This is a genomic window from Corynebacterium sp. MSK039 (assembly GCF_030232315.1).
Lineage (GTDB): Bacteria > Actinomycetota > Actinomycetes > Mycobacteriales > Mycobacteriaceae > Corynebacterium.
Genome location: NZ_JASPJL010000001.1, coordinates 173,015 through 229,711 on the forward strand (window position 1 = coordinate 173,015; position 56,697 = coordinate 229,711).

Annotated in this window: 55 protein-coding genes and 7 tRNA genes (2 of these 62 only partly in view); 18 read left to right on the top strand and 44 right to left on the bottom strand. The window is 63.2% G+C overall.

Going from position 1 to position 56,697, the window contains the following annotated elements:
* Positions 1-128, bottom strand: partial view of a histidine--tRNA ligase gene (gene hisS, locus QP997_RS00785; protein WP_284845908.1) — the start only. The gene continues 1,156 nt to the left of window position 1, outside the view; the window shows 128 of its 1,284 coding nt (coding positions 1-128); the start codon lies at positions 126-128; its stop codon lies beyond the left edge, outside the window.
* A 40-nt stretch (positions 129-168) separates the two neighbouring features.
* Entirely contained in the window at positions 169-873 is a 705-nt protein-coding gene (locus QP997_RS00790) for an MBL fold metallo-hydrolase (protein WP_284845909.1), read from the bottom strand.
* 144 nt (positions 874-1,017) lie between these two features.
* Between QP997_RS00790 and QP997_RS00795 the strand changes: the two genes are divergently transcribed.
* Complete coding sequence (locus QP997_RS00795) at positions 1,018-1,878, top strand: peptidylprolyl isomerase (RefSeq protein WP_284845910.1); 861 nt, start codon at positions 1,018-1,020, stop codon at positions 1,876-1,878.
* Between the two features lie 90 nt (positions 1,879-1,968).
* Here the strand turns inward: QP997_RS00795 and QP997_RS00800 are convergent, their stop codons facing one another.
* From QP997_RS00800 to QP997_RS00930, 27 genes are all read right to left on the bottom strand, one after another.
* Positions 1,969-4,245: a RelA/SpoT family protein gene (locus QP997_RS00800; RefSeq protein WP_070758964.1), complete on the bottom strand. Its 2,277-nt coding sequence runs from the start codon at positions 4,243-4,245 to the stop codon at positions 1,969-1,971.
* The gene (locus tag QP997_RS00805) at positions 4,238-4,825 is read right to left on the bottom strand and encodes an adenine phosphoribosyltransferase (RefSeq protein WP_148811743.1); all 588 of its coding nucleotides are present in this window, start codon (positions 4,823-4,825) and stop codon (positions 4,238-4,240) included. The genes QP997_RS00800 and QP997_RS00805 overlap by 8 nt, the downstream gene beginning before the upstream one ends.
* Positions 4,826-4,842: 17 nt before the next feature.
* Positions 4,843-6,438 carry an ABC transporter substrate-binding protein gene (locus tag QP997_RS00810; protein WP_284845911.1) on the bottom strand — a complete coding sequence of 532 codons (1,596 nt, stop codon included), beginning with the start codon at positions 6,436-6,438 and terminating at the stop codon, positions 4,843-4,845.
* Between the two features lie 85 nt (positions 6,439-6,523).
* Complete coding sequence (secF, locus tag QP997_RS00815) at positions 6,524-7,735, bottom strand: protein translocase subunit SecF (protein ID WP_502870414.1); 1,212 nt, start codon at positions 7,733-7,735, stop codon at positions 6,524-6,526.
* Positions 7,732-9,573 carry a protein translocase subunit SecD gene (gene secD / locus QP997_RS00820; protein WP_148811739.1) on the bottom strand — a complete coding sequence of 614 codons (1,842 nt, stop codon included), beginning with the start codon at positions 9,571-9,573 and terminating at the stop codon, positions 7,732-7,734. The genes secF and secD overlap by 4 nt, the downstream gene beginning before the upstream one ends.
* Positions 9,574-9,740: 167 nt before the next feature.
* Entirely contained in the window at positions 9,741-10,133 is a 393-nt protein-coding gene (yajC, locus tag QP997_RS00825) for a preprotein translocase subunit YajC (protein ID WP_284845912.1), read from the bottom strand.
* A 149-nt stretch (positions 10,134-10,282) separates the two neighbouring features.
* Complete coding sequence (gene ruvB / locus QP997_RS00830) at positions 10,283-11,386, bottom strand: Holliday junction branch migration DNA helicase RuvB (RefSeq protein ID WP_284845913.1); 1,104 nt, start codon at positions 11,384-11,386, stop codon at positions 10,283-10,285.
* Positions 11,387-11,451: 65 nt separating this feature from the next.
* Positions 11,452-12,072 (bottom strand): Holliday junction branch migration protein RuvA, encoded by a 621-nt coding sequence (gene ruvA, locus QP997_RS00835; protein ID WP_284845914.1) that lies wholly within the window; start codon positions 12,070-12,072, stop codon positions 11,452-11,454.
* A 44-nt stretch (positions 12,073-12,116) separates the two neighbouring features.
* Positions 12,117-12,620, bottom strand: coding sequence for a crossover junction endodeoxyribonuclease RuvC (gene ruvC, locus QP997_RS00840; protein ID WP_187289750.1), 504 nt, complete (start codon positions 12,618-12,620; stop codon positions 12,117-12,119).
* A gap of 251 nt (positions 12,621-12,871) precedes the next feature.
* Positions 12,872-13,627, bottom strand: a complete 756-nt coding sequence (locus QP997_RS00845; protein WP_070758972.1) for a YebC/PmpR family DNA-binding transcriptional regulator — start codon at positions 13,625-13,627, stop codon at positions 12,872-12,874.
* Between the two features lie 263 nt (positions 13,628-13,890).
* On the bottom strand, positions 13,891-14,775 hold the full coding sequence (locus QP997_RS00850; protein WP_187441028.1) for an acyl-CoA thioesterase: 885 nt from the start codon (positions 14,773-14,775) through the stop codon (positions 13,891-13,893).
* A 6-nt stretch (positions 14,776-14,781) separates the two neighbouring features.
* Positions 14,782-15,702, bottom strand: a complete 921-nt coding sequence (gene pdxS / locus QP997_RS00855; RefSeq protein ID WP_284845915.1) for a pyridoxal 5'-phosphate synthase lyase subunit PdxS — start codon at positions 15,700-15,702, stop codon at positions 14,782-14,784.
* 180 nt (positions 15,703-15,882) lie between these two features.
* The gene (locus tag QP997_RS00860) at positions 15,883-16,353 is read right to left on the bottom strand and encodes a hypothetical protein (protein WP_070759073.1); all 471 of its coding nucleotides are present in this window, start codon (positions 16,351-16,353) and stop codon (positions 15,883-15,885) included.
* 5 nt (positions 16,354-16,358) lie between these two features.
* Positions 16,359-17,552: a glycosyltransferase family 4 protein gene (locus QP997_RS00865; RefSeq protein WP_070758974.1), complete on the bottom strand. Its 1,194-nt coding sequence runs from the start codon at positions 17,550-17,552 to the stop codon at positions 16,359-16,361.
* A complete protein-coding gene (locus tag QP997_RS00870) occupies positions 17,549-18,490 on the bottom strand; it encodes a phosphatidylinositol mannoside acyltransferase (protein ID WP_070758975.1) in 942 nt (313 codons plus the stop codon). The genes QP997_RS00865 and QP997_RS00870 overlap by 4 nt, the downstream gene beginning before the upstream one ends.
* A gap of 3 nt (positions 18,491-18,493) precedes the next feature.
* Positions 18,494-19,138, bottom strand: a complete 645-nt coding sequence (gene pgsA, locus QP997_RS00875) for a phosphatidylinositol phosphate synthase (RefSeq protein WP_070758976.1) — start codon at positions 19,136-19,138, stop codon at positions 18,494-18,496.
* Between the two features lie 64 nt (positions 19,139-19,202).
* Positions 19,203-19,784 (bottom strand): HIT family protein, encoded by a 582-nt coding sequence (locus QP997_RS00880; protein ID WP_284846011.1) that lies wholly within the window; start codon positions 19,782-19,784, stop codon positions 19,203-19,205.
* Positions 19,785-19,944: 160 nt separating this feature from the next.
* On the bottom strand, positions 19,945-21,933 hold the full coding sequence (gene thrS, locus QP997_RS00885) for a threonine--tRNA ligase (RefSeq protein ID WP_284846012.1): 1,989 nt from the start codon (positions 21,931-21,933) through the stop codon (positions 19,945-19,947).
* 141 nt (positions 21,934-22,074) lie between these two features.
* Positions 22,075-23,283, bottom strand: a complete 1,209-nt coding sequence (locus tag QP997_RS00890) for a Dyp-type peroxidase (RefSeq protein WP_284845916.1) — start codon at positions 23,281-23,283, stop codon at positions 22,075-22,077.
* Between the two features lie 124 nt (positions 23,284-23,407).
* On the bottom strand, positions 23,408-24,064 hold the full coding sequence (locus QP997_RS00895; protein ID WP_284845917.1) for a copper chaperone PCu(A)C: 657 nt from the start codon (positions 24,062-24,064) through the stop codon (positions 23,408-23,410).
* Between the two features lie 129 nt (positions 24,065-24,193).
* Positions 24,194-24,499 carry a hypothetical protein gene (locus QP997_RS00900; protein ID WP_284845918.1) on the bottom strand — a complete coding sequence of 102 codons (306 nt, stop codon included), beginning with the start codon at positions 24,497-24,499 and terminating at the stop codon, positions 24,194-24,196.
* Positions 24,500-24,574: 75 nt separating this feature from the next.
* Entirely contained in the window at positions 24,575-25,135 is a 561-nt protein-coding gene (locus QP997_RS00905; protein WP_284845919.1) for a copper resistance CopC family protein, read from the bottom strand.
* Between the two features lie 176 nt (positions 25,136-25,311).
* On the bottom strand, positions 25,312-26,169 hold the full coding sequence (locus QP997_RS00910; RefSeq protein ID WP_284845920.1) for a metal ABC transporter permease: 858 nt from the start codon (positions 26,167-26,169) through the stop codon (positions 25,312-25,314).
* The gene (locus tag QP997_RS00915; RefSeq protein ID WP_284845921.1) at positions 26,162-26,872 is read right to left on the bottom strand and encodes a metal ABC transporter ATP-binding protein; all 711 of its coding nucleotides are present in this window, start codon (positions 26,870-26,872) and stop codon (positions 26,162-26,164) included. The genes QP997_RS00910 and QP997_RS00915 overlap by 8 nt, the downstream gene beginning before the upstream one ends.
* A gap of 18 nt (positions 26,873-26,890) precedes the next feature.
* On the bottom strand, positions 26,891-28,309 hold the full coding sequence (locus QP997_RS00920; protein WP_284845922.1) for a metal ABC transporter substrate-binding protein: 1,419 nt from the start codon (positions 28,307-28,309) through the stop codon (positions 26,891-26,893).
* A gap of 46 nt (positions 28,310-28,355) precedes the next feature.
* Positions 28,356-29,066 (bottom strand): ZinT/AdcA family metal-binding protein, encoded by a 711-nt coding sequence (locus tag QP997_RS00925; protein WP_284845923.1) that lies wholly within the window; start codon positions 29,064-29,066, stop codon positions 28,356-28,358.
* A 349-nt stretch (positions 29,067-29,415) separates the two neighbouring features.
* A tRNA-Val gene (locus tag QP997_RS00930) sits at positions 29,416-29,487 on the bottom strand.
* Positions 29,488-29,805: 318 nt separating this feature from the next.
* Here QP997_RS00930 and QP997_RS00935 point away from each other — a divergent pair.
* The 8 genes from QP997_RS00935 to msrB all read left to right on the top strand — a co-directional run bounded on the left by QP997_RS00935 (position 29,806) and on the right by msrB (position 32,252).
* Positions 29,806-29,881: transfer RNA gene (locus QP997_RS00935), tRNA-Gly, on the top strand.
* Between the two features lie 18 nt (positions 29,882-29,899).
* Positions 29,900-29,971: transfer RNA gene (locus QP997_RS00940), tRNA-Val, on the top strand.
* Between the two features lie 31 nt (positions 29,972-30,002).
* A tRNA-Gly gene (locus QP997_RS00945) sits at positions 30,003-30,078 on the top strand.
* A 53-nt stretch (positions 30,079-30,131) separates the two neighbouring features.
* Positions 30,132-30,203, top strand: a tRNA-Cys gene (locus QP997_RS00950).
* Positions 30,204-30,237: 34 nt separating this feature from the next.
* A tRNA-Val gene (locus QP997_RS00955) sits at positions 30,238-30,309 on the top strand.
* A gap of 31 nt (positions 30,310-30,340) precedes the next feature.
* Positions 30,341-30,416 (top strand) — tRNA-Gly (locus QP997_RS00960).
* Between the two features lie 179 nt (positions 30,417-30,595).
* Entirely contained in the window at positions 30,596-31,834 is a 1,239-nt protein-coding gene (locus QP997_RS00965; RefSeq protein WP_284845924.1) for a glycosyltransferase family 87 protein, read from the top strand.
* A 7-nt stretch (positions 31,835-31,841) separates the two neighbouring features.
* A complete protein-coding gene (gene msrB / locus QP997_RS00970; protein ID WP_148811721.1) occupies positions 31,842-32,252 on the top strand; it encodes a peptide-methionine (R)-S-oxide reductase MsrB in 411 nt (136 codons plus the stop codon).
* A 93-nt stretch (positions 32,253-32,345) separates the two neighbouring features.
* On the opposite strand, the gene hemG is transcribed toward msrB, so the two are convergent.
* On the bottom strand, positions 32,346-33,749 hold the full coding sequence (gene hemG, locus QP997_RS00975) for a protoporphyrinogen oxidase (protein ID WP_284845925.1): 1,404 nt from the start codon (positions 33,747-33,749) through the stop codon (positions 32,346-32,348).
* Positions 33,746-34,867, bottom strand: coding sequence for a uroporphyrinogen decarboxylase (gene hemE, locus QP997_RS00980; RefSeq protein ID WP_284845926.1), 1,122 nt, complete (start codon positions 34,865-34,867; stop codon positions 33,746-33,748). Before hemE ends, hemG begins: the two co-directional genes overlap by 4 nt.
* Before the next feature lie 116 nt (positions 34,868-34,983).
* On the opposite strand from hemE, the gene QP997_RS00985 reads away from it, so the two are divergent.
* The gene (locus QP997_RS00985) at positions 34,984-35,652 is read left to right on the top strand and encodes a DUF3000 domain-containing protein (protein ID WP_371260069.1); all 669 of its coding nucleotides are present in this window, start codon (positions 34,984-34,986) and stop codon (positions 35,650-35,652) included.
* 114 nt (positions 35,653-35,766) lie between these two features.
* Here the strand turns inward: QP997_RS00985 and QP997_RS00990 are convergent, their stop codons facing one another.
* The 8 genes from QP997_RS00990 to dut all read right to left on the bottom strand — a co-directional run bounded on the left by QP997_RS00990 (position 35,767) and on the right by dut (position 44,471).
* A complete protein-coding gene (locus tag QP997_RS00990; RefSeq protein ID WP_070760694.1) occupies positions 35,767-36,522 on the bottom strand; it encodes an iron ABC transporter ATP-binding protein in 756 nt (251 codons plus the stop codon).
* On the bottom strand, positions 36,519-37,505 hold the full coding sequence (locus QP997_RS00995) for an iron chelate uptake ABC transporter family permease subunit (RefSeq protein ID WP_284845927.1): 987 nt from the start codon (positions 37,503-37,505) through the stop codon (positions 36,519-36,521). The genes QP997_RS00990 and QP997_RS00995 overlap by 4 nt, the downstream gene beginning before the upstream one ends.
* Before the next feature lie 35 nt (positions 37,506-37,540).
* On the bottom strand, positions 37,541-38,635 hold the full coding sequence (locus tag QP997_RS01000) for an iron chelate uptake ABC transporter family permease subunit (protein ID WP_284845928.1): 1,095 nt from the start codon (positions 38,633-38,635) through the stop codon (positions 37,541-37,543).
* Between the two features lie 139 nt (positions 38,636-38,774).
* Positions 38,775-39,734: a siderophore ABC transporter substrate-binding protein gene (locus QP997_RS01005; protein ID WP_284845929.1), complete on the bottom strand. Its 960-nt coding sequence runs from the start codon at positions 39,732-39,734 to the stop codon at positions 38,775-38,777.
* 223 nt (positions 39,735-39,957) lie between these two features.
* A complete protein-coding gene (dxs, locus tag QP997_RS01010; protein WP_284780258.1) occupies positions 39,958-41,847 on the bottom strand; it encodes a 1-deoxy-D-xylulose-5-phosphate synthase in 1,890 nt (629 codons plus the stop codon).
* Between the two features lie 70 nt (positions 41,848-41,917).
* The gene (locus tag QP997_RS01015; protein ID WP_284845930.1) at positions 41,918-43,168 is read right to left on the bottom strand and encodes a class I SAM-dependent RNA methyltransferase; all 1,251 of its coding nucleotides are present in this window, start codon (positions 43,166-43,168) and stop codon (positions 41,918-41,920) included.
* Positions 43,161-43,907 (bottom strand): DUF3710 domain-containing protein, encoded by a 747-nt coding sequence (locus QP997_RS01020; protein WP_284757572.1) that lies wholly within the window; start codon positions 43,905-43,907, stop codon positions 43,161-43,163. The genes QP997_RS01015 and QP997_RS01020 overlap by 8 nt, the downstream gene beginning before the upstream one ends.
* A 114-nt stretch (positions 43,908-44,021) precedes the next feature.
* Positions 44,022-44,471 (bottom strand): dUTP diphosphatase, encoded by a 450-nt coding sequence (gene dut / locus QP997_RS01025; RefSeq protein ID WP_070758993.1) that lies wholly within the window; start codon positions 44,469-44,471, stop codon positions 44,022-44,024.
* A 221-nt stretch (positions 44,472-44,692) separates the two neighbouring features.
* On the opposite strand from dut, the gene QP997_RS01030 reads away from it, so the two are divergent.
* A complete protein-coding gene (locus QP997_RS01030; protein ID WP_284845931.1) occupies positions 44,693-45,214 on the top strand; it encodes a DUF3093 domain-containing protein in 522 nt (173 codons plus the stop codon).
* 67 nt (positions 45,215-45,281) lie between these two features.
* Here the strand turns inward: QP997_RS01030 and QP997_RS01035 are convergent, their stop codons facing one another.
* On the bottom strand, positions 45,282-45,581 hold the full coding sequence (locus tag QP997_RS01035; RefSeq protein WP_070758995.1) for a DUF4193 domain-containing protein: 300 nt from the start codon (positions 45,579-45,581) through the stop codon (positions 45,282-45,284).
* A gap of 185 nt (positions 45,582-45,766) precedes the next feature.
* Entirely contained in the window at positions 45,767-46,819 is a 1,053-nt protein-coding gene (locus QP997_RS01040; RefSeq protein WP_070758996.1) for an inositol monophosphatase family protein, read from the bottom strand.
* An 8-nt stretch (positions 46,820-46,827) separates the two neighbouring features.
* On the opposite strand from QP997_RS01040, the gene QP997_RS01045 reads away from it, so the two are divergent.
* On the top strand, positions 46,828-47,733 hold the full coding sequence (locus QP997_RS01045; RefSeq protein WP_284845932.1) for an ROK family protein: 906 nt from the start codon (positions 46,828-46,830) through the stop codon (positions 47,731-47,733).
* 354 nt (positions 47,734-48,087) lie between these two features.
* Complete coding sequence (locus QP997_RS01050) at positions 48,088-49,716, top strand: RNA polymerase sigma factor (protein WP_284845933.1); 1,629 nt, start codon at positions 48,088-48,090, stop codon at positions 49,714-49,716.
* An 87-nt stretch (positions 49,717-49,803) separates the two neighbouring features.
* Here QP997_RS01050 and QP997_RS01055 read toward each other — a convergent pair whose 3' ends face one another.
* From QP997_RS01055 to QP997_RS01065, 3 genes are all read right to left on the bottom strand, one after another.
* Positions 49,804-50,163, bottom strand: a complete 360-nt coding sequence (locus QP997_RS01055) for a DUF308 domain-containing protein (protein ID WP_246818088.1) — start codon at positions 50,161-50,163, stop codon at positions 49,804-49,806.
* Positions 50,164-50,241: 78 nt separating this feature from the next.
* Entirely contained in the window at positions 50,242-51,978 is a 1,737-nt protein-coding gene (locus tag QP997_RS01060) for a DEAD/DEAH box helicase (RefSeq protein WP_284845934.1), read from the bottom strand.
* A gap of 12 nt (positions 51,979-51,990) precedes the next feature.
* Positions 51,991-52,233: a DUF3039 domain-containing protein gene (locus QP997_RS01065; protein ID WP_070760717.1), complete on the bottom strand. Its 243-nt coding sequence runs from the start codon at positions 52,231-52,233 to the stop codon at positions 51,991-51,993.
* A 60-nt stretch (positions 52,234-52,293) separates the two neighbouring features.
* Here QP997_RS01065 and QP997_RS01070 point away from each other — a divergent pair, with 60 nt between their 5' ends.
* From QP997_RS01070 to QP997_RS01090, 5 genes are all read left to right on the top strand, one after another.
* Positions 52,294-52,764 carry a DUF3099 domain-containing protein gene (locus QP997_RS01070; protein ID WP_284845935.1) on the top strand — a complete coding sequence of 157 codons (471 nt, stop codon included), beginning with the start codon at positions 52,294-52,296 and terminating at the stop codon, positions 52,762-52,764.
* A gap of 124 nt (positions 52,765-52,888) precedes the next feature.
* Positions 52,889-54,619 carry a DUF7782 domain-containing protein gene (locus QP997_RS01075; RefSeq protein ID WP_284845936.1) on the top strand — a complete coding sequence of 577 codons (1,731 nt, stop codon included), beginning with the start codon at positions 52,889-52,891 and terminating at the stop codon, positions 54,617-54,619.
* Between the two features lie 10 nt (positions 54,620-54,629).
* Positions 54,630-55,097: a D-aminoacyl-tRNA deacylase gene (gene dtd, locus QP997_RS01080; RefSeq protein WP_284845937.1), complete on the top strand. Its 468-nt coding sequence runs from the start codon at positions 54,630-54,632 to the stop codon at positions 55,095-55,097.
* Between the two features lie 173 nt (positions 55,098-55,270).
* Positions 55,271-56,293: a sigma-70 family RNA polymerase sigma factor gene (locus tag QP997_RS01085; protein ID WP_070759003.1), complete on the top strand. Its 1,023-nt coding sequence runs from the start codon at positions 55,271-55,273 to the stop codon at positions 56,291-56,293.
* A 91-nt stretch (positions 56,294-56,384) separates the two neighbouring features.
* Positions 56,385-56,697 carry the 5' end (the start) of an iron-dependent transcriptional repressor DtxR gene (locus QP997_RS01090; RefSeq protein WP_070760723.1) on the top strand. 407 nt of this gene lie beyond the right edge of the window, so 313 of the gene's 720 nt are visible here — the first part of the coding sequence; the start codon lies at positions 56,385-56,387; its stop codon lies off the right edge, out of view.

A 56,697-nucleotide genomic window follows, 5' to 3' on the forward strand; every position in this document is an offset into this window, starting at 1 on the left:
GCGTTGTGGGCGGCGTCGAGAAACGCGGTGCGCACCGCCAGGAATTCACTGGACTGCGGCGGCACGTAGTCCGGAATGCCCTTCGGGGCGTGCAGCGGCTGGAACTTCTTTTCACCTGAGTTAGTCACGCCACCAGATCTTAGTGGCTGGCCCGCCACGGGCGTAGCACTACCCCACCTCGTGCAAGAAGGGGTTGGTCTTCTTCTCTTGACCGATCGTTGTCTGCGGACCGTGACCGGGCAGGACGACGTCGTCGTCATCGAACTCGGCGGACAGACGCTTAAGGGAGAGCGTCATATCAGCTGGGTCCGAACCAGGCAGGTCCGTCCGTCCCACGCCGCCGTTGAAGAGGACGTCCCCGCCCAAGATCAGCCCCGGGATGCGGAACATGACGGATCCGGGGGAATGCCCCGGCATGTGGTGGACGGTAAAGGTTTGACCACCGATGCTGATCTCATCGCCGAGGTTCCGGATATCCTCCGGGACCCGCATGTTCTCCGTGTCGAAGATGCGTGCAAAGTCGAGGACGTTGGTGTACATGCCCGGGTTCTCGAGCATCGAACGGTCATATTCGTGGACGTGGACCGGCACCCCGAACTCCGCGGCATCGCGCATGTGGTCGATGTGGCCATGGGTCAGCACGATCGACTCCACATAGAAGTTGTGCTCGCTCGCGGCACCACTGATCACCTCGTGGGCGCCGTGTCCTGGATCCACCACTGTGGCGGGCCTGCGCCCCTGCTCGTCGCGTGCTGCGGATTCGTCCGCATTGATCAGCACGTAGCAATTGGTCTGAAAGGCGCCCGCCGGAAAGCCCAGCAGCTCGAAGGTGGGTGCGGGCACCCCTGCACCAGTGTTCTCGGAGTTCTTCATGCCCCCATCGTGTCAGAAAATTGTTTTCTTAGGGCATAATGGGAAAGGTTACGCAGGCCCGCGGCCCCACAGCCAGGCTCTGCGCGAATCGTCCATGATCACGCTGAAGATGATCACGCAGGAAGAAAGGCACCGGTTCAACACGTGAGTGAGAACACTGGGCGCAAGATGCCCAACGCGCAGCGCCGCGACGAGGCGCTGGATAACCTCGACAAGGCGATTAAAGGCCGCGAGCGCAAGGCTAAGCTCGCGCCGCTCGGCGTGATGGTGACCACCGTCGTGGTCCTGGCCGCGATCGTGGGCGGCATCTACTTCGCCAGCACCTACACGGGCTCCGATGACTCCGAGGATCAGACCGAAACCCAGGCTCAGGACGAGCAGCAGTACCCGCCGCTGCCAGACGGCCCGATGACGGCCTACCCGAAGCAGGTCAGCTGCGAGTACGAGGATGAGGGCGGCGCGGCCAAGCAGGTCGATAAGCCGAGCACCGAGAACATCCCGACCGATGGCCTGGTCAAGGTGAACCTGAAGACCACCGCCGGCGAGATCCCCATCGAGCTGGACCGCGGCACCTCCCCGTGCTCGGTGAACAGCTTCGAGTCGCTGGCCAAGCAGAACTACTTCGATAACACGGTCTGCCACCGCCACGTGAAGTCCGATCAGATGGGCATCCTGCAGTGCGGCGACCCGACCGGCAAGGGCACGGGCGGACCGGGCTACAAGTTCGGCGACGAATTCCCACTCAACGGTGTGGCCGAGGGCGAGAGCCAGTCCCCGCTGACCTACCCGCGCGGCACCCTGGCAATGGCTAACTCCGGCCCGGACACCAATGGCTCCCAGTTCTTCCTCGTCACGAAGGACACCACGCTGCCACCGGCGTACAACGTCTTCGGCAAGATCAGCGACGAGGGCCTGGCCACCCTGGACAAGATCTACGACGCCGCCCCAGAGGGCGACGGCAAGCCGGCTGATGAGGTCAAGATCGAAAAGGCCACCGTCAGCTAGATCCCTACTCCGGCTGCGCAAAGCCCGGGTACCCCGCATGGGTGCCCGGGCTTCGTCGTTGATCCTGCCCCGACGGGGGTTGGCTGGGTCCTAGCCGCCGGTGGTGACTCGGTAGACGTCGAACACGCCCTCGATGTTGCGCAGCTGCCCCATCAGGTAACCCAGCTGCTTGGTATCGGAGACCTCGAAGGTGAAACGGATCATCGCCACCCGATCCTCCGAGGTGCGCGAGCTCGTCGCGATGATCGGCACCTTCTGCTCGCTAACCACGCGGGTGACCTCGGAGAGCAGGCCGTTGCGATCCAGGCCTTCGATCTGGATCGTCACGAGGAACACGGCGTTCTGGAAACTCTGCGCCCAGCCCACCTCGATGATTCGCTCCTGGTCCTGGTGCAGCTTCGGAGCGTTGGTGCAGTCTGTGCGGTGCACTGAGACTCCGCCACCCTTGGTGATGAAGCCGAAGATCGCATCGCCCGGCACCGGGGTGCAGCACTTCGCCAGCTTCGCGGAGAAGTCCGCCTCCCCCTGCACGAGGATGCCGGAGCCGTCGCCACGGCCCTCCTGCGGGGTGTTCGCGATCCGGCTTGCCGGGTGGACGGGCACCTCGTTGGGCAGCATCGGGGGCGCATCGTCCTCGCCAGCGAGCTGGTCCATAAGCTGGTTGACGACGTGCCCGGCGGTGACCTCGTGGCGGCCGATGGCAGCGTACAGGGCGTCGACGTCGTCGTACCCCAGGTCGGCTGCCAGGGCACGGACTGACTCGGGGGTGAACAGGCGCTGCACCGGCACGCCATTACGCTGCACCTCCGCGGCGAGCGCGTCACGTCCGACCTCGACAGCCTCACCGCGGCGCTCCTTGGCAAACCACTGCTTGATGCGGGCCCTGGCTCGGGGCACAACGACGAAGTTCAGCCAGTCCTTACTGGGTCCTGCCGACTGGTCCTTGGAGGTAAAGATCTCTACCTTGTCGCCGGTCTGCAGCTTGCTTTCCAGCGCAACCAAACGTCCATTGACCTTCGCGCCGATGCAGCGGTGCCCGACCTCGGTGTGCACGGAGTAGGCGAAGTCCACGGGGGTGGCACCCGCGGGAAGCGTAATGGCATCCCCCTTCGGGGTGAACACAAAGATCTCGTCGGTGGAGAGGTCGTAGCGCAGCGAATCCAGGAACTCGTTCGGATCCGCCGCCTCCTTCTGCCAGTCCAACAGTTGGCGCATCCACGCCATCTGGTCCAGGTCCTCGCTGGTTCCACTGTGGGTGCCTCGGGTCTCCTTGTAGCGCCAGTGCGCGGCAATGCCGTATTCGGCGTTGCGGTGCATCTCCAGAGTGCGGATCTGGATCTCCAGCGGCTTCGCGTCCGGGCCAAGCACGGTGGTGTGCAGGGACTTGTAAACGCCGAAGCGCGGCGAGCTGATGTAGTCCTTAAAACGGCCGGGCATGGGCTGGTACAAGGCGTGGACCGCGCCGACGGCGGCGTAGCAGTCGCGGACGGTTTCCACCAGGATTCGGATTCCCACCAGGTCGAAAATCTCGTCAAAATCGCGGCCGCGGACGATCATCTTCTGGTAGATCGACCAGTAGTGCTTCGGCCTGCCCACGACCTCGGCGTTGATGCCGGTGTCCTGCATCGCGGACTCGATTTCATCCTTGACGCGGGCGATGTACTGGTCGCGCTTGGGGGCTCGGTCCGCGACGATGCGGACGATCTCCTCGTACTTGCGCGGATACAGGATCGCAAAGGCGAGGTCCTCCAGCTCCCACTTGACGGTCGCCATCCCCAGCCGGTGCGCCAGTGGTGCGATGACCTCCAGTGTTTCGCGAGCCTTCTTCGCCTGCTTCTCCGGCGGCAAGAAGCGCATGGTCCGCATGTTGTGCAGCCGGTCGCAGACCTTGATGACCAGCACGCGGGGATCGTGCGACATCGCCACGATCATCTTTCGGACGGTCTCGGCCTCCGCTGCGGAACCGAGCGCCACCTTGTCCAGCTTGGTGACACCGTCCACGAGGCGCGCAACCTCCTCACCGAAATCAGCGGTGAGTTCCTCGAGTGAATAGTCGGTGTCCTCGACGGTGTCGTGCAGGAGTGCTGCCACCAGCGTGGTGGTGTCCATGCCGATCTCCGCAGCGATGGTCGCCACGGCGAGCGGGTGGGTAATGTACGGCTCCCCCGACTTGCGCATCACGCCGTCGTGCAGTCGCTCCGCAGTGTCATACGCCCGGTTGAGAACCTCGAGGTTCGCCTTCGGATGGAACTTCCGGTGCACCACGATGAGTGGTGCCAGCACAGGGTTCACCTTCGGGCGGGCGGTCCCCGTCAGGGTGCGCGCAATGCGCGCCGCCATCCACAGCGAACCCTTTTCGTTACTCATGATCGGTTCCTACGACATACAACGGGATATCAGGGAAGCGCTGTCGACCGTCCAGCGCTTGTACCTCAAGTACTACCCCAAGGCCACAGACCGTCGCACCAGCTTTGTCAAGCAAGCTACGAGCGGCCTGGAGGGTGCCCCCGGTCGCCAGGACGTCGTCGAGCAGCAGTACCCGGCGGCCCCGCAAATCCAAGCCGTCGGCTGGGATCTCGAGCGTGGCGGTGCCGTACTCCAGCTGATAGTTGGCCTGGTGAACCGGCGGCGGCAGTTTTCCGCCCTTGCGCACCGCGAGGATGCCGAGGCCCAGCTCGTAAGCCACGGCGCTGCCGAGCAAGAAGCCGCGCGCATCGAGACCAGCGATCAGGTCTGGTTCCATCTCCCGGGCAGCGTCAGCCAAGGAGCAAACGACAGCTCGGAAAGCCTCCGCGTCGGCGAGCGCCGGCGTGAGGTCCTCGAAAACAATGCCCTCGGCGGGGAATCCTGGCACGAGCCGAATGTGATCCGCGAGCAGCTTCTGGGCATACTCCTGACGCTCAATCGCGCTCGGGTCGGAGAGGATGAACTCTGATGCCTGGGTCATGGTTGTCGACTAATCCTTTAAGACTTCTTGGTGGGGGTGTCCGTGGGGCTGTTGGTTTCGGGGATGTGGTCTAGCTCGACCCACCGGTCCATGTTCCAGCTGAGCCCCACATTGCCCGGGTTATCCACGACATTGTCCACATTTTTCAGGGTTGCGATGGCCCGCGGCTCGGTGGTCAGCGGAATCGTCCACATCGCTTGCTGCAGTTCCTTTTCCGCGCGGAGAAGCTCCGGCAGCAGCGATGCCTGGTTGGCCTTGCTGAGCCCATTGCGGCCGAAACCGCTGAGGGTCGACAGCAACGCGTCGTAGTCCTCCCCCAAGGTTCCATAATTCGCGGCGGCAAGAGGCACCTCTTCTACGGTGATCCCGGCCTCCGCGCAGCTGCTCTTGATGCTCTCAACCTGCTTGGCGTAGCGCTCGCGTTCCTTCAGGTAGCCGATGCGCACGGTAGCTCCCTCGAGAGCCCCCTTCGCCGCCTGGATATCCCGGTTCATGTGGGCCCCGGACAGTGCGCGCAACCGGGGGTGAGTCGGCGCAGATGGCTGCACAACACGCAAACCGGTGGCTGTCACACGATTGCGGGAGAACTCCGACACGGTCTTCACGAGGGCCTTGCGGTCGATGCAGGCGCTGAAGGCGTGCCGGGCGCCTTCGTCGGCAAAGATTCCGGTGTCCGCGAGGCTGAGGGTATCCAGACGGTCGCTGGGCTGGCGGCTAATCGAGAACTTCTCGGACGCGATGCCGGCGGCGGCGAAATCCGTCTTTACGGGCGCATCGAGCACCGAAATCTGGTGGTCCTCGGCGAGCTTCGGCAGGTCTGCTCCCGGGCCCCATACGTAGATCGGCACCTGCGCGGGGCTATCCCCGGCCCATTCCGGGTTCTCCCGGAGCACCAACTGGCCTTGCTCCCCCTTCTCGGTGATGCGGTATGGGCCGAATGTCGGGACGGAGGCGGGGTCCGTCTTGGTGATATCGAAGAGCTCTTGCCACGCCTTGCCGAGGCGAGCCAAGTCCTCCACCCCAGACTCGGTGGCTGCGGTGACTGATTCCACCTCGGCCCGCTTGGTGACGCTGTGGGCAGGAAGTACGGTTCCCGCGCTGAAAAGTTCGCGGTACCGCTGGCCGAACCCCGGTTTGAACACCACCCGGAAGCGGTCGGCCCCCGGGGCGCAGTAGAGTTCGGCGACCTGGTGATAGATCGGCAAATCGGAGGCGAAAAGATCGGCACGCTCGCTGGCCAGTTTTGTCAGCTGGAAGTCATCGCACACTACCTTATGCCCATCGGAGTATTTTGCCTTCGGGTTGATCTTGTAGTCGACGACTTCCTGGTGCTTCTCGCTCGGAGTGACCTCGACCAGATCCCGGTTGGGCAGCATTTGGCCCTCCGGTCCAGCGAGGAAGGCACCTGGGTACAGGCGGGCAGAAAGTTTTGCCGCATCAGTAGCCACCCCGACAGCCGACCCCGCGTTGGTGGTGACCGGGGTGGTCGGAAGCTGGTAGCCGAACTGTGGTTCGGCACGACCCAGCCCGCCGCCATCGCTACCGCAGCCGGCCAGCAGAGCGCCAACGGCCAGGGTCGCTATTCCCGCGCGGAATCCGCGATGCTTGAACACTTCACACCTCCTTGAGCGTCCGCCGGGGTTCACCGCCATGCGAACGCTCCCCGGGATCTCCCCCGAGTCTTTGAGCTTTCGCCAGCTACATTCCAGGTCGCCAGGATACCCCGCTGGTATCCGGGCCTGCGGCATCCGGCTGCTGTTCGCGCTGCGCGCGAAGCCCAGCGTTCGGGCTCACGACGGTGCGGGTTCCGGCGCGGGGCGCATCCTCGGCGTCGTCAGCCGGTTCTTCGCCAGCAGCTGCCCGTTCGCGAGCCTTGCGAACCTGCTCGTCGTGCTCTTGGTACTTCTTCTGGCGCATCTTCAGGCTCACCAGCATGGGGGCAGCGAAGAAGATGGAGTTGAAGGTACCGCAGATCACGCCGATGAACTGCACGAGCGCGAGGTCCTTGAGGGTGCCTACGCCCATGAGCCACACGGCGATAACCAGCAGCGCAGCGATCGGCACCAGCGAGAAAATCGAGGTGTTGATGGAGCGCATCACCGTCTGGTTGATCGCGAGGTTGACCTGCTCCCCATATGTCGCGCGGTTCGAGTCGAATAGCCCCGCAGTGTTCTCCTGCACCTTGTCGAACACGACGACAGTGTCATAGAGCGAATAGGCCAGGATCGTCAACAGACCGATGACCGTCGCCGGAGAGACGTCGAGTCCCAGGAGGGCGTACAGCCCCGAGACGATGGTGAGGTCGATGATCACACCGATGATCGCGGAGATCGCCATGTCGCGCTCCATACGCAGCCCGATGTAGGCGAAGACGGCGAGAACGAAAACGCCGAGTGCGAGCAGCATGCGCTCGGTGATGGACGAGCCCCAGGACTCGGAAACCGTGGAGTCATTCACGGCGTCCTCGGAGGGCTGCCCCTGAGCATTCACGGGCTTGAACTCTTCGAAGAGCGCGGTCCGGGCCTGGCGGATCTGTTCTTCGGTGAGCCGCTCGGAGTTGATCTCGATGACCTGCGAGTCTCCCGAACCGACGGTCTGAACCGCATTGGGTTCTACTCCCGTGGCCTCGGTGAAAACGCGCTCAACGTCATCCTGCTGGACGCTTGCGGTCGGCGGCATGCTGATGCGCGTACCGCCCTCGAAATCGATGCCGAGGTTAAAGCCCCGGAAGCCGATTGTCGCGATGCACACGACGAAGATGGCAATGAGAATCTGGTACGAGAGGCGCCGCTTCGCCACGAAGGGGAAGTTGCCGGTGCCGTTGTACATCTGGCTCAACCAGGAGCCCTTGTCCTGTTCCTTCTGCTGCGCAGTGTTCACGCTGCTCATGGCGGTGTCCGTGCTGCTCATCGGGTCTCCTCCTCGGTCGAGCTGCTCTCTGTGGAGCCACTCGTCGTTTTAACGTCCGCCGTGGCAGCAGCGAACTGTGGTCGGGTCGGCGAGTAGCCGCGGGACTCCGCAAGGCGGAATGCCGGGCCCAGACCGTTGACCTTGCGGTTGGCGCTGAAAGGCTTGCGGGACAACATGATCGTCAGAGGCGCGGTCAGCAGGAAGGCCACCAGGACGTCGACGACGGTGGTGAGCCCCAAGGTGAATGCGAAGCCCTTGACGTCGCCGATGGCGAGGAAGTACAGGATCACCGCTGCAATAAGCGACACGAAGTTACCGGTGACGATCGTCCCGCGAGCCCGATCCCACGCGCGAGGCACGGCGGAACGGAAGGTCGAACCACCGAGGATCTCGTCCTTGATGCGCTCGAAGTAGACCACGAAGGAGTCGGCGGTGGTGCCGATACCGATGATTAGGCCCGCAATGCCGGCCAGGTCCAGGCTGTAACCGATCCAGCGACCCAGCAGAACGAGGAGACCGAAGACCGTCGCCACGCTGGCCACCAGCGAGACGATGGCGATCAGGCCGAGTCCGCGGTAGTACCAGAGCGCGTAGAGGGAGGCGAGCACGAGTCCAACGAGCCCGGCGATCAACCCAGCGCGCAGGGAAGCCTCACCCATGGTGGGCGAGATCGTCGTCGCGGTACCACCCGGCTCGCCGTTCTCGCCGACGAAGCTCAGCGGCAGCGCACCGTAGCGCAGGTTGTTGGCGAGGTCTTGGGCTTCCTTCTCGGTGAACTGGCCCGTGATCTGGGAAACCTCGCCTGGCGGAGTTGCGCCCTGAATTTGCGGGGCGGAGATGACCTGGGAATCCAGAGTGATGGCGACCTGCTGGTTCATCATGTCCTGGCCGAGCTTGTACCAGGTCTCGCCACCCGGGGTGTCCTTGCCGGTCTTGAAACGGAACGTGATGGCCATCTGTGCGGACTGAGCGTCGAAACCACCGGTGATGGTGGAATTCGTATCGATCATGTCACCGGTCAAGCGGCGGGGCTTGTCCTTGTTCTCATCACCGATCAGCACCGGAGCAGGCCCCAGCACCATCGGCCCCTGCGGCGAACAGGTCACCAGCGGCTTGGCAGGATCGTCGGCACCGGAGAGCGGATCAGGTCCGGAGCAGTCGAGCAGCCCCGCTGCTGCGGACTGCGTATCCGGGTCCTCGGACTGGCGGTCCTTCAGCAGGATCTGAACCTGCTTGTCACGTCGCTTCTGCTCCTCGACGGAGTTCTTCGGCTCCGCTGGCTCCTTGGCGGAAACCGTCAGCTTGTCCGGCAGCCCTGGAGCATTCTGCTCCTTCATGGCCTTGAGGAGATCGTTCATCTTCTCCTGGGTGGCCTTCTTCTCCACGATGCCCGCCTCAACCCAGCGGTTGGCCATGTCCTTGTAGACCTCGGCGAACTTCGGGGTCGTCGGCTGTGGCTGGGAGTTCGGGCGGAACAGCAGCTGGGAGGTCTGCCCCAGGGCGCGGGCCTCGCTGGCGTCCTCCCCCGGGACGGTGATCACGAGGTTATCGCCGTCGGTGACGACCTCGGCGCCGGAGACACCCATGCCGTTGACGCGGGACTCGAGGATGCGACGTGCCTGCTGCAGCTGGTCGGCGGTCGGCCGCTCCCCTTGCGGGGCGAGGGTAACTCGCGTGCCACCCTGCAGGTCGATGCCGAGTTTTGGCGTAGCGGACTTATCGCCGGTGGTAAAGACAAGTCCGTAAATGGCGAGGAAAATAACGAAGAAGACGAGCAGCGAGCGCTTCAACCACTTCTTTTTCGTGGGCTTCTGCTGCCGAGTTCGCGCTGTGGCCACAGTTGGGCTCCTGAGCTGTTAATCGGGATTAAATGAAAAGCTGGGAAAATATCTTAGTGCCTGCTGGAGACACAAAACATCTGGCACCCGGATTCCTGTCTCCGGTCACCAGATGTCCAAGTCCGTGTGGGGTGTGCGTGCGCGTCCAGCGGGTCGCGCACCGACGCCTAGTTGCGGGACTCGCCGTCGGCGCTGGTACCACCGTCGACGTCGAAATCCGTGTTCTGGACGTCACTGTCCACCGTCTCGGCCTGGTCATCCGGACGGTTGCTGAGCTGCTCTTCCTGCTGCGAGCCAGGCTCCACGGAGTTCACGGCCTGCAGGACGGCGGCGCGGTCCCAGGTGGTCACCACCGCAGGGCTGATCTCCAGGTCAATCGAGGTGTCACCCACGTGCGCCACACGCCCCTGGATGCCCGAGGTCATCTGGACGACCATCCCCGGCTGGAGGGAGTCCTGGAATTCGCGAATCTGCTTCATCCGCTGGTTCTGCTTGCGGATCTGCACCAGCGGCAAGGCGATGAATACGACGACGATCAGGATGAGGATCAAAGAATTCATAGTTTTCAGTGTCTCACATTCTTAGGTTTTTGCACGTAGCCGCTACCGTTCCCACCTCGGAGACTCGACGCCTGGGGACCCGACGCGCGGTGCTTCGATGCGCGGGGCGCGCTAGGCGCGGTCCCGTCGGCGCTGTTCTCCACGCGGCGCTACATGCCAGGTGCGTTCTCCGGTGGCTCCAGGCCGACGTGGCGCCATGCTGCCGCGGTAGCAACCCTCCCCCGCGGCGTGCGGGCCACCATGCCTGCGCGCACGAGGAATGGTTCGCAGACCTCCTCAACCGTCGAGGGCTCCTCCCCAACCGCCAGAGCAAGCGTGTTCACTCCCACCGGCCCACCCCCATGACCACGCACGAGGGCCTCCAGAACCCCGTTGTCGAGACGGTCGAGCCCCATTTCATCGACATCGAAGACCACGAGCGCCTGCCGGGCGATGTCCACGGTGATCTGGCCATCGGCCTGCACGTCGGCATAATCTCGCACGCGACGGAGGAGCCGGTTGGCGATACGCGGCGTGCCCCGCGATCGGGAGGCGATCTCGGTGGCAGCGTCGTGATCGATTTCTACGCCGAGGATCCCTGCGGCGCGGGTGACCACCCGGGTGAGCTCGGGAGTGTCGTAAAACTCCATCTGAGCAGTGAAACCGAAGCGGTCACGGAGGGGACCTGTGAGCATGCCTGCCCGGGTCGTCGCGCCAACGAGGGTGAATGGGGCAATCTCGATGGGGATCGACGTTGCTCCGGGCCCCTTACCGACGATGACGTCGATGCGGAAGTCCTCCATCGCCATGTAGAGCATCTCTTCGGCGGGGCGCGCCATGCGGTGGATCTCGTCGATGAAGAGCACGTCGCCCTCCATGAGGTTCGACAACATGGCAGCCAGGTCCCCTGCCCGCTCGAGTGCCGGGCCCGAGGTCATGCGCAGTGAGGAACCGAGCTCCTGGGCGATGATCATCGCCATCGTCGTCTTACCTAGCCCCGGCGGGCCCGCAAGGAGCACGTGGTCGGGCGCAACACCACGGCTGCGGGCACCGCCAAGCACGAGCTCAAGCTGCTGGCGCACCTTCGGCTGGCCGATGAACTCCGTCAGGCTCTTCGGGCGCAGCGAGCTATCGAACTCGGTATCCCCGGGGATCTGTGCACCGGAGAGCTCGCTATTCGGCGCTTGCCCGGCAGGCTGATTGCCGGGCTCAGGGCGCGGGGTAGGCAGCGACGAACCCGGCAATTCGAATTCGGTGCGTTCGATGTCTGACATTGGTGCGTCCTTTGCCTACGTGGTCTGCTGCTGTGAATCCTAGGTGTTGTGTGGCCCGCGCGCGATTAACGCTTGTGGCCACTCAACCGCTGCAGGGCCTCACGCAGCACTGCCGAAGGGTCGGCGGTTCCGTTCTGCTCCTCAAGAATCTTCTTCACAGCCGTAGCAGCCTTGGATTCGGTGAAGCCGAGGCCGACGAGCGCCTCCACGACCTGCGACTGCAACGCCGTGTCGGTGCCGTTCGATGTGATATCTCCAAGGGTTGCCTGGTCGCTCGTAGCTTCCGGAGCCGGAAACTTGCCCTTGAGATCCACGGCCATGCGCTCGGCCAGCCGCTTGCCCACCCCAGGAGCCTGCTGCAGGGTCTTGATATCCCCCTCCTCGACAGCCCGAGCGATGTCCGCGGGCTGCAGCACGCTCATCACCCCCATGGCGAGGCGCGCGCCCACGCCAGAGACCTTCTGCAGGATTCCGAAAGTCTCGCGCTGTTCGGGGGTCGAAAAAGCATAGAGCGTATGCGCGTCGTCCCGGACCACGAGGCTGGTGAGGACGAAGGCCTGCTCGCCGCGATGCAACGTAGCGAGGGTATCGCCGGTGGCGAGGCAGCGGTATCCCACCCCGGCGCATTCGATCACTACATAATCCAGGCCCTTATCGATCACGTCGCCGCGCAGCGAGGAAATCATGTCGAACTCATCATCCTTCTGTTGTGTTTTCTACCCCAGGCGCCTCAGGCGCGCAGGAATTGATTCATCGGTCCCCGCCAGCAGTGGCAGACCGCCAGTGCGAGCGCGTCGGCAGCATCCGCGGGCTTGGGGGCCTCTGAGAGCCCCAGAATGCGGGTGATCATCTTGGTCATCTGAGCCTTATCGGCCCGGCCATTGCCGCTGATCGCTTTCTTCACCTCGCTCGGCGTGTAGCTTTCCACGGCCAATCCGCGCTCCGCCGCGGCGAGCATCAGCACCCCGGAGGCATGAGCCGTATTCATGACTGTCGAGACGTTTGAGCGTTCGAAAACCCGCTCGATCGCGACCACGTCCGGGGAGTAATCAGCGATCCACTCACTCACGGCGCGGTATAGCCGCTGGAGTCGCTGCTCCAGTGGGACATGGGACTCGGTGCGAACCACTCCAACAGCGACGGGGAACACTGCGCGGCCTTGACCGGCTTGCACGACGGAGAGCCCACAGCGGGTCAGACCAGGGTCGATTCCCATGACGCGCTTGCCCACCATCGATTCGGTCCGCCGAAATCCAGTGGGCGACCCCCACCCTCCCGGCGACCGGGAGGCGCGGCCGAGGGCACCCTGATCCGACTCTCCGGGGGCCCCATCCGGCACTGCATTAGACCTCGCACTCATGATAGATAACGAATATAGCACACATGATCGAAATCGACGTCGGCTCGTAGCAACCCGTCATGCGGCCGGGCAGCCAACCCAGCCCCATGGGCGGGCAGGCACGTACCGCCCCGTAGGTAGGCCGATTAGTCCTCGGCGAGTTCGGCCGCAACCTCGTCGGAGACGGACATGTTGGTGTAGATCTCCTGAACATCGTCGACGTCGTCGAGAGCATCGATGAGGTTAGCAACCTTGCGGGCCAACTCCGCGTCCGCCGGAACCTCCAGATTCGAGCGGTACACCTGCTCGACGGAATCGTACTCGATCTCCGCTTCCTTCAGTGCCTCGCGGACGGCCATGAGATCCGAAATATCGCAGAGCACCTCGAACTGCTCCCCGTGATCCTTGACCTCTTCGGCCCCGGCGTCGAGGACAGCAAGCAGCAGGTCGTCCTCGGTCAGCTCCCCCTTGTCGAGAAGGGCCTGGCCCTTGCGCTCAAACTGGTAGGACACGGAGCCGGCATCCGCCATGTTGCCGCCGTTCTTCGTCATCGCAGTGCGGACGTCGGTGGCAGCGCGGTTGCGGTTATCGGTCAGGCACTCGATGAGCATCGCAACGCCGCCCGGGCCATAGCCCTCGTACATGATGGTCTCCCAGTCGGAGCCACCAGCTTCCTCGCCGGAGCCACGCTTGCGGGCCCGCTCGATGTTGTCGTTGGGGACGGAGGACTTCTTGGCCTTGGTGATGGCGTCCTGGAGCGTCGGGTTGGCATCCGGGTCGCCGCCACCCATGCGCGCCGCAACCTCAATATTCTTCACCAGGCGAGCGAATTCCTTGCCACGCTTGGCGTCGATTGCTGCCTTCTTACGCTTCGTGGTCTCCCACTTTGAATGGCCTGCCATCGTCCTCTTCCTACTAGCCGAATAATTCCTTCAAACTGCTGAGCAGTTTTTCGCGCCTACCAGCTTACTACGAGCCTCCGGCGGGTTTTCTTTAGAACCACTGGTCCGCGCGTCCCAAGAAGGCCTTAACGCGCTCCTCGTCGTGGGTAATTGTTCGGGAGATGCGTTTCTTGGACGCAAAAACCGCCGTGCTGCTCGGCACGGCGGTTCTGCTGCGGGGTCGAGGCTGCAATGCCCGCATGTTAAGGCTGCGGGGTCGAGTGTTACTTCCCTTCGAAGCCCTTAAGCGGGACGGCCGGGCGGTCTCCCACGATCTTTCGGGTCAGCCCCTCCTGGGTCACGACGGCGACCAATTCCCCGGCCTGGTTGAAGATGCGGCCGTGGGTGATCGCGCGCCCCGCGTGCGCCGATGGGCTGACCTGGTCGTAGAGCAGCCATTCATCGGCGCGGAACGGTCGCAGGAACCACATCGCGTGATCGAGTGAGGCCTCCTGGTATTGCTCGCCCCGGTGTGGGACAAGGGCGGAGGACAGCAGCGTCATGTCAGACATATACGCCAACGTGCACACGTGGAAGGTCTCGTCGTCCGGGAGTTTGGCCTTCGACTTGAACCAGACGACCTGCTGGGAGGCCGCATACTTATTCGGCTCGAAGTCTCCTTCCGGCACGACCCGCAGATCCCACTCGCGCCACTCATCGAACAGCGCCTTGCGCACCGGAGGCAGCTCGTCGCGGTTGACCACGACCTCCTCCGGTGGCACCACCCGACGCATCTCATCGGAGTGTTCCGGCCCCTCGTCCGTACGGACGTGGAAGCTGGCCTGCATGATGAAGATCGGCTTGCCGTGCTGAACCGCCTTCACCTGGCGGGAGCAGAATGACCTGCCATCGCGGATGCGCTCCACGATGTACAGCGTTGGTTCTTCGGAACGCCCGGGGGCGACGAAATATCCGTGCAGGGAATGCACCTGGTACTCCGCGCCCACGGTTCGGGTCGCAGCGACCAGGCATTGAGCAGCCACCTGCCCGCCGAACGTTCGGCTCAACGTCGAGGGAATCACGCGTCCCCGGAAGATATCCCCGTCGATCTTCTCAAGGTCGAGAACGTCGAGGATGCGGGGCCGGGCGGCGGACGAGGAGGCAACCATGGGGAATTACCAGCCGCGCTCTGCGAGGCGGTGGGACACCGGCAGCTCGTCGACGTTGATGCCGACCATGGCCTCGCCCAGGCCGCGGGAGACGTCCGCGATGATCTTCGGGTCCTGGTAGTTCTGCGTTGCCTTGACGATGGCTGCGGCGCGCTGAGCAGGATTGCCGGACTTGAAGATGCCCGAGCCGACGAACACGCCCTCAGCACCGAGGTGCATCATCATCGCCGCGTCGGCCGGGGTAGCGATACCACCGGCGGTGAACAGGGTGACTGGGAGCTTGCCGTTACGCGCAACCTCAACGACGAGCTCGTACGGTGCGGCCAGTTCCTTGGCGGCAACGTAGAGCTCATCCTCGGCCATGTTGCTCAGGCGGTTGATCTCCGCGCGGATGGTGCGCATGTGGGTCACCGCGTTGGACACATCGCCGGTGCCGGCCTCACCCTTGGAGCGGATCATGGCTGCACCTTCGTTGATGCGGCGCAGGGCCTCGCCCAGGTTGGTGGCGCCACAGACGAATGGGGTTTCGAAGTCGAACTTGTCGATGTGGTTCTTGTAGTCGGCCGGGCTCAGCACCTCGGACTCGTCGATGAAGTCCACGCCGAGTGCTTCGAGAACCTCTGCCTCGACGAAGTGGCCGATGCGGGCCTTGGCCATGACCGGGATCTCGACGGCGTCGATGATGCCAGCAATCATGTCCGGGTCGGACATGCGGGACACGCCGCCCTGTGCGCGGATGTCAGCCGGAACGCGCTCCAGTGCCATAACGGCGGAGGCTCCTGCGTCCTCGGCGATCTTGGCCTGTTCCGGGGTGACGACGTCCATGATGACGCCGCCCTTCAGCTGGTCGGCAAAACCGCGCTTGACGCGCGCGGAACCGGTGGTGATGGACGCGTCCGCCGCAGCGGTCTTGGATGCCTTGCTCACGTAGTTATTCCCGTCTCTTCGTGGCTGGGCGTGCTCGCGCTTCCTCGCCTCAGCCCTCGGGTTGACCTTGCGGTGCCCCTCGGGAGCGCGGCTTTAAGGACGCCAACACGTTCCAGCTCGTTGGTGTTTTAGGCCACTAGTCTAACCTGTCTAGTTCTAACCCGTCTAACAGGGTTAGGTTCACGCCACGTGATCGGTCGTCGCGGCCTCATAATACTCGGGCAGTGGAGCGAAACCGGCCAACTTGAGGGCTCGAACGCTCGCCCGAGAGCGCAGCTGGCGCGTGTCCCACACGGCGTCGTTATAGAAGCGGGATGCCAGGTCAACGCGCGTGGAGGCGGCAATGAACGCCGGGTGCTCAATAACGGTGGCATCCAGTGCCATTAGCAAGCTGTTTTCCGCCTCCGAGTGCGCCCCCATGTCGGTCGCCTGCAGGGGCACCCGGGACACCCGATCCGCCTGCTTCTTCAAATCTGGCCGCAGCGTGGCTATCAACATCGCGCGGGCGTGCAGCGCACCCTCCAGAGTGAGTCGGGCGCTATCGGTGCGGATGTGTAGACGGTTGAGCCGGGCGGCGGTGAAGTAGGCCCACAGGCCGATCACCAGCAGAACAGCCAATACGGCGGCGAGTATGACGAGCCAGGTCGGGATCGCGATCACGAGCAGGTCACCTTCCGTCCCTTAAGCGTGGCAGTCTGGTACACCTGCTCCACGCGGCTGGCCACCGTGTTCCAGTCGTACATCCGGCTCCGGTCCTGCCCGCGGGCAGCCAGTTCGCGGATCTCCGCGGGCTCCGACAGCAGGCGGTTGATCTTTAGCGCGAGGTTGGCTGCGTCGTGGTTGGCGAATAGGCACGCAGCGCGTCCTTGATCGCCGACCGCCTTGAAGGCCGGGATATCGCTGGCGACGACGGCCGCACCTGCAGCCATCGCCTCCACGAGAACGATGCCGAAGCTCTCGCCTCCGGTGTTGGGGGCGACGTAGATGTCGCTGGTGGCCAGGGCGCGGGCTTTCTCCTCATCACTGACCTTGCCCAACACCCGCACCGTTGCCTCACTAGGCTGCCTGCCGTGAACCCAACTCAACCCCATCCCATCCAAGCGCTTGCCGAGCGCCTCGACCGAGCCCGCGCCCACGACCAAAAGTTCGACGTTCGGGTGTTGGCGCAGGATCGATGGCATCGCCCCGAGCATCACCTGGAGACCCTTACGCGGCTCGTCGAAGCGACCGAGAAACATTAACCGAGGCCGGTCAGGATCCAGCTCGGGCAGCACCTCCGCTTCCCGATAGGCAGCAGTGTCCACCCCGTTGGGGATCAGCACCGGGTCGCCGGCGAGCATCTCCACCTGCCAGCGCCGGGCCTCCTCGGAGACAGCAATGCCGGCGTGGATCTTCTCCAGAAACGGACGCAAGACCGGCAACGCAAGCTTAAGGATCTTCGAACCACTGGCCGAGGCGTGATAGGTCGCCACCATGGGGCCTTCGGCGACCGCGAGGGTCAGCATGGAATAGGACGGGGAGTTCGGCTCATGGATGTGCACCACGTCGAAATCATGTCGCGCGATCCAGCGGCGCAGGTGGCGGCGCGCACGGGGACCGAAGCTCAGCCGGGCCACGGAACCGTTGTAGCGGATCGGGATGCTGGGGCCACCGCATTCCAGGAACTCCGGCAGCCCCTCGCGCTGCTCCCCCGGGCCGATCAGGCTCACGCGGTGGCCGCGGCGCTCAAGCTCGGCGCAGAGTTCAATCGCGTGGATCTGCACCCCGCCGGGTTCGTCGAAGGAGTATGGACACACCATGCCGATGTTGAGGGGACGCTCCCCAATCGCTGCGATTTGATCCTGGGTCACGGGGCCTCCCCTGCTGCGAGCCGAGCACGGCGAGCCTCACTGAGGTCGTCGTAGAACAGCGGCTGCAGCATGTGCCAGTCGGCGGGGTGGGCAGCGATGTTTTGCGCGAAGCCATCCGCAATATCCTGCGCTACTTCTGCGAGCGGGCGGTCGGCATCGATCCTTGGCCCCACGGAAAAGCCCCACTGATCCGGTGCCTCGCCGAAGAAGCTGTGCGCTACGTGCAGGGCTGCCCCGGTTTTCTGAGCGAGCATGGCGGGACCCGCGGGCATGGAGGTGCGTTCGCCGAAGAAATCCACGGGAATTCCACGGCCGGTGAGATCCCGCTCCCCCATCAGGCACACGACCCCGCCCGCGCGCAGGACCTCCTCGAGCCGAGCCATCGGCGGTTGCTTGCCACCCGTCAGCGGTAGGACTTCGAAGCCCAGCTGGTTGCGGTAGTGGACGAAAGCTTCGAATAGCGATTCGGGTTTCAGCCTTTCCGCGACGGTCGCGAAACCGCCGTGGGTGTGAACCAGCCACACCCCGGCCATGTCCCAGTTCCCGGAATGTGGCAGCGTCAGGATGAGCCCTCGGCCCTCCGCGACGGCCTCCGCCACGCGCTGCTTGCTGACTGGGGAGTCGAAGCCCTGGTCGAGTGTGGTGGCCAGGTCGTCACCGACCATGCTGGGCAACCGAAAGGCTTCCTTCCAATAACGCAGGTAGGAGCGCATCGCGCGACGCACGAGGTCACGGGTGACGTTTTCCGGACCGACGACGCGAGACAGGTTGCGGCGCAGCTGCTCGGGTCCCTTCCCCCGCCCCGAGGCAGCGTCAGCGATCAGATCGAAAAGCACGGCAGCGATGGGTTCCGGCAGGCGCTTAGTCGCCGCCCAACCCAGTTGATATGCCAGCGCGGAGAGATCCTCGCCGCTGGGCAGGGATAGTTTTTTGGTCACGGGCTAAAACTCCCGTGCTCCCGCGGGCGCCGCGATGTGTTCGGTGGACGCCTCCGAGCGGGAGGCCATCACGAGGCGCTGGATCACCGTGAATACGGAGCCCAGACCCAGCAGCCACAGGCCAACCCAGAGGACATATGGCACGCCCAGGCCGGACAGTCCCAGGGCGACTAGCGAGATGATGAGCCGTTCCGGGCGCTCAATGAGTCCGCCGTCAACGGGCAGATCGCTGGCCTCCGCTCGCGCCTTCACATAGCTCGTCACCTGACCAGCGACGAGAATCGTGAGGGTCAGAGCAAGCAGCACGGGGTGGGACTCGGCGTCCATCGCGAACCAAAAGGCTAGGGCTCCGAAAATCGCGCCGTCCGTGACCCGGTCGCAGGTGGCATCCAGAGTGGCGCCGAATTTCGTGCCGCCGCCCGACATTCGAGCCATGGTGCCGTCCACCATGTCCAGCGCGGTCGTGAGTCCGATCAGCACGGCCGCGGCAAAGTGGTGGCCGGTGGGGATCAGCCACAGGGCGAGCACCACCGCGGCGACGGTCCCACCGAGCGTGACCGAATTCGGGCTCACGTGCGCTTTCTGAAGGGTGCGGGCGATGGGTTCGATGATGACGGAGGCAGGCCGACGGGCGTGTTCGCTCAGCATTGAGCCTTCCTTTCAGTCATCACGATTGTCCTTAGTACGGGTCCCCTACGCCCGGTATTATCCACTATTTTTGATCCTCAAGTTCGCGCCACGCCCGAGAGAGCAGGGCCCTGGTATCGCGAAGTGTCTGCGGTAGCACTTTAGCGCCGGCGATCACCGTCATGAAACTCGTATCCCCGGTCCAGCGGGGAACGATGTGTTGGTGCAGGTGCGTGGGCACCGATCCACCGGACGGGCGGCCGAGGTTCATGCCGACGTTGATCGCGTCCGGGCCCGAGACATAGCGCAGGGTCTTGATCGCGTGCTGGGTGAAGGTCGCCAGCTCAGTGAGCTCCGGCATTGTCAGGTCCTCGTAGTTGGCGACCTGGCGGTATGGGATCACCATCATGTGCCCGGGGTTATAGGGAAAGAGGTTGAGGACGCAGAAGACCTCCTTCCCGCGAGCGACGATGAGCGCCTCCTCGTCGGGAAGGTTGGGCAGGTCGAGGAACGGGTCCTCGGGCTTCTCCTCGCAGCCCTCTGGGCCTTGTGCCCCCTCCTGGGCGGGCTTTTTCGGCCGATTGGCGAGATAGGCGGAGCGGTAGGGAGCCCAGAGCCGATCCAGGCCACCGGCGAGATCAGGCTGCGAGCCCACCCCGGTGTCCACGACCCGGCCATTGGCCTCAGCCGCAGCCTGGGCGGATAGCTCAGTCCCCGCGGGTTCCGCGGCTCCTCGTTCCGAGGAACACCGGCCCGCAGGACCCTGGCTCGGATCGCAACTCACTATCCTCACACCCCTACCTTTATTCTTTGCCACCGGGCGATGCTTAGCCCAGCTCCGACGCGATGAGCTCCTTCGTCGGCTGCTCATTGCGACGCTGGCCGATCCACTCCTTGATCGCCTTCGCTGCCTCCTCGCGCGGCACGCCGTTGACCTGCGTACCGTCGTGGAACCGGAAGCTGACCGCACCATTCTCGACGTCCCGGCCACCGACGAGCAGCATGAACGGGATCTTGCCCTTGGTGTGGGTGCGGATCTTCTTCTGCATGCGGTCATCGGAGGTGTCCACCTCGGCGCGGATGCCGTCCTTACGCAGATCGGCGACGAACTCCTCCAGGTAGTCGGTGAAGTCCTCGGCCACTGGGATGCCCATGACCTGGTGCGGCGCCAGCCAGGCGGGGAACGCGCCTGCGTAGTGCTCCAGGAGCACGCCGAAGAAACGCTCGATAGAGCCGAAGAGCGCGCGGTGAATCATGATCGGTCGCTTCTTGGTGCCGTCCGGTGCGGTGTACTCCAGATCGAAGCGCTCCGGCAGGTTGAAGTCCAGCTGCACGGTGGACATCTGCCAGGTACGACCGATGGCGTCGCGAGCCTGGACGGAGATCTTCGGTCCGTAGAAGGCAGCACCAGCTGGGTCCGGAACGAGATCCAGGCCGGACTTCTCGGCGACCCGCTGCAGGATCTCGGTGGAACGCTCCCAGATCTCGTCGGTGCCGACGAACTTCTTCGGGTCCTTCGTCGACAGCTCCAGGTAGAAGTCGTCGAGACCGTAGTCGCGCAGCAGGGAGATGATGAACTCCAGCACCGTCGTCAGCTCGTCCTCGAGCTGGTCCTCGGTGCAGTAGATGTGCGCGTCATCCTGGGTGAAGCCGCGGGCGCGGGTCAGGCCGTGCACCACGCCGGACTTCTCGTAGCGGTATACGGTACCGAATTCGAAGAGTCGCAGCGGCAGCTCACGGTAGCTACGGCCACGGGAGGCAAAGATGAGGTTGTGCATCGGGCAGTTCATCGGCTTGGCGTAGTAGTCCTGCCCCGGCTTGGTGACGTTGCCGTCCTCGTCGGTCTCGCCATCAAGCTGCATCGGGGGGAACATGCCCTCGGCGTAGAAGTCCAGGTGACCGGACTTCTGGAACAGGTCGCCCTTCGTGATGTGCGGGGTGTTGACGAAGGAGTAGCCGCTGGCCAGGTGTCGCTTGCGGGAGTGCTCCTCCATCTCCAGGCGCACGATGCCGCCGTTCGGGTGGAACACCGGGAAGCCGGAGCCCACCTCGTCGGGGAAGCTGAACAGGTCCAGCTCCGCACCCAGGCGACGGTGGTCGCGCTTCTCAGCCTCCTCCAGCATGTGCTGGTATTCGGCGAGCTTCTCCTTGGACTCCCAGGCGGTGCCGTAGATGCGCTGCAGGCCCGCGTTGTCCTGATCGCCGCGCCAATACGCCGCCGAGGAGCGGGTAATCGCGAAGGCCGGGATGTAGCGCGTGGTCGGCACGTGCGGGCCGCGGCACAGGTCGTACCACTCGACCTCGCCGGTGCGCGGGTTGACGTTGGAGTAAGCGGTCAGCTCACCTGCGCCGACCTCCATGGCCTCCTCGGAGTCCGGATCGACGTTGCCCTTGTCCTCGATGAGCTCGAGCTTGTACGGCTCGGCAGCGTACTCGGTGCGAGCCTCATCGTTGGAGCCATAGGCCTTGCGCTCGAAGCGCTGGCCCGACTTGATGATCTTCTTCATCTCCCGTTCGATCTTCTTCAGATCCTCGGGTGTGAAAGGCTCCGCGACGTCAAAGTCGTAGTAGAAACCGCCATCGATAGCCGGTCCAATGCCAAGCTTCGTGCCTGGGAAAACCCGCTGCACAGCCTGGGCGAGAACGTGCGCGGTGGAGTGGCGGATCACGCCGCGCCCCTCTTCCGTATCGGACGCAATCGCGGTGACCTCGGTGTCCACCTCCGGGGTCCAGGCAAGGTCGCGGAGGTTACCCTCCGGGTCCTTTACAACGACGATGGCCTCGGGCCCCTTGTTCGGCAGCTCCAGTGGGCGCATGGCCGCACCGGCTGTCTCGCCAGCCGGAACGAGGAACTTAACGGCAGGCTGTGCGGAAACGGGAGAGTTCAAGAAAATGCTCCTTCAAGCAACGACGTGGGCGGTCACATACCGGGTGACAGCCACTAACGACCTTTCAGTTTACCCCTCGAGGATCTGCTGACCCCAGTAGGAGCCCGGTTCGGTGCCAGGCAGCACCCAGTAGACCCCAGAACCAGTGTGGGTGATCCACTGATTAAGTCGGTCGTTCTCCGCGAGACGGTGCTGCAGCGGGGTGAAGGAGGTGTCCGGATCCTCCTGGAAACAGATGAAAATCAGGCCGGAATCGCCGTGCTCGTTGACCTCGCCGTCCCAGTTGAACGGGCGCCGCAGCATATGCTTACCCTCCCCTGCCGTAATGCCCACGTGACTCTTGGGATCGATGACGGGCAGTCCGGTCTTGTCCACCGCGTTGAGATCCGGGTCATCGAACTCGTCCTCTCCGGTCAGGGGTGCACCACTGATCGCCTTGCGGCCAAAGACGTTCTCTCGGCTCTCGCGGTCGAGGGCCTCCCAACCAGGCATGTCGAAGGTCACGCGGCGCACGATCATCGAGGTGCCGTTACGGTCGTCCCAAACCGCGTTATCGAATTCCTCCTCGGTACGCGGGACGACGGTGCCGTCCTTGAAGCCCATGAGGTTGCGTGCGGTCTGCCCCTCCCGGATGTCGACGAAGCCGCGCTGGGTCCAGCGTGGCTTGACGTAGTCCCGCCCGCCGCGGGTCAGGACTCGCATCGCGTGGGACAGGGTGGTCAGATCCTCGCCACACATTTGGACGACGACGTCCCCATCGCTAAACGCTGGGTCCAGATCGTCGCCCTTGAACTTCGGCAGTCCCTTGGTGTGGGAGGAAACCCACTTCGGAACCTCATCGAGCGAGCCGATCTTCTCGATGAGGGCAGGCGACCAGCCGACGGTGATGGTCAGGTTGCCGGGCTGCAGGTTGAGCTCGGGCTCGAGGTCAGCCAACGCAGCGTTGCCCTGGGTGAGTTTCCGAGCGTCCGGGGTCCACACGCGCATGAGCCGGCGGAGATCCTTGCGGAGGGCCTCGCGGCTGTTCGTGTTGTGGAAGTCGAAGGCCACGATAAGCCCGTGACTCTGGTGCGGCGTTTGAATGCCGGCCTGGCGAGCGCCATCGAAGGGGACGGTCAACTTTTCCTCGATGTCCCCGGAGGAGTTGGGCATGTCTCCCCCGCGTCCCTCGCCTTCCGCGCAGCTGGCGAGCACGGCGGCCGCACCCGCTGCTCCGACACCGGCGAATAGCCCACGCCGGCTGACGTTAAAAAATCCCGAAGACTCCCCAGTACTCATCTCTCAAATACCTTCTTCTGTCCTTGCTACGTCTCTTGATCCGCAGCCAAATGGCGGAAAGCCTGGGCCCCGCGTTGGTCACGTGGCCCAGGCTTGTCATTTCATTACTTGGTGGGAGGCAGCTCTAGTGCTCGCCGTGCTCGGCGTGCTCCCCCTCGCCGTCCATGCCCGCACCGTGGCCACCGTGCTCACCATGGCCCTCCATGTCAGCGTGATCACCGTGCTCGCCATGGGCGTCGCCGTAGTGCTCGTGGCTGGACTGCTGCACGCGAGCCGGAATGTCCTTGAGCTCGTGTTCCGTGCCGTCCTCTGCCTTGAGGGTGACGGTGATGTCGTCACCTGCGGCGATTTCCTCGGAGTAGTCCATGATCATGATGTGGTCACCGCCGGGCTTCAGCTCCAGCTCGCCACCGGCCGGGATGCGCAGACCTTCCGGGTTCTCCTGCATGACGCCATCGACAACCTCGTGGAGCTCGTACGTCGCATCCAGGCTGCCGGACGCGGAGACGATGTGGATCTCCTTGTCGGTGTTGTTGACCAGCTTGCCGAAGACCGCAGTCATGTCCCTATCGGTGCCCTTAGCACCAACGTATGCCTCTTCGAAGGTCAGCCCCTCGGCAGCGTTCTCGGCGGTCTGCAACTCAGAAGCGGTCTGCCCGCTTGGCTTCTCCTCCGAAGGAGAGCAGGCGGCCAGGCCGAGAGCAGTGACGCCCATCAGCGCGACTGCGGTGGCGCGCAGGGACTTGGGGCGACGCACAGCGTGCCCAACGGTTGTGTTCATGGTGTACCTCACGGAAAAGTCCTTGATTCTCAAGGAAGTGGTTGGTGCGGCGGGCGGGAGGCCGGGACGGACGAATCGCCCCCGGCATTCCACCCCACGCGCATGGGATGTGGACCCAACCAGAAAGGCTTAGTTGAAGGTGCCTGCTGCAGGCTCGGTGCCGGCGTCGTTGGCCGCACCCGGCTCGACGTCAGCGGTCGTTTCCTCAGCCTCGGAAGCCTCCTCAGACGTGGTGGTGGTCTCCTCCGTCTCAGAGGTTGCCGAGTCGGCCTTCTTGTCCGTCTTGTCGCCCAGCTCCGGGGTCTTTGCCCCGACGGTGGCGGTGTCGATGTGCTCGGTGCCGGTAGCCTTCTCGTTCGGTGGAGAGCAGGCAGCCAGCGCAAGCGCGGCGCTCAGCGCGACAACGGCGGACAATGCAGTGCGGTTCTGCTTCACGGTTTTCAGACTCCTTGGTGTTTCTCGTGGCTCTTCGCCCCTCCTGCGGTGAGGACCGCAGGCAGGCGCCCCAAACTACTTGGAGATATCCCGCCACCGTGCGATGGCGAGAACGAGAGCTCCTGCAATAACAACAATACTGGTTACGCCGAAAATCCACGTAGGCACGCCCAGCCCCTCAGACCCCGTCTCCTCCGACTGCTCGGAAGAGCTGGAGTCCGAGGACTCGACGTCGCCGTACTGGAACTGCAGCGAACCGCGAGTAGCGTGGCCATCGGAAGAAGTGATCTGGTATCCCACGGTGTATTCACCGGGCTGCCAGTCCACATCGTCAGACACCTCGATGCTCAAAACTCGGCCATCTGCATCGGGCTCCCCAGTGAAGAGAACGTCGCCATCGCGGGACAGAGCGATGCGATTAAAGCCCTCCTTAGGGACACCCGAGAATGTCAAGGAGATCTCCTTGACTGGCTCTTCGATCTTCGAGCCCTGCTTGGGCGTGGAGTCGACCACGAGGTCGTGCGCTGCCGCCGGACCAACGCCGGCCCCCAGCATCGCAATCCCCGTAACGAGTGCCGCTACGAGGCCCGCAATCCGGGACCGGAGCTTGTGTGCGTCAGCAAACCACAACTGCATCTTCACCTTCCATTGATGTTCGGGTCCGATATAGATAGTCGGACGATCGCTCGATTAAGTTCCCGCGAAATGTTCTCCGCCCGATCCTACCCCCAGACTCTCACCCCGAACCCACGGTTGTGCCCCTCGTCAGCGAAAGGCACATTACAGCTTCCTAAGACATGCTGCGCCCAGTGTTATGCCCCGCCGACCGCTTTTATCGCCGGATCCGGAATCGCCAACTCACGGGAAGCGGGACGCAGTTTTCGGAACAGTGCCACGAGTCCCATTCCGATGACAGCCGTGACCACAATCGCACCACCAGGTCGGACGTCGACCGAGTATGAGATAACCAGACCCGTCATCGTATAGAGGATGCTCGCGCCAATAGAGAACCAGAAGGCTTGGGAATAACTACGGGCGACAATCAGCGCGGTTGCGACTGGCAGCACCATCAACGAGACCACCAGCAGCGCACCGATCACTTTCACAGCGAGCGCAACCGTGACGGCGGCAAGGGCAGTAAATACAGCGTTAACCACTCCAACACGATTGCCTGCCAATCGCGCGAGAATCGGATCAACGACCATGTCCAACAGACTGCCGTAACAGACCACACTTGTGGCCACTACTAGGGCGAACACCACCGACGTGAGCCAGACATCTGTCTCGGTGACAGCTGAAATCGAACCGAAAAGATAAGAGTCGAAAGAACGTCCAGACGGCGCCAGGTCCGAGAGGATCACCGCCACACCAAGGCCGGCGCTGAGCGTGACGGCAGTGGCCATATCGCCGTAGTGCGGGAAGCGACTACGGATCCCCTCGATGGCAAAAGCGCCAAGCACTGCCACGACAATTGCACCGGCAACTGGAGGAAAGCCAGCAATGAGACCCAACGCGACGCCCGCGAGTGAGGTGTGAGAGAGCGCGTCCCCCATCATGGAGGTGCGCCGGTTGACCATCACGATGCCGATCAACGGGATAGCGATGGCCAGCATCAGACCCACGATGAGGGTGCGGCGCACAAAGCCAAATTCAACAATCAGACTAAGCATGGCACAACAGCCCTTCCTTCATCACGTACACCGAGTCCACCTGCATATGACTGGTCACGGTCTCCAGTTCGTGGCTCACCATCACAATCGTCAGCCCTTTTTCCTCCCGCAGGCGGTCCAACTGGTGGAGAAACCCAGCCAAGCTTCGTTTATCGACTCCCACCGTGGGCTCGTCCAGGACAACGAGCCGGGGGTCGTCGATAAGAGCGCGGGCGATGAGCACTCGCTGCTGCAAACCACCAGACAACTCCCCGAAAGGCACAGGCGCGAATTCACCGAGCCCCATGTGGTCGAGTAGCTCATCGGCGTGCTCATAGTGACGGCGACGCGGGACCTTGACGAATCCAAAGTCTCGAGCGAGCCCCTGGACGACTAGTTCCCGGGAGGTAATGGGAAAAGAAATCTTGTTGACCACGTTCGTCTGCGGGACGTACCCAATACCACGCAGCCTGCCCGACGCGACAGCTCCGGATCCGGTAAACGTCTCCTCCCCGAAGAGCCGCACGCTTCCGCCCGTCGGGCGGTTCTGGCCGATAAGAATTTTTAACAGCGTCGATTTCCCGCAGCCGTTATCCCCGGTGAACGCGGCTACCTCACCTGGAACAACGGTCAGGTCGACACCGCAAAGGACGGGAAAGGCACCGTAGGCAAACTCGACACCGCGAGCTTCGATGATCGGGGCTGGCGCTTCACTAATGCTCATAACAGTTTTTCTCGCAAGCTATTTGAGTGACTCGTATAGGTTTTCTAGGTTCATCCGCATAAAATCCACGTACCCGCGGCCGCTGTCGTCGGTTTGTTCAACCTCCGAGGGGTCCAAGTACTCCAGCGAGGCCAGTGGCAGGGTACGGCCACCAATTTCATCGGCTATGGTCTTCGCAGACTTCTCTTCCTGGCCGTACTCGTAATAAATGATGTCGATGTCCATCGTTCGGACATTACGAATGGTGGTAATAAGGGAACGCAGCGACGGCGCACCCGTTGAGGTCAAGCCCTGGACTGGGTGCTGGGTGAGCTCGAAGTCGCGGGCAAGGTAGCCGAAGGCATTGTGGGCGACGACGAAATCACGCCGAGAGATCGTTTTGAACTTTTCTCGGAACTCGGCTTCCAGAGTGGTGATCGAGCTGACGAACTTGCCCTTCTTTCGACGAATGTCGTACTCGTCGTCGGAGCGGAGTTCCACGACTCGCTCAGCCACTGCGTTGGCGTAGCGTTTTGCGTTGATCGGGGACATCCACGAGTGTGGATCGAAGGAAACCTGATCGGTGGCTGATGAGCCACCCTCGATGACTGGCTCCATGTTCAGCGCTTCGCGGTCTTTGTACAGGTCATAGGACAAAATGTCTTCGCTCACGCGGTCTGCGACGAAGACCCAGTCGCCGTCGCTGGGAACTGTGAACGTTACCTCGCCTGACTCGTGGCCCATCCCGATGGAGTAAGCCCGATCTGGCTCAACGCTGATGTTGCGCTGTTGTGCGATCGCGTCACCGGTCTCGCTCAGAGCTGCACGCCCCCGTTCAACGAGTTTCTTTTCCGAGGCTTCTTCCTCCCGCGGGAAGAAGGCGACACGCATCGAGTCCTCGTGGGTGTGACCGAAGACGATAGAGTACTTCTCCCCCGCTTTCAGCGGGGTGGCTGCCATGTACTGGAACTCTCCAAGGGCCGCCGCCCCCTTATAGGTGATGAGCTCCACGTAATCAGAGAGGTTCAGCACTGGCACATTCGGCACAGCCGACCTGATCTGTGGCAACCACGGTTCCATGTTTGCGCCGTTAACCACCAGCAGATCCGCTTTCGACAGCTTCTGAATATCCCGAGGGGTTGGTTCCCACAGGTGCGGGTCTTGGCCGACCGGCATGAAGCTGCGCACTTCCGCCATATCGTCGGCAACATTCTCCACGATGTCGGCGATCGGAAAGAAGGATGCGTAAATCAGTAGTTGTCCCTCGGGGACCCCGCTGGACGACATCGCCTCGTCGCTGCGAGTAACTCCCCCACCCGCTCTTTGCTCGGATGTTGTGGCGCATCCAGCCAACAGGACGGCCACAACCGCCCCCACCACAATGACGAGGAAGCGTCGTGCGGTGGAGTTAGGCGCGTCAGGCAGTCCGGCGAAAAGCGGGCGGGTGATATTCAGCATCGTTGACAACTACGTCCCGAGGGTTCGTGATCGTGATGATCTGCTTTTAGTGGTCGTGGTGCACCACGGACTCGATGATCTGATCGTTGGTTGCGGTCTTCGGGTTGACGAAGGTCGGGTACCAGTCCTCGGACTGGCCTTGCTTGGTCGGATCCAGGATCTCTTCAATGCTGTTGCCGTAGCGCATGTGGAAGTGTTCCAGTGCTTCCTCGCCGTGCAGTGGCATCAGGGCGACGTACTTGTGTTCACCTTCGCCCTCAGCCTTGAAGATGAACCAAGTGAACTCGTACTGGTCAGTCTTGACGTCGAGAGCCTTCTCGAAGCTGTACTTCACGGCCTGCTCGCTCGGCGTATCGAGGTCCTTGGCGGACTTCACGAAGGTGATCTCGTCCTCATTGATAACCAATGCCTCGAAGTTGGCTCCGCGGCTCTCGTCCAGTTCGGCGCGCATCTCATCGACGGTCTCACCGTGCTCCTTGGCAGCATCTTCCATGGCCGTCTTGATGAAGTCCTCCTCGAAGTAGGAGTTGAAACCGCGGAAGGACCCGTTCCAGTCGGCCAGCGAAGCCTTCTTAGCGCTTTCCTTCACTCCCTCGCCGTATTCGGAGGTTGCAGCTTCGGTTGTCGCGCTAGCTGACGAGGAGGCCTCCGACGTCGCCGGGACCTCCTGTGTGTCGTCGTTGGAACACGCAGCCAGGGTCAGCGTCGATGTCGCGACCAGCCCCGCGAAAACGGCCGAGAACTTCTTGGGGTTCATATGAATACTCCTCGCTCCAAGGGAAGGTAGAATGTTTGCCTAAGGTAACCCTATCCTAAGTTCGAAGCTTTGTTTAACGCCACCCCCGCAAAGCGCCCCCGCATCGCCACAGCACAACCCCATGACCTCGGGACAAAACCCCCGGAATCACCGCGCTACCCGCTGGCGATCCCGCTACCCGCGCACTAAACGGGCGGCAACACACTATGCGGACCCCACCCCTGACGCGAAGCGCACCACCCCAACCCAACCGGAAATAGTTCTGCCCCATCCCCAGCCCACCGCTATCGTCACACGGCAGACAACACAACAAGGGGCCGGTCGTTGTCGACCGGCCCCTTAAAAACCGTGGTCCTAACTGGGATTGAACCAGTGACCCCTTCGGTGTGAACGAAGTGCTCTCCCACTGAGCTATAGGACCTTGCACGAGATAATGTAGCTGAGCGCTACAGCCTTTTCCAAAACCTGCAGGCCACAAGACATATTCGGCACAATACGCGTCGCCCCCTAGTGGCCGCCCCAAGGCCACCGCCTCCCGAAAGGTCGACACCAGGTGCCCCGCCTGTCCCCACCCAAGAAACAATGACGGACAAATAACAACGAGGTGACTTTAAAACGACCTGATTTTCACCCCTACACCTGGCGATTTGTTGCTTCGGGCACGATTGACTATCGTTTAGTGCTGCAGCACAGCGTGCAGCCGGTGAACCACAGGTTCTCGGTGAAACTATGTTGCGATGCGGATGTAGCGCAGTTGGTAGCGCATCACCTTGCCAAGGTGAGGGTCGCGAGTTCGAGTCTCGTCATCCGCTCCACTCTTATTTTAGAGGACCGCGCGATTAGCTCAGCGGTAGAGCACTTCCCCGACACGGAAGGGGTCACTGGTTCGATCCCAGTATCGCGCACGGTGAGTTCACTATTACAGTGGATTCGCACGCGGATGTAGCGCAGTTGGTAGCGCATCACCTTGCCAAGGTGAGGGTCGCGAGTTCGAGTCTCGTCATCCGCTCCAGGTATTCTCCGCTTCACGTGGAGGATCACCACATCAGGCGGGTTTCACGCCACGGTGGAATGGCTGAGTGGCTTAGGCAACGGTCTGCAAAACCGTCTACACGGGTTCGATTCCCGTTTCCACCTCTCAGTTCGCCCCCGAGGCTGAACTTGAAAGCTAGCGCGATTAGCTCAGCGGTAGAGCACTTCCCCGACACGGAAGGGGTCACTGGTTCGATCCCAGTATCGCGCACGGTGAGTTCACTATTACAGTGGATTCGCACGCGGATGTAGCGCAGTTGGTAGCGCATCACCTTGCCAAGGTGAGGGTCGCGAGTTCGAGTCTCGTCATCCGCTCCAAAGATGAAGAGGCAGCAGTATTCACACTGTTGCCTCTTTTCTCATATCCCCACGATATTCTCGAAGACACCATGAGCCACTCTGCCCCTTCCCCAGCGCCTGCCTCCGCGAAGCCAACCCGGGACGAGCCTCGTCGCGGCAGCGCCAGGACCACCCGCTTCGATGAACGCTTTCCATGGGTGAGTTGGGCACTGTGGCCGCTGGCGATCCTCACCGCCCTGCACAAGATCTGGGCCTCTTACGAGAGCGGCACGACGGACGACTTCACAACAGTATGGGAAGCCATCAACCGCTTCTGGTCGGGCGTGCCGGTGTACTCCGAGGACTACACCACCACCGACCCGCACTATCTCTACCTTCCGGGCGGGACGATGGTGCTGAGCCCGCTGTCAGCCCTCGGCAGTTTTGAAGCGGCGCGGACGCTATATATCTTCGGCAACGCCATCGCGATCGTGATTGCCCTGGGGGTCCTCAGCCACATCATCTACACCGCCCGCGACTGGTCTAAGACCTGGCTGGGCTCCCTTTCCGGTACACTGTGGCCACTCAGCATCGTCGCAGTGTTCAACACCGAATCCGTTCAAAACAACCTGCTCTTCGCCAATATCAACGGAGTGCTCCTGCTCCTCGCCACGCTGTTCCTGTACTTCCTCCTGCGAGAAGGCACCACCTCCCAGGTGTTCAGCGGGCTCGCGCTGGGACTCGCAATCACGATCAAGCCACAGTTCGTCGTCTTGCTGTTTCTTCCCTTCTTTCGACGTCAGTGGCTAAGCCTCGTTGCGGCTCTCCTCTTACCTATCGCCTGCAATATCGTGGGCTGGACGTTGATGGCTGAGCCCCAGGGCTTCTTCGACAATCTTGTGCCCTATCTCGGCGAGGTCCGTGACTTCGCGAACTCCTCCATCGTCGGTGTCGGTGTGTACTTCGGGGCCAGCACCGTGACGATTTGGTTCTGGCGCAGTCTCGCCGCCGTCCTCGTACTCATCGGCGCTTTTACCCTGCTGCCGTGGCGCAACTCCACCCGGCCCGGGGATCGCGAGATGTGGGCATTCACCACCTCCTCGCTGCTACTGATCGGGGTGTTCCTCGTCAGTTCCCTCGGGCAGATGTACTATTCACTGCTCATCGTGCCGCTGCTCTTCACGGCCTTCCTCCGCCGATCGACGATGCATAATCCAGTCGCGTGGCTGGGCGTCTACCTGTGCCTAGCCATCGACAGCTGGTATTCGGATCAATGGTTCTGGGCCGGGCGAATCTTCGAAACTCTGCGCGGCACCGTAGGCTGGATGCTGCTGCTCATCAGCATCTCGATCAGCGCGCTGATCTGGTTCCTCAACCGCTCCACCCCGTCCATCTCCGGTGGACGGCACCGCAAGCCAGCGGAAGAGAACAAAACCCAAGCCTGGAAAGGTGAATAGTTTTCCAATGACCGAAGATTTCCAGAATCTTACTAACGAGCAGTGGCGCCAGCGCCTCAATCCCGAGGAGTTTCAGGTGCTGCGACTGGCTGGCACCGAGCGCCCCCACACCGGCGAGTACGTCGATACCGAAACCGAGGGTGTCTACCGTTGCCGCGGCTGTGGCTCCGAGCTCTTCCGTTCCTCGGAGAAATTCCACTCTGGTTGCGGCTGGCCGAGCTTCTTCGACCCAGCTGATAGCGATGCGGTTGTTCTGCGAGAAGATCTGAGCCTCGGCATGCGCCGCGTAGAGGTTCTCTGCGCGACCTGCCACGGCCACCTGGGACACGTCTTTGAGGGCGAAGGCTACGATACGCCCACCGACCTGCGCTACTGCATCAATAGCATCGCGATGACCCTCGAGCCCCGCCAGCTTTAGCCCAGCCACTCCCCGAAGAAAAGCCGGGTGCAGCCCCATCCTCAGGAGCTGCACCCGGCTTTGTTCGCTCACTGCCTTCGCGCAGCGTGGGCCTTAACCCAAGTCGGAAATAATCTTATCCGCCGCAGCGATCCCGGTCGCAACGGTAGCCGGCACCCCGACGCCGCGGAGCATCGAACCAGCGACCGCGAGACGTGGCACCCCGGCTACGTCATCCAGCACCTGCGACATCTTCTCGGCGTGCTTCACCCCGTAGCACGGGATCCCGCCATGCCAGCGCTGCACGAAGATCTCCTCCGGAGTCTTCCGCTCGCCCGTAACCCGCTCCAGGTCCTCCAGGGCGTAAGCCAACAGAGCCCGATCGCTAGCGTCGACGTACCAGGGCTCGTTCTTGGTACCGAAGGAGGCGCGGACGAAGGCCCCACCGCCCTGGGCGAGGTGCGGCCACTTCTTGGAGCTGAAGGTGAAGGCTTTCGCCGCGGTGCCCGAGTTGGACCCCAGCAGCACGCCGGAGCGCTCGGGAATACCGTGGTCAGAGGCAAAGCGCATACCCACCACCGCAGAGCTCGAGAGTTCCACGCTGCCCAATGCCTCCGCCGCCACCGGCGCAGCGTCCTCCAAGATGACGGACGCGGTCGGCGCGGAGGTCGCGACGACGACGGCGTCCACCGTCCCCAGTGGATCAATCACCCACCGGCCGTCCGAGGTCCGGCCGAGAGACTCAACAGCGGAGTTCAGGATCAGCTCGGGGTCGGCCTGGCGCATCATCTCCTCGATCAGGCTGCGGTAGCCCTTGTCGAAGGAGCGGAACGGTGATCCCCCACCGCCCACCGCAGTGGCCCGACGCTTCGCCAGCAGATCTTCCACCACGTCGAGCAGGAAGAAGCCCTGACCTCCCTCGCCTGCGCGATCCAGTGCCGCCGCCAGCTGTGGCAGGGTTGCCCGCACACCGAGATCGTAGGCGCTGCAGGAGTACACCCCACCCAGAAGCGGGGAGACCAGCTTATCCACCACAGCCTTGCCCAACCGGGCCTCAACGAGCGTGCCCACGGTGGTGTCGTCGCCCGCGTTCCACGTCATCGGCTGGCCATCGCGCTCAGCATCCAGCCGGGCAGCTTCCGCAGGGCTGAGGATCTCGGACACCGCATCAGCCGAGACAGGAATGCCCATCAGGGTCTCCCGCGGGATGTCAACGAACTTGCCATCCACCAGGAAGGACGAGCGCGCCGTAGAGGGGGTACGTAGCTCGGAGCTCATTCCCAGCTTGTCGATCAGTTCCATGAACGGCTGGTCGAAGCTCAGGAACGCCTCGGCTCCCATATCCACGGGACCGGTGGAAAAGCGCACCGTCTTTAGCTTCCCGCCCAGGCGCCCGTAGGCCTCGGCGAGCATCAGCTGGGCGCGATCCCCGAGCTGTTGGCGCAGCTGCCAGACCGCGCTGACTCCAGCGATCCCGCCGCCGATAACGGCAATGCGTGGCTTTCGCGCCGTGGTCATGAGTTGTGAACCTCCTCGAAGGCTGCGGTGATGGCGTCGGCGTCCGTGTGTGGCATCACACCGTGGCCAAGGTTAAAGATGTGGCCCCGGGAATAGCCCAATTCGATGGCCTCGTCGGCCTCGGCGGCGATCCGCTGCACGTGCTCGCGGATCACGTCACGGCCTGCAAAGAGCACCGCCGGGTCGAGGTTTCCCTGATAAACCTTCGGGGTCTGGTCTGGCAGCGCCTCCTGCACCCGCTTCGCGGCGACGTTCATTGGCACGCGCCAGTCCACGCCCACCACATCCGGGCCAACCTTCGCCAGGTCGACCAGCAACTCGCCAGTGCCGACGCCGAAGTGCGTCATTGGGATACCGTACGGTCGCACCGCATCGAGGATCTTCTGGGAGTACGGGGCAACGTACTCCCGGTAGTCGCGGGCGGTGAGGAAGCCTGCCCAGGAGTCGAAAAGCTGGATTGCGTCCACGCCGGCCTCGATCTGCGCCTGGAGGAAGTGCGCGATCATCGGGCTGAGCTTCTCCATGAGCGCGTGCCACAATTGTGGCTCGGCGTACATCATCGCCTTGGTGACCTCATGGTTCTTCGACGGCCCACCCTCAATCAAGTAGCTAGCCACCGTGAACGGAGCTCCCGCGAAACCAATGAGCACCTGGTCCGTGCGCAGGCGCTCGAGGATCTGCCCGATGCCCTCCACGATCGGGCCGAGTTGGTCGGGCTCGAGGTCCGGGATGTTCGCGATCTGCTCGGCGGTGCGCACCGCCTCCCCCACGACTGGACCGCGCCCAGGAACAATCTCGACGTCCATCCCGGCCGCCTTCAGCGGGACAACGATGTCGCTGAAAAGGATCGCAGCATCGGCATCGTGGCGAACGACGGGCTGCATGGTGATCTCAGCGAGCAGATCCGGCATGAAGCAGGAATCCAGCATCGGAATGCCCTCGCGAACCTTGCGGTATTCCGGCAGGGAGCGGCCGGCCTGGCGCATCATCCACACAGGTCGGCGGGATGGCTTCTCGCCACGCACCGCCGCCAGATACGGGGCGTCCGCATCGGCGCGTCGGGCGGCAGAGGCTGCAGCGAGATCGGGCGTCAACAACTCATTAGTCATGGCTCCCATTATGCCAGCTATCCCCAAATAACCGGCAGGTGGTAATGGCGGTCTTCTTGGGCTTCCCTCGGCGTGGCAACCCCCACCAAAAACCTTAAAGGCTAGGTTTAGACATTGTGAATGAGCTGAACAACGCGAAAGACAATCACCAGCGCCCGGGAGCAACCGCGCTCGGCGTCCGCACCCCCGAGGCGGAGCCTGAACAGACGCCGGAGTATTTCGAGCACGCCGTGAAGTCGATGTCGGAGGCACCCCTGCGCTCGGGCATCACCATCGCGGAGATTCGGCCACCGCGTAACCTCGCGCCACTGAGCCACGCGATCGGCCTGGAGATCAGCCAGGTGGATCTGGCCGATCGCATTGCCTCGCAGGAAGAGCCAGATGGCACGGTGGCCGCCGGGGACGCCTTCGGCCGACTCATTCTTCTCCACGACCCGCACGGCGAGGAGCCGTGGCAGGGAGCCAAGATGCGCATGGTTGCCTATATCCAGGCCGATATGGACGCCGACGTCGCGTCCGACCCGCTGCTGCCCGAGGTCGCGTGGGACTGGCTTACCGAGGAGCTTGGCGGCCCTGGTGCCGAGTACTCCGACCTCGGTGGCACCGTCACCTCCACGGCCTCCGTACGCTACGGTGAGATCGGTGGGCCACCGCGCGCCTTCCAGCTGGAGATGCGGGCGTCCTGGACCGCGACAGGCGTTGATCTGGAAGGCCACGTCCAGGCCTTCGCGAACGTCTTGGCGAACGTCGCTGGCCTTCCGCCGGAGGGTGTCTCGCAGCTGCCGCGCTTCTAGGCTCACCTCACGCTCGTTCTGTACGCGTCCACACGCGGCGCGAATGCAAATATTCAACCCCGGCCCCTGCAGGTTTGAACTGCAAGGCCGGGGTTGTCTTTATCCCATCTGTCTCTAGTAGTAGATGGCGGTCGGTCGACCGTGGATCCGCTCGACCTGAACGGGAAAGTCATAGAGGCTGCTGAGTGTCTCCTCGGTCATGACCTCCTCCGGCGTCCCCGTGGTGTGGACCTTGCCGTTCTTCATTGCAACAAGCCGGTCGGAGAACGCAGCGGCCATGTTGATGTCGTGAATGACGATGACGACGGTGCGGCCCTGCTCGTGGGCGGCAGCCTTAATCGTGCGCATCATCGACACGGAGTGCTTCATGTCGAGGTTGTTCAGCGGCTCGTCCAGCAGGATGTACTCGGTGTCCTGGGCGAGCACCATCGCAACGAAGGCGCGCTGGCGCTGTCCGCCGGAGAGCTCGTCGATGAACTTATCGGCGATCTCACCGAGTTCCATCGTCTCAATCGCCGCATCGACGGCTTCTTCGCACTCGGCCGTGAGCCGGCCCCGGGAATGCGGGAAGCGTCCGAAAGCCACCAGCTCCCTCACCCGAATTCGGCTCAAGGTGTGGTTTTCCTGCCGGAGGACCGCGAGAATCTTCGCGAGCTCTCGGGTGTCCGTGGCGTATACGTCCATTCCCGCGACCTCCGCGGTGCCACCGTCGGCGTCGATCAGGCGCGCGATCGCAGTCAGCAGGGTGGATTTTCCTGCTCCGTTGGCTCCGATAATGCTGGTGACTCCGCCCTCGGGGATACGAAGGTCGACGTGATCCAGAACCAGCGAATCACCGTAGCGTTTGCTGAGTTGCTTGGTCTCAATCACTTGAGTTTCTCCTTCCGCAAGAGCAGGAACAGGAACAAAATACCGCCCACAAATTCAATCAACACGGAGACGGTGGTGCCGTAGCTAAGAATCTGGCCCAGAATAAACTGCGCGCCCACGAGGGAGGAAACGCCGAACAGAGCAGCAACCGGGAGGGTCCAGGTATGCCGGGTCGTACCCGTCGTCCGGTAAGCCAGGTGCGCGACAATGAGCCCTAAGAACAGGATCGGGCCGACCAGCGCGGTGGAGGCTGCTACCAGGATGGTGATCGCGGCGAGCAGGAGCAGGCTTTCCTTGCGGTACCCCACGCCCAGGCCAATGGACGTCTCTTGCCCCAGCGCCATGACATCGAGCACATGGCGTTTATGCCAGATCCAGGCGCAGACAACGATCGTCACCAGCAGTGTAAAGACCAACAGCGGCCGGTCGATACCGGTGAAGGATGCAAAGAAGGCATCCTGCAGCACCTGGTACTCATTGGGGTCGATCATCTTCTGCAGAAGTCCGGCCAGCGACCTAAAGAAGATCCCGCACACCACACCAATGAGCAGCAGAACGTCCAGGGTCATCGTCGTCGATGTCACCAGGGGGCTGAACACGACTACGGCAAAAACGACCATGATCACCGTATTCAGCACGAAGCCCGCGATGGGGTGCATGCCACTCAGCGCACCGCTGCCGAGGAAAAACACGATCAGCGTGTTGATCAGCACATAAATTGAATCGAAACCGATCAGGCCCGGGGTCAAAATATGGTTCCGGGTCAGTGTGTGAAAGACCACGGTGGATACGCCAGCGGTAATCCCGGCCACAGCGAGCGCGCCGACGGTGGTCAACCGCATGGGCAGTACAAAACCCCAGGCGCGGGGAAGCTGCCACAAGATGAACAGGCCTACCAGCGCTACGGTAATGAGGAGTACCGCCACGAACGTGCGCCGTGGCCTCTTCGAATCATCCCGCTTCGTGCTCGATGCGTGTGTCACGCGTCCCAGCAAAAGCTAACCTTTCCTTACTATCGCTAGCCGCGACGAGCGCGACGGAACAGCTTTGGCTTCGTTGAGTTCTGGATGCGAGCCCCGCGAATCAAGATGTAGAGGAATACGGCAGCACCCAGCACGCCAAGAACGGTACCCACCGGGATTTCGTATGGGTAACGGATGACGCGGCTCAGAATGTCCCCGCCCAGCGTCATGACTGCGCCGCAGGCCGCGACCCAAGGCAGTGCCTTGCGAGCGTTGTCACCAATGCGTGCGCGAACCAGGTTCGGGACGATCAGCCCGATGAACGGGATAGCACCCACGACGGTGACGGTGACAGCCGCGATGACAGCCACGATGACGATGGCAGAGTACTCGACGAGCTTGACGCGGACGCCCACTCCCTTAGCCAGGTCGTGGCCCAGGCCGAGCAGAGTCAACCGGTCAGCGAGGACATAGGCTGCGAGGGCGAGCACTGCGACGAGCCAGAGGAGCTCGTAGCGGCCACGGAGCACACCTGCGAAGGATCCGAGCTGCCACGCACCGAGGCTCTGCAGCAGGTCGAAGGAGTATGCAAAAAACGTGGTGGCGGCGCCAATAATGCCACCGTAAATGATACCGACCAGCGGAACCGTGAACCCGGTTCGCACCTTGATGCGGGACACGATAAACAGGAATCCGATCGTGCCGATGAGCGCGGTGAGGCTGGCCATCCCGAGCTTCGCCCACATCGGGGCACCGGGGAGCAGTAGCGCGATGGCCAGCAGTCCTGCCATCGCGGACTCCGTGGAGCCGACGGTAGAGGCTTCGACGAAGCGGTTGCGTGCCAGCAGTTGCATAATCAGCCCGCCCATGGCCAACGCGGATCCGGCCAGCAAGGCAGCGAGAGTGCGCGGGATACGGGAAACTGCGACAACCGAGGAATCCGCATCCGCAGCCCCCAGCATCAGGCTGAGCAGCGAGAGCAGAACGAGAACGCCCGCGAGGATCATGGCATAGACGGGGCCGCGCGACCGAGGCGTTTTCCGATCTGCGGATTCGGCCGTTGCTGCGGAATTGCTTCCTGCAGCGGTGTCGGCAGCGGCGCGCTGAGCATCGACCTGACCCCGGTACGAGGTCTGCGGGGCGCGTGACAAGGGAGCCCCTGCCTGCCTCGTTAGGGTGCTCACGGAACCGTTGGTACCCATCTTGCTCGCTACTCTCCTACTACCGTCTCGCTCGCTAGTTACGTGATTGAACCGCGCCCCGGGTGCCCGTGGCGCGGTCATTGTTTTATTAGAGTGCCTGCTCGATATCGTCGAGCATGTTGTTCATGCCGTCGATGCCGCCACCGTTGAGGTACCAGTCAGCACCGCTCAGCATGTAGATCCGGTCTTCCTTGGCCGCATCCGTCTGCTTGACCAGCTCGTTGTCGAGGGTGGCCTTAGCGGAGTGGCCCTCCTGGCCGATCGCTGCGTCGCGGTCGAGAACGAACATGGTCTTCGGGTTGATCTTCTTCAGCAGCTCGAAGGAAGCGTTCTCGCCGTGGGCGCTATCGCTCTTGATGCCGCCTGCCGGGGTGAAGCCCAGGTCGTTGAAGACCAGGCCGAAGCGGGAATCCGCACCGTAGAGGCTGATCTCGCCACCGTTGGTCATCAAGACGGCGGCTTCCTTCTTATCAGCCGGAACGGACTCGGAGATCTTCTTCACGCGCTCGCGGATCTCGTCAGCCTTCTCCTTCGCTTCGGCCTCCTTGCCGAAGAGCTTGCCCAGGGCCTCGACGCGCTCCAGATTGCTCTCGATCGTGTAGTGATCGTAGTTGATCGTCATGTTCGCGGTCGGGGCGATCTTCTCGAACTCCTTGAGCATCTTCGCCTGACGACCGCCGATGAGGATCAGATCCGGATCTGCTGCGGCGATGGCTTCCATGTCCGGCTCCTTCAGAGAACCAGCGTTAGCCTCGATCCCCTCTGCAGCCTTCGGCATGGTAGCAGCCTTGGCGGTGGACACGACGCGGTCCTTCTCTCCCAGCGCTGCCAGGGTGTCCAGGGAAGCGTAGTCGAGGACGACGATGCGCTTCGGCTCGGACTCCAGCTCGACGGTGCCGTTTTCAGCTTCGAGAGTGTAGGTGCGATCCGCGTTATTCTGCTGGCTGGACGCGGAGTTATTCTCGCCGGAATTATCCTCGGCTGCGCAGCCCGTGAGGATCAGAGAGAATCCGGCAGCTGCTGCAACGAGTGCGTGGGAGATCTTCAATCTTTTGCTCTTCCTAGTTCGTCCCGGTCCGCATCTGCAGGGAGACACGGCCGGTATTATTCCGAAAGTTGACCGAACAAGCAAGGTTAGCTTGCCCTAAGTCCCCCTAGATACTGTCAAAGAGAGTGAAGATAGGCAAGCCTAAATTGAGCCCATCGCGGATTTAGGCAACATTATTGTTTCTAATTACCCCCGTTGCCGGGTGAACAGGGGGTAAAAGCCACTAGAAGCGGTCGAGCCACCCCGTCACGCGCTCCTCCACGGATGCCACATCGAGGCCCACTTCCTCGAGCACTTCTCCCCGCGATGCGTGCGCCAGGTACTCCTGTGGCACCGCGAGCAAACGCACCGGTGTATTAACCTCTGCAGCGCTCAATGCCGCCTGTAGCGCAGAGCCAGCCCCGCCGTGGATACCGTTATCCTCGACCGTCACCACTAGGTCGGCATCGCTGGCGAGCTCGACGAGCTCCTCGGAGACCGGGTAGACCCAGTGTGGATCCACGACCGCAGACTCCCAGCCCTTTGCCTTGGCCGCCTCAGCTGCCGCCCGGGACTGCCCCACGAGCGCGCCGTAGTTAATCACCAGCAGCTTCTTTGCGTCGCCTTGGTCAGCGGTGCGGTGCTCAAACAGGACGTCGTAGCTCTCCTCCTGCCGCAGGGCAGGAATGTCTGCCGGAACGCTGCCCTTCGGGAAGCGCACGACGGTCGGGGCGTCGTCAACATCGAGGCACCGGTCCAGCGCCGAGCGCAGTTGCGCTCCGTCGCGAGGAGCAGCGACATGAATCCCCGGCACAATTCCGGTGATGGACATGTCCCACATACCGTTGTGGCTTGCGCCATCTGGGCCGGTAATGCCAGCGCGATCCAGCACAAAGGTCACGCCTAGCCCCAGCAAACCGACATCCATCAGCATCTGGTCGAAGGCGCGGTTGAGGAAGGTCGAATACACCGCAACAACCGGGTGCAAGCCGCCCAAGGCAAGGCCAGCCGCGGAGGTGACGGCATGCTGTTCTGCGATGCCGACATCGAAGGTGCGCTGCGGAAAGACCTCACCAAACTCAGCGAGTCCAGTGGGGCCGGCCATCGCGGCGGTGATAGCCACGACGTCATCCCTCTCCCCCGCCTGCTCGATGAGATGGGAGGAGAACACCTGGGTCCAGCCAGGCTTCGAGGCTTCCTTCGGCACACCGGTGACTGGGTCGATCACACCCGTGGCGTGCATCTGATCAGCTTCGTCGTTCTCCGCCGGGTCGAAGCCCTTGCCTTTGTGGGTGATCGTGTGGACGATGACGGGGCCGCCGTAGTCCTTGGCGTAACGCAGTGCGTTCTCCACCTGGCCGATATCGTGGCCATCAACCGGGCCAATGTACTTCAGCCCCAGGTCGGAGAACATTTCCTGCGGGAGAATGGAGTGCTTGACCCCTTCCTTGAGACCGGAAATCAGCTGGAATGCACGGTCCCCAACCCAGCCCATGCGGCCGAGGGTGTTTTTCCCGGACTCCATGACCTTGTCGTAGGCAGGCTGCAAGCGAAGTGCAGCGAGGTTCTCCGCCAGCCCACCGATGGTCGGCGAGTAGGAACGCCCATTGTCGTTGACGACGATGACGATCGAGCGCTTCTTGCCGGTGGCGATGTTGTTCAGCGCCTCCCAGCACATGCCACCTGTGAGTGCCCCATCACCAACGACAGCCGCGACGTGACGGTGAGACTGGCCGCTGAGCTCGAAGGCCTTGGCTAGCCCGTCGGCATAAGAAAGGGATGCCGAGGCGTGGGATGACTCGGTCCAGTCATGCGGGCTTTCCGCGCGGTCAGGGTAGCCCGACAGGCCGTCCTTCTGTCGCAGCGTGTCGAAGAGATCGCGGCGCCCCGTGAGGATCTTGTGCACGTACGCCTGGTGTCCCGTGTCGAAGATCAGGGGGTCGGACGGCGAGTCGAAGACACGGTGCAGCGCCATCGTCAGCTCGACGACACCGAGGTTCGGACCCAAGTGTCCGCCGGTCGCGGAAACTTTTTCAATCAAAAACTCCCGAATCTCCCGCGCCAGCTGATCCAGCTTGCCCTCATCGAGCATCTTCAGATCCGCTGGTGAGGAAATATTTTCAAGGATTCCCATTGAACTCAGTTTCTCTCCATCCCACATTGAATTCGCTGGCCCCATCTTAGTGGGGACACCGCCTTCAGCGTTATTCGCCCGCCGCCTCGAAGTACATCAGTGTTTCGACGTGATGGGTCAACCCGAAAGCGTCGACGATCTCCATCTCGCGCAACTCATAACCCGCGTCTCGCCACAGACCCGCGTCGCGGGCTGCCGTGGCGGGGTCGCAGCCGATGTGAATCACCCGCGGTGGGCGGTGCTGCGCGATGTTCTGAATGACAGCGGCCCCCGCCCCCGCACGTGGCGGGTCGAGAACGACGGCGTCCAGGTCCGCGACCTCCTCGAGGTCCTCCAGCCACGCCCCAACGTCGCTGCTGCGGAACCGAACGGCCGTGTCCGTCCCTTCTGAGCCAGCTTCCCGGGCTGCAGCGAAGGCTTCCTGTCCAGCACGAGTTGCGCTGCTCGCGACGTCCACAATCTCAACATTGCGAGCGGAGCCCAGCAGGCCCGCGGACAGAGCACCGCAGCCACCGTAGAGATCCCACACGGTGTGCAGCTCCCCGTTCAGCCGGTCGGCGACCCAGCGGGCGTAATAAGCGCTGGCTTGGATGTGAGACTGCCAGAACGCGTCCACCGGCACCTTCCAGCTCACGCCGAGGTGCGAATGCAGCACATCGCCATCGCCGTCGAGAACACGGCGTTTCCGGCCCCGTCGGGTCTTCTTGAGCTCCACGACGGAGCGCTTACCGTCGCGACCGACACCCACAACAACCTCGCTGTGTGGGCTGGGATTGAGCCCGGCAACACCGTCGGTCAGCCCGGGCAACCATTGGGAGCACTCCACCTCAGCCAGCGGGACGATCTCATTGCTCTTCGGCTTCCGCAACCCGGCCTGCCCTTCCGCGTCGACGCCGAGGCGTACGCGGTGGCGGTAGTGGGTAAAAGGCCATAGGCTCGTCGCGCGAACATGAGCATCGAGGAATTCCTGCGGCAGCTCGAACTTGGCGAGGCGGCGGAACTGGTCGATGACCACCGCCTGCTTAAATTCCAGGGAGCCGTGGGCATCAACGAAGTCGAGGTCGCAGCAACCAGCTCCGGCCTCAGCAGCGTCGCATTGCCCAGCCACCCGGTGCGGGCTCGGCTGGTCAATAGCTAGCGCTTGACCAGTACGGAACCTTTGCTTGCCGTTCTTTTTAGCCGGGTCCAGCGCAACCTCGACCCCCTTCTCCCCGGGCAACCCGCCACGAACAAAAACGATCTGTCCGTCGTGCTGGCCGATGACCACACCTCGGTGGCCGGGTTGATCCAGATCCAGAGTGACGGTCTCCGGGCTAGTCATTGCCGCCCTCGTTGGGATCCTGCTGCTGTGCCGGGGCATTCTGCTGCTCCTGCAGGTGTCGCGCCAGCTCCTCAACCATGGCCTGCGGCAGCTGAACCGGCAACGGATCGCCGGCAGGGATCGGGTCCGTGCCGCGAACAACGAAGGTGCGGGCGATGATCTCGCGGCCCAGCGCCGCCATCTGCTCAGCTGCCTCCTGTGGGCCGGCGAGCGTCATGCGCAGCATCCATCGCGGGCCGGTCGCCCCAATAACTCGGAGTGTGCCCTCACCGGACTCTGCAACGATCTCCGCGCCCCAGGGGCCTTCCTCGGTGGTTGCCTCCAGCCCGTCGGCTGCCATGCCCTCGATGAGGGTCGGCACCGTGTTATCCCAGAGTTCGCCGGTGGTTGGGGCGGCGAAGGCCACCGGGGTGACCCGGCCAAAGGGGGTGAGGATGTGGAGCATTTGCGGGCCATCATCGCCCATCTCCACCTGTACCTCGGCCTCGTGTGGGACCGGGATCATCATGGACCCCAGGTCGAGCCCGCCCTTGGCGAAATCGCTGAAATTGTATTCACGGTAGTCCAGCGTGTCCCCGTCGAAGGGCCCAAAGTCCTCACCCTGGACGGGTTGGTCAGCGTCTCCCGGTCCGCCTGCGGCGTTTTCCGCCGCGTCGGAGACCTCCTGCTCGGCCTGGCTCTGAGGTGCGCTTGGATCTGCACCGCTGGGTTCGTTTTTCTTCTTAGAAAATGGCCACATTTTTAAACATTCCTTCCGCACTTGCCAACGCGGCGCTGGCTAGCGCCACCGTTGGGGTTTAAAAGCTGGAAATTAAACTCAATCGGCTATCGGGACCGGCTGCCCGACCCCGCATCAACGCGTGCCGGTGGAGCCGTGGCCACCACTTCCGCGGGCGGTCTCCCCGAGTTGCTCAATGCTGTCCACAGCCACGACGTCGCAGAGGCTGACCTCCTGAATGAGCAGCTGAGCGATGCGTTCACCCCGGCTGATGCTGATTGTTTCTTGCGGGTCAAGGTTGATCAGGTTGACCTTGACCTCCCCCCGATATCCCGCATCGATGGTGCCGGGCGCATTAACGATCGACAATCCCTTCTTCACCGCCAGTCCGCTGCGCGGGTGAACCAGACCAACCTTGCCGACCGGCACCGCCATCGCAATGCCCGTCCCCACCAGGCTGCGCTGCCCGGGGTTCAAGGTGATGTCCTCGGCGGAGTAAAGATCGATGCCCGCATCTTCGGGGTGTGCCCGGTTCGGTAGCGGGAGAGATGGATCAATCTGAAAAATTTCCAACGGGCTGCTCATGAGGCTCCACTCTACAAGGTCGTTCCCATCTCGTTATTGGCCCGCTGCAGGAAAGTCTCCTCCTTGGTGGGAGCCACGGCGGCTTCGGAACACCTGGTGGTGTGTGGGTAAGATGGTGGCCGGTAATTGCCACCCAATAACGGCTCGGTATGGCGCCTCACCGCCTGCGAGGCCGGGCCCGGGTAAAGATCCACATGTAGACGAGGAGCACTCTGCGAGTCATGGACGCTGCGAACGGAGCATCGACCCCACCGGCGAAGACCGACGAGGCGGCGGGCACGCGGGTGCTGTACAGCGAGACCCAGCGCGTTCCGCTGTCCTGGTGGCTCGTCGCCGCCGGCGTGGTGGCTATCATCGCTTGGCAGGCTCAAATGGGACGTGACTGGTGGTGGTCGATCGTGGCGGGCGTGATCGCGGCTGCCCTCGCGTCCTGGGGGCTCATCGCGCTTTCTCGGACGAAGGTCGAGGTCGTGGAAGACTCCCAGGGTGGCAGGATCATCCGCGCGGGAGACGCCCAGCTACCGGCCTCCGTGGTCGACCGCACGCTGGTCATCCCGCCCACCGCGAAGCAAGCTGCGTTGGGACGCCAGCTCGATCCTGCCGCTTTCGTCATTCACAAGGGCTGGATTCCGACGATGGCGATGCTCGTGCTCGATGACCCGTTGGATCCCACCCCCTACTGGCTGGTCTCCAGCAAGACCCCCCAGGAACTGCTGGAGGCGCTGGGAAGGCCCATTTACTAGGGTTCCCAGCGCCTCCGCGCTCCCGGTCTGCTCGGTGTTACACCCACAGGCCGGGTCTTTTTATGTCTTAAGCGCAGTCGATGCAGATGAACTCGGTATCGCTGATCTTCTCACCGATACGGCTGCGGTGCTGCACGAGGAAGCACTCGGAGCAGGTGAACTCGTCGTTCTGCTTTGGCGTGACCGTGGTGGACAGTTCCTCGCCGGAGACTTCCTCCATCGGCAGTTCGAAGGGTTCCACGATTTCGCCATCGTCGGTGTCCGAGATCGCTGGCTCCGCCTTCTCAGCGGCCTTCAAGCCTTCGAGAGAATCGGTCTCCAGCTCTTCCTCGTCGCTTCGCCGTGGTGCATCGTAGTCCGTGGCCATCGTTGTCCTCCCACACTCCTCGGATGATGCTCATCAGTTCTTGGGCGGGATCCCCGCCACCTGCCGTATCGCGGGCCACAAGCCCATTCTTCACGGCAGCCATTCGGCCCCTAGTCGAGGGCGCCTCATGTGTGCTGAACGCGGATATTAGGCCATGAGGTGCACACTTGTCACCTCCCCCATACTCAGGGCAAAGAAAGTTGCTCGATGCTACCCCCTGCACCCTGGCTCAGCAGCATTTTTTCGAGTTCTTCCTGCACCCCCGGCACTCCAGCGATGATGGGCAGCCCGCTCTCCGCCGTGTAGTTCAGCGTGGGGGTAACCACGGTTGCGCCCGCTCGGGCAGCAATCAACGCACCGGCAGCGAAGTCCCACCCGTTAAGCCCGTGCTCGTAGTAGCCATCCACCTGACCGCTGGCCACCATGCAGAGGTCGAGCGCGGCGGAGCCCAGGCGTCGGATGTCCCGCACGTGGGGCAGTACGGCGCCCAGCACGCGTGCCTGCCGCTGACGGCGTTCAGCGTCGTAGGAAAAACCGGTCGCCACGAGCGCCTGTGCAGCGTCCTTTCGTGCCTCCTGCCGGCTGATGTTCTGGCGTTCACCGACGACTGCCTCCTCGCTCCTGAAATCAACGGGAGCGACTGTCGCGGGGCCGCCGACACAGGCGCCGAAGACATGGCCATGGGCGGCGTCTACGACCGCGCCAGCTACCGGCACCCCGTCGAGGGCAGCTGCCACCGACACAGCGAAGGCGGGAATCCCGTAGACGAAATTGACGGTGCCGTCGATCGGATCCACGATCCACTCCAGCCTTGGCCCTGCAGAGTCCCCAGGATCGGCACCCAAGGATCCTGCAGCGGGGGCGGAACTATCCGCTCCCTCCTCCTCGCCGATCACGGTGGCCTGCGGGAACCTGTGATGCAGCCACTCGCGGATGAACGTCTCCGCGCCGCGGTCTGCTTCGGTGACGGGGTCGACTGCGGAAGACTTGGTCTGAGCCACCGGCATCGCCGAACCCATCAGCTCGATGATGGAGCCCGCCACCGCCTCACCATCGGTGCGTTCCCGGCGAGTGCGCAACACCAAGGCAGCGGCGAGTGCCGCGACCTCTTCAGCCGCGGCTTGCAGCTCGTGCACGCTCGCCCCGCCGGGGATTACCGCCGGAGCGTGGTCGGTGGTGGTTTTATCAAGCAACAAGGTCTCGGTCATGCCTCCACAGATACCACTGATGTGTAGCATTCAGACCCATGAGCACCGAGCAGGCTAGTAGCGCCGAATGGGCCGGAATCACCGTGGGAATCGACGTCGGTGGGTCCGCGATCAAAGCAGGCTTCGTCGACACCCGCTCCCACTGCCTCGTCGGGGAAAGATTCACCGCCCCTACTCCCCAACCGGCCACGCCCGAGAGGGTTGCTGGCGCCGCCGCAGCTCTCGCAACGCAGGTACTCGCCCAGGAGGTGGGCGCGGAGCTCACCACGCCTGCTGGCCCAGGCGGGTTCCGTGCGCTGCGGATCGGCGTCGCCATTCCCAGCGTGGTCACCAACCAGGAGGCACGCACCGCAGCGAATATCGCACCGTCGTGGGTCGGTACGCGTCCCGCTGCGCTTTTCGACGACGCCCTGCGACAGGCGTTATCGGGTGGCACATCGGGGTCTTCCTCCCTCCAGGTGGAGTGGTTCTTCCTCAACGACGCCGACGCTGCTGGGATCTCTGAATGCGGTCCGTTTAGCGCCGACGAGGCGGCCGACACGGAATACAGCCGGCTTTTCCTAACCTTGGGCACTGGGATCGGCTCTGCTCTCTTCCGCGGCGCGAGGCTGTACCCCAATACCGAGCTGGGTCACCTGACCGTGTTGACCGACGACGGCTCCCCCAGTGCTGCGGAGCATTGGGCCTCGGCCGCGGTGAAGGCGCGCCAAAACCTCACGTTCCCCGAGTGGGCGGCCCGGTTGAGCACAGTACTCAATACCTATGTCGCACTGCTGCGCCCCCAGGAGCTGATCCTCGGTGGCGGAATTTCCGCCGAGGCAGAACGGTGGCTGCCGATGCTTAACCTCGAGGAGTCTTCGGTCCGGGTGAGCATCGCTCGCCACTTCAACAGCGCCGGGGTCATTGGGGCAGGGCTCGCCGCTGCCTGGGACCTACGCCCCTAGACGGCATGAGTAATAAAGCTTGGCTATAATGGTCGGCCGTTGGGCGCTTGAGCGCCAGAGGCAGCCTTTCAGCTGCTCAGAGAAACTGCTCCCCCAGTAGAACGCCGTCCGGTGAACCGGGTCGGTTGTACGCCACCGACACGAACTCGTTGGTGAACGTATGCTGGCGAGTAGAACTGAATGCGTCGTTTCCTGGTCGCTATCCACCAGGAAACGGCGAGCAAACGTAGTTTGGATAGCGACTGGTAGGAAAACCCCCAAGCGGGTGACCTTCCTAAACGTACAGCGCGCTCGTCGGCTTTTCCCGGCGGTCGCACCCGTACGTTGCAACAATCCCCGACCGAAAGGGCTTCTGTGGCTTCTCAAGACTCGACCACCAGCGGTGATAGCGTCCAGGACGCAAGCGGGACGTCTGGCACTGCTGCACGGAAAGTCGCCAAGAAGACGGCCCGTAAGGCGGTCAAGCGCACGGCCCGTAAGGTAACGAGCGCGACCGCCGCGAAGAAGACCACGGCTACAGCTGCCACCGCAGACACGGCGGCGTCTCCGTCGGAGGATGCAGCCGAAGAGCCGAAGAAGGTCGCGAAGAAGACCGCAAAGAAGGCGGCCAAGAAGACTACCCGCAAGGTCGCGAAGAAGGCGGCGAAAAAGACCGCCAAGAAGGCTGCTAAGAAGACCGCTAAAAAGACGGCGAAGAAGACAGCCAAGAAGACCGCACGGAAGGCGACCAAGGCGACGGCTGCTGCGAAGAAGCAGGAGCAGATCGAGGCGAAGAGTAAGGACGCCGAGGTCACCGCCAGCGAGGATCCGGAGGACGTCGACGACGAGTTCGACCACGACGTCGAACCGGATCTGGAGGACATCGACGAGGACCTGGATGAGGATCTCGACGAGGATCTGGACGACGACCTCGAGGATGAGGACGACGCCGACGACGAGGAAGAAGACGAGGACGACGACGAAGAGGAGTCCTCGACCTCGAAGGACGGTCGCGACGACAGCGTGTGGGACGAGGACGAGTCCGCCGCCCTGCGCCAGGCCCGCCGCGACGCAGCCCTGACCGCCTCGGCAGACTCCGTCCGCGCCTACCTGAAGCAAATCGGTAAGGTCGCGCTGCTGAACGCAGAGCAGGAGGTCTCGCTGGCCAAGCGCATCGAGGCTGGCCTGTACGCGAACTACCGGCTGAAGCAGATCAAGGAGTCCGGCGAGCGCCTCTCCCCCATGAACCGTCGCGACCTGCGCGAAATCGACCGCGACGGCCGCAAGGCGAAGAACCACCTGCTGGAGGCGAACCTGCGCCTCGTGGTCTCCCTGGCCAAGCGCTACACCGGCCGTGGCATGGCCTTCCTGGATCTGATCCAGGAAGGCAACCTGGGCCTGATCCGCGCGGTGGAGAAGTTCGACTACTCCAAGGGCTATAAGTTCTCCACCTACGCCACCTGGTGGATCCGCCAGGCGATCACCCGCGCGATGGCTGACCAGGCGCGCACGATCCGCATCCCGGTTCACATGGTGGAGGTCATCAACAAACTCGGCCGCATTCAGCGCGAGCTGCTGCAGGACCTTGGTCGCGAGCCCACCCCAGAGGAACTCGCCCGCGAGATGGACATCACGGTCGACAAGGTGCTGGAGATCCAGCAGTACGCGCGCGAGCCAATCTCCCTGGACCAGACCATCGGCGACGAGGGCGATTCCCAGCTGGGAGACTTCATCGAGGACTCCGAGGCGGTCATCGCGGTAGACGCGGTCTCCTTCACGCTGCTGCAGGATCAGCTGCAGGACGTCCTTCACACCCTGTCCGAGCGTGAGGCCGGCGTGGTGAAGCTCCGCTTCGGCCTGACCGACGGCATGCCGCGCACCCTGGACGAGATCGGCCAGGTTTACGGCGTGACCCGCGAGCGCATCCGACAGATCGAGTCGAAGACAATGTCCAAACTGCGCCACCCATCCCGCTCCCAGGTTCTGCGGGACTACCTGGACTAACCCACACGCCGAGCCCGCCAATAGCGGGGCCGGAAAAGAAAACAACCGCCGGGAAACCCGGCGGTTGTTTTTATCTCTATCTGTCCCCTAGTTTTCGCGGTGCTCCTTGACGCACTGGGTCAGCTCCTCGTCGCTGAGTCCCTGGCACTGTTCCGGAAACTCGGTGGCCACCTTCGTGGTGATCAGCGCAAGACCCATCGCGAGGATCGCGAGCACGAGGCCTGCGATGGGGTAGGTTCGCGCCGTGCCGTGGCGGTTCGCGCGGATGAGGGCGACGATCGCCACGACCAGCGCAATCATCGCCACGAAAATGCCGATCAGCGGGAGCAGGCCAGCCGGGAGGGCAAGCACACCCAGGATCAGTGCGGCCAGCGACATCCGGCTGGCTACCTGGGGTGCGCGGGCCGGTACGGCCGGCTGGCCACCAGCTGGATTCTTCTTCGCCATCTCGCCTCAACGATCCTTTCTCGGAATTTATCTAATAGCCCTTCCCGGGCTGCGGTGTACCCGGCATGAGGGCATAGCCTACCAGTCGCGCAGGTAGGCGATGCGGTCTCGCAGCTGCTCAGCAGTGCACAACGCCGTCGGAGGGCCACCGCAGTTGCGGCGCGCCTCGTTGTGAATCGCCCCCTGTGGTCTACCGGTTCGTGCCGCGGTCATGTTCACCAGCGCGTTGAGCTCCTTGCGCAGGGCCGGCAGCTCCTCGCTGGCCACGCGGCGACGGTGCGCCTCTGCACCGCTCATCCCACCGGCAGCCCCGCCGTTGCGACGCTCTTCGGCCTCCCGACGCTTGCGCTCCTCAGCTTCGCGGGCGCGTGCCTCGACCTGGTCGGCCTGGCGCTGCTTCAACAGGGTGCGCATCTGCTCCGCATCCAACAGGCCTGGAAGACCAAGGTAGTCCTGTTCCTCCGCGGAACCGGCCAGGGTGGTCGTGCCGTAGGTCGAGCCGTCGTAAATCAAGGAGTCCAGCTCGGCCTCCGCGCCGATGGACTCGTAGGTCGTCAGCTCGTCCGGCTCGTTCTCCTCGCGATTAGCCTGGGCCAGCAGCTCATCATCCCAGCCTTCCTCGCCCTTCTTCGGCGCGCCCAGCACGTGGTTGCGCTGCTTTTCCAGCTTGGACGCCAGGTCCAACAGCACCGGCACGCTGGGCAGGAACACGCTGGCGGACTCGCCCTTACGGCGGGAACGGACGAAACGACCGATCGCCTGGGCGAAGAACAGCGGCGTTGCAGCGCTCGTGGCATAAACACCCACCGCCAGGCGGGGCACGTCCACGCCCTCCGAAACCATGCGCACCGCGACCATCCATTCGTCCTGGCTGGCGGAGAATTCCTTAATGCGGTCGGAGGCACCGACCTCGTCGGAAAGGACGACGGTGACCGGGGTGCTGCTGATCGTCGACAGGATCTTGGCGTAGGCGCGGGCGGTCGTCTTATCGGTCGCGATGACGAGACCGCCGGCGTCCGGGATGTGGGTGCGCAGCTTCAGCAGGCGGGTATGAGCAGCCTTTAAGACCGCGGGGATCCACTCCCCCTTCGGGTCCAGCGCCGTCCGCCATGCGCGGGCGGTCTGCTCCGGGGTGAGGGTCTCACCCAGCCGAGCCTCGAACTCCTCGCCCGCGCTGGAACGCCACCGGGCGTGGCCGGAGTAGGCCATGAAGACTACCGGCCGAACCACGCCGTCGCGCAGGGCCTCCGAGTAGCCGTAGGTATAGTCCGCACGCGATTCCAGCGCGCCGTCTGTGCCCGGCACCTCGATGTAGTCCACGAAAGGGATTTGCGCATCGTCGGAGCGGAACGGGGTACCGGTCAGCGCCAGTCGGCGCTCAGCGTGGGCATAGGCCAAGCGAACGCCGTCTCCCCAGCTCTTCGCGTCACCTGCGTGGTGGATCTCGTCGAGGATCACCAGGGTCTTTTGGGCGGTGGCTACCTGATAGTGCTTGGTGGGCTTCATACCAACCTGGGCATAGGTCACGGCCACGCCGTCGAAGGCGTTGTTGAATGGCGAGGAGTTGGAAAACTCAGCGTCGAGAGCAATCCCCATGGCAGCGGCGGAGAGCGCCCACTGGACCTTCAGGTGCTCGGTGGGAACCACGATGACGAGTCGCTGGACAACGCGTTTCTCCAGCAACATCGACGCCAGCGTCAGGGCGAAGGTGGTCTTACCGGCACCCGGGGTTGCGACCGCAAGGAAGTCCCGTGGCTGCTGCTCCTGGTAGAGGTCCAGGGCCTCCTGCTGCCAGGCACGGAGGGTTCTTTTCACCTTGTATCGGACCTACTTCTTACGCAGGCTCTGGTAAATTTCCTCGCACTCTGGGCACACCGGGGAGCCCGGTTTTGCCTGCTTGGTCACCGGGAAGGTCTCACCGCACAGTGCAACCACCAACCGGCCCATGACCGCTGACTCCACGATCTGGTCTTTCTTGACGTAGTGGAAAAACTTTGGGGTGTCGTCCTGGGTCTGCTCCTGCTCATCGACCTTCGGACGTTCCAGCGTGCTGGTGCTCGTGGCGCTCACAATCCTCCATCTTGCCCCTGAGGGCTTCCCACAGTTGACTCTCGTACTACCGTAGACGGTATGTCAGCAGCAGAGAAACGTGCCGGTCGCGCCCGGGGCAGTTCAGCCACCGGGGCGCGCCGTTTCCGCCGCCCTGGCAAGCGGGTCGATCGGATCACCGACGCGAGGAAGTCGCAGCTGGAGGACTGGCACCACCGGCGTCGCCTCTATTTGGGGCTACAGATTGCACGCATCCCGGTGCTTGTCCTGGCCGTGATCCTGCTGTGGGTCACCAATAACATCATTGTGGGTGCGGTCGTGGCGTTCATCAGTGTTCCGCTGCCCTGGGTTGCGGTCATGCTCGCCAACGAGTCCGGGGAAGCCACCAAGGAGTCGGAAAAGGTCTATAAGCCTGGCCTCGTGCGGGCCAACCGGGCGGCGATGGCCAATTCCCAGCTCTCCCAGGCAACGAGCCCACAGCGACAGCTGGAGCCCAACGAGGTGGACTCCACCGACCGCCACCCCGTCATCGACCACGATTCCGAGGACTAGCCCGGCCATCACCTGGGCGTACAGCTTGAGACTGCCCCAGCGCCCTTGAAGAGACCAATGCTGTACCGGCGGCACGCAGAGCCCGTTCCCCAACCACGACCGAGACAAGAAGGCACACCCCGCAGTGACAACCCACCCTTCCAGCATGCAGCTCACCTCCCAGCCCGCCCGCGAGGCTCTCGGTGGCCTGCTCGCCGTTGCCCGTGCACGCGGGCTCAGCACCACCCTGCTCGAGGACGTCCTCGGCGAGCCCGGTCTCCGCGCCCTCAACCTCGCCAATCCTGCCGGAGCGCTGCGCGCGGTCCGCACTCATGGCCGGGGCGACTCCCCAGACGCCACAGACGCAGCCCAACTGGTGGAGCTCTTCGTCTTACGGGAACCAGCTGCCCTTGCGACGTGGCAGGAAGTCATCGGCACAGACCTCACCCGGCGTGCCATCGACGCCCGCCTGATCACCTCCCTGCCCGGCAGTGCGGATGAGCTGCAGTTGCGGGTGGATATCCGCCCGTACTCTTTCCCTCACCTGTTCGGTGATGCGGATGGCGATGCATCAGGCCTGGGCGGAGAATTCCTGCTCGCGTCGGATCCGGACGCTGGCCTGTGGCCGCAGGAGCCCACCGCGGACGATCACGTACCGGGCCTGGGTAACGCTCCGCGGTCGTTGCTTCGGGTCATCCCGCCGGCGGATAATCCGTGGCTGCCCTCCCCGCGACGGATCCTGGACCTGGGTTGCGGTGGTGGGGCGCTGAGCCTGGCCTTGCAGTTGGCCTACCCCGAGGCGCAGGTGGTGGGGACGGATATTAGTGGCCGAGCATTGGACTTCGCCGCGGTCAATGGCGCTCAGCTGGGTCAGGCACGAGGCGAGTTCTCCACGGCTGAGGCAGCCCCCGCGAGCGGCATCGAGTGGCGAGAGGGTTCCTGGTTCGAGCCCGTGGCGGGTGAGCGCTTCGACCTCATCGTGTCGAATCCGCCTTTTGTGGTCCAGCCCCCGGAGGTCGGGCATGTTTACCGCGATTCTGGGCTGGGCTTGGACCGCGCGACCGAGCTCGTGGTCTCCCAAGCTCCTGAGCATCTCTCCCCCGGCGGCACGGCGCATATTCTGTGTTCTTGGGCGGTGTCCGCCGAGGATTCCGTGGCGTCGAAGATGGGGCGTTGGCTGCCGGCGGAGGGGGTGCGTGCCTACGGCCTCGTGCGAGAATACGTGGACCCGGAGACCTACGTGACGACGTGGCTGAGCGACGAAGGTATTGACCCACGCTCCCCGGCGGGCCGGCGGAAGGCTGGGCAGTGGCTTCACTACCTGGCTGAGAACGGGGTCAGCCATATTGCCTTGGGTTTCGCCCATCTGCGTGCGATTGATGGACCCACTGAGGTCACCGTGGAGCAGTTGCCCGACACCATGGTGCCGGGTACCCCGCTGGGTGCTGACGTGGCGGAGTGGTTCATCCGTAGTCAGTGGCTGGCCGATGTCTCCGCCGAGGATGTCCTGGGCGAGCGTTTTGCCGTGCGCCCGGGGGTGGCCACCGAGTTGGTTCGGCAGGCCGATGCGGAGGCCGGGCAGGGGTTCCGGGAGCTGTGTCTGCGCCTGGCCAGGACAGACGGTCCGGCGTGGACGCATGAGATCGATGCCGCGGTGGAGTCGATTCTCGCGGGTCTGAATCCGGAGGGCTTGGCCCTGGAGGATGTGCTGGGTCTCTATGCGGCTGTGACCGGGTCTGCCGAGGGCGAGGACCTGGCTGCTGCAGGCGAAGATTATGAGGAAGTCCTGGCGGAGAGGATGCTGGGGATCATCGTCGACCTTGTGCGCCACGGCATCGTATTGCCGAGCGGTCTGGTCGACTGGGCAGAAAGTTAAGAGGAGGACCATGAAGGCAGTTATTAGCACGGTGAGTCAGGCCAGCGTCGACGTCCGGGATGAATCCGGTGAGGTCCGTCGGGTCGGTGAGGTCTCCGGACCGGCGTTGCTTGCCCTCATCGGCAGCGGCAAGGACGACGACGCCGACGCCTGGGAGACGATGGTGCGCAAGATCGCCGAGCTGCGGTTGTTCCCCGCCTCGGGTGAGCCGTGGGGTGGTCAACGGGATCTGTCGGTTGAGGAGGTAGGCGGTTCCGTGCTGGTGGTCAGCCAGTTCACCTTGATGGGCAAGACGAAGCGGGGGCGGCGCCCCAGCTGGTCGGAGGCGATGCCGGGTCCGACTGCGGAACCGGTGATTGAGAGCATCGTCCAGGGGCTTCGGGACCGTGGGATCCACGTTGAAACTGGCGAGTTCGGGGCTGATATGCAGGTCAGCTCGGTCAACGAGGGACCTTATACCGTCTTGGTCGAGTGTTAGGTCGGCGATGCTTGGGGTAGCTAGCCCCGTTTGTGGGGTGCAAGCGTTCTTCGCCCCGACCATGGAGTTGGGTCTGGGAACAAAATCCGCGTTCTGGCCGTTGGTTGTATTAGCGCCTCAAAAATAGCGCCCCGTCGGATGCCCATCGTGAGCTCAAGAGGAGACCTAACTGCATGAGCAAGTCCACCAGCGGCAGTGATTCCGCCCGCGCGACATCCGCCAAGGATGATGCCTCGCAGCCGGAGCAGAATACTGACCGCCGTCGGCGCCGAGGCAATAACGAGAACCCTTCGGCCGACCTCGTCCGCGTCTACCTGAACGGCATTGGTAAGACTGCCCTGCTGACTGCTGAGGACGAGGTTGAACTCTCCCAGCGCATTGAGGCCGGGCTGTATGCGGAGCAGCTGCTCAAGAGCGGCGAGCCGTTGACTCGTGCGAAGAAGCGCGACGTGAAGATCCTGGCACGCGAAGGCAAGGCCGCACGTACTCACCTGCTTGAGGCTAATCTGCGCCTCGTGGTCTCGCTGGCCAAGCGCTACACGGGCCGTGGCATGCCACTGCTGGACCTGATCCAGGAGGGCAACCTGGGGCTCATCCGCGCGATGGAGAAGTTCGATTACAAGAAGGGCTTCAAGTTCTCCACTTACGCCACCTGGTGGATCCGCCAGGCGATCACCCGCGGCATGGCGGACCAGTCGCGCACTATTCGCCTGCCGGTGCACCTGGTGGAGCAGGTCAATAAGCTTTCCCGCATCAAGCGCGAGATGTACCAGCACCTGGGCCGTGAGGCGACGTACGAGGAGCTGGCTGAGGAGTCGGGGATCCCGGAGGACCGGATCGAGATGCTGATGAAGCAGTCCCGCGACCCGGTGAGCCTCGACATGCCCGTCGGCACCGACGAGGAAGCCCCGTTGGGCGACTTCATCGAGGACTCCGAGGCAGAGGACGCCGAGGCTGCAGTCGTCGCCAGCCTGCGCCACTCCGACATCCGCTCCGTGCTGGCCACGTTGGAGCAGCGAGAGCAGGATGTCATCACCCTGCGCTATGGCCTCGATGATGGCCTGCCCCGCACGTTGGACCAGATCGGCCGTCAGTTCGGCCTCTCCCGTGAGCGGGTGCGCCAGATCGAGCGCGAGGTCATGGCTAAGCTGCGGGAGGGCCAGCGCGCGGACAAGCTCCGCGAATACGCCGTATAGTGCGCCACTCCCCAAGACCGGGGATGTATGGTTGAGGCATTGATTTTTTCGAGGCTTCCATCAGCTCGAAAGGTGAGAAAGGGCGAGTAGGGTGCGTGACCTAGTAGACACCACGGAGATGTATCTCCGGACGATTTACGAGCTCGAGGAAGAGGGCATCCCGCCGCTGCGCGCCCGGATCGCTGAGCGGCTTGAGCAGTCCGGCCCCACGGTGAGCCAGACGGTGGCCCGCATGGAGCGCGATGGTCTACTCTCCGTTGAGAAGGACCGTTCCCTGAAGCTCTCCGACGAGGGTCGGGCACTCGCGACCGCCGTGATGCGCAAGCACCGCCTTGCCGAACGCCTGCTGACCGACGTGATCGGCCTGCCGTGGGACAAGGTTCACGACGAGGCCTGCCGCTGGG

Excerpts from the sequence above, each read along its gene's own strand:
- QP997_RS00790 (WP_284845909.1), bottom strand. The coding sequence starts at position 873 with ATGAAGAACTCCGAGAACACTGGTGCAGGGGTGCCCGCACCCACCTTC.
- QP997_RS00800 (WP_070758964.1), bottom strand. The coding sequence starts at position 4,245 with ATGAGTAACGAAAAGGGTTCGCTGTGGATGGCGGCGCGCATTGCGCGC.
- QP997_RS00805 (WP_148811743.1), bottom strand. The coding sequence starts at position 4,825 with ATGACCCAGGCATCAGAGTTCATCCTCTCCGACCCGAGCGCGATTGAG.
- secF (WP_502870414.1), bottom strand. The coding sequence starts at position 7,735 with ATGAGCAGCACGGACACCGCCATGAGCAGCGTGAACACTGCGCAGCAG.
- yajC (WP_284845912.1), bottom strand. The coding sequence starts at position 10,133 with ATGAATTCTTTGATCCTCATCCTGATCGTCGTCGTATTCATCGCCTTG.
- ruvB (WP_284845913.1), bottom strand. The coding sequence starts at position 11,386 with ATGTCAGACATCGAACGCACCGAATTCGAATTGCCGGGTTCGTCGCTG.
- ruvA (WP_284845914.1), bottom strand. The coding sequence starts at position 12,072 with ATGATTTCCTCGCTGCGCGGCGACGTGATCGATAAGGGCCTGGATTAT.
- ruvC (WP_187289750.1), bottom strand. The coding sequence starts at position 12,620 with ATGGTGGGCAAGCGCGTCATGGGAATCGACCCTGGTCTGACCCGCTGT.
- QP997_RS00845 (WP_070758972.1), bottom strand. The coding sequence starts at position 13,627 with ATGGCAGGCCATTCAAAGTGGGAGACCACGAAGCGTAAGAAGGCAGCA.
- QP997_RS00850 (WP_187441028.1), bottom strand. The coding sequence starts at position 14,775 with ATGGTTGCCTCCTCGTCCGCCGCCCGGCCCCGCATCCTCGACGTTCTC.
- pgsA (WP_070758976.1), bottom strand. The coding sequence starts at position 19,138 with ATGCTGAGCGAACACGCCCGTCGGCCTGCCTCCGTCATCATCGAACCC.
- thrS (WP_284846012.1), bottom strand. The coding sequence starts at position 21,933 with ATGCGCCCACTGGAGCTGCCGAACAAGGGGCCCGAGGCCATCGTCGTT.
- QP997_RS00890 (WP_284845916.1), bottom strand. The coding sequence starts at position 23,283 with ATGAGTACTGGGGAGTCTTCGGGATTTTTTAACGTCAGCCGGCGTGGG.
- QP997_RS00895 (WP_284845917.1), bottom strand. The coding sequence starts at position 24,064 with ATGAACACAACCGTTGGGCACGCTGTGCGTCGCCCCAAGTCCCTGCGC.
- QP997_RS00905 (WP_284845919.1), bottom strand. The coding sequence starts at position 25,135 with ATGCAGTTGTGGTTTGCTGACGCACACAAGCTCCGGTCCCGGATTGCG.
- QP997_RS00910 (WP_284845920.1), bottom strand. The coding sequence starts at position 26,169 with ATGCTTAGTCTGATTGTTGAATTTGGCTTTGTGCGCCGCACCCTCATC.
- QP997_RS00915 (WP_284845921.1), bottom strand. The coding sequence starts at position 26,872 with ATGAGCATTAGTGAAGCGCCAGCCCCGATCATCGAAGCTCGCGGTGTC.
- QP997_RS00920 (WP_284845922.1), bottom strand. The coding sequence starts at position 28,309 with ATGCTGAATATCACCCGCCCGCTTTTCGCCGGACTGCCTGACGCGCCT.
- QP997_RS00925 (WP_284845923.1), bottom strand. The coding sequence starts at position 29,066 with ATGAACCCCAAGAAGTTCTCGGCCGTTTTCGCGGGGCTGGTCGCGACA.
- msrB (WP_148811721.1), top strand. The coding sequence starts at position 31,842 with ATGACCGAAGATTTCCAGAATCTTACTAACGAGCAGTGGCGCCAGCGC.
- hemG (WP_284845925.1), bottom strand. The coding sequence starts at position 33,749 with ATGACCACGGCGCGAAAGCCACGCATTGCCGTTATCGGCGGCGGGATC.
- hemE (WP_284845926.1), bottom strand. The coding sequence starts at position 34,867 with ATGGGAGCCATGACTAATGAGTTGTTGACGCCCGATCTCGCTGCAGCC.
- dxs (WP_284780258.1), bottom strand. The coding sequence starts at position 41,847 with ATGGGAATCCTTGAAAATATTTCCTCACCAGCGGATCTGAAGATGCTC.
- QP997_RS01015 (WP_284845930.1), bottom strand. The coding sequence starts at position 43,168 with ATGACTAGCCCGGAGACCGTCACTCTGGATCTGGATCAACCCGGCCAC.
- QP997_RS01020 (WP_284757572.1), bottom strand. The coding sequence starts at position 43,907 with ATGTGGCCATTTTCTAAGAAGAAAAACGAACCCAGCGGTGCAGATCCA.
- dut (WP_070758993.1), bottom strand. The coding sequence starts at position 44,471 with ATGAGCAGCCCGTTGGAAATTTTTCAGATTGATCCATCTCTCCCGCTA.
- QP997_RS01030 (WP_284845931.1), top strand. The coding sequence starts at position 44,693 with ATGGACGCTGCGAACGGAGCATCGACCCCACCGGCGAAGACCGACGAG.
- QP997_RS01035 (WP_070758995.1), bottom strand. The coding sequence starts at position 45,581 with ATGGCCACGGACTACGATGCACCACGGCGAAGCGACGAGGAAGAGCTG.
- QP997_RS01040 (WP_070758996.1), bottom strand. The coding sequence starts at position 46,819 with ATGCTACACATCAGTGGTATCTGTGGAGGCATGACCGAGACCTTGTTG.
- QP997_RS01045 (WP_284845932.1), top strand. The coding sequence starts at position 46,828 with ATGAGCACCGAGCAGGCTAGTAGCGCCGAATGGGCCGGAATCACCGTG.
- QP997_RS01055 (WP_246818088.1), bottom strand. The coding sequence starts at position 50,163 with ATGGCGAAGAAGAATCCAGCTGGTGGCCAGCCGGCCGTACCGGCCCGC.
- QP997_RS01070 (WP_284845935.1), top strand. The coding sequence starts at position 52,294 with ATGTCAGCAGCAGAGAAACGTGCCGGTCGCGCCCGGGGCAGTTCAGCC.
- dtd (WP_284845937.1), top strand. The coding sequence starts at position 54,630 with ATGAAGGCAGTTATTAGCACGGTGAGTCAGGCCAGCGTCGACGTCCGG.
- QP997_RS01085 (WP_070759003.1), top strand. The coding sequence starts at position 55,271 with ATGAGCAAGTCCACCAGCGGCAGTGATTCCGCCCGCGCGACATCCGCC.